This window comes from uncultured Bacteroides sp. (genome assembly GCF_949298305.1).
Lineage (GTDB): Bacteria > Bacteroidota > Bacteroidia > Bacteroidales > Bacteroidaceae > Bacteroides.
This window is the reverse complement of record NZ_CASFWU010000023.1, coordinates 1-42,968: the sequence shown is the minus strand read 5'-3', so window position 1 is coordinate 42,968 and position 42,968 is coordinate 1. Positions and strand designations below refer to the sequence as shown.

The window sequence follows — 42,968 nt, the reverse complement described above, 5'->3', positions numbered from 1 at the left end:
GTGACGAGCTGGAACAAGGCGGCCTCCGTAAAGTTCCGTACCGATGTGGCTTCCATGTGCAAGCTGGGCTTCGACCTGGGGCTGAAGGAGCTGAGTGCCGACGAACTGCTCTACTGCCAGACGGCCGTGGCCAACTGGAAACGTCTGCAACCCGTCATCCTCGACGGCATACAGTACCGTCTGGTGTCGCCCTACGAAAGCAACCACATGGCGGTGAACTACGTGAGCACGGACTGCCGCAAGGCCGTACTCTTTGCCTACGATGTCTATCCGCGCTATCAGGAGAAACTGCTGCCCGTCCGCTTGCAGGGACTTGACCCGACGAAGCGTTACAAGGTAGAGGAAATCAACCTGATGCCCGGTACACAGTCCACACTGCCTGCCAACGGCAAAGTGCTTTCGGGCGATTATCTGATGAAGGTGGGACTCGACGCTTTCGGCTTCCGGCCGATGCAGAGTCGGGTGGTGGAACTGACGGAGGTAGAATGAATATTTATGAATTAAGGAGTTAAGAAGTGAAGAAGTTAAGAAGTTAAGCCAATTCCCTATACTTGTCTGTTGTCTTTAAAGCAGAACACAATAATCGTAAGTCAAAGTATTGGCTTAACTCCTTAACTTCTTCATTCCTTTATTCCTTCACTTCTCTAACTTCTTAAAAACAATGACCGCAAAACAACAAATGAAATACGGAAGGCTGATACCCGTCATGCTTTGCTTTTTCGCCATGGGCTTTGTTGACCTGGTGGGTATCGCTTCCAATTATGTGAAGGCCGACTTGGGGCTGACGGACTCGCAGGCCAATATTTTTCCGTCGCTTGTCTTCTTCTGGTTCCTCATCTTCTCCGTGCCGACGGGGATGCTGATGAACCGCATCGGGCGGAAGCGCACCGTGCTGCTCAGTTTGCTGGTGACCGCCGTGTCGCTGCTGCTGCCGCTCTTTGGCGACGGTTATGGGCTGATGCTCTGTTCCTTCTCGCTGCTGGGCATCGGTAATGCACTGATGCAGACTTCGCTCAACCCGCTGCTGAGCAACATCATCACGGGCGACCGCCTGGCCAGTTCGCTCACCTTCGGACAGTTTGTCAAGGCCATCGCTTCGTTTCTGGCTCCTTACATCGCCATGTGGGGCGCTACGCAGGCCATGCCTACTTTCGGACTGGGCTGGCGTGTGCTGTTCCCCGTCTACATGGTAGTGGCCGTCATTGCCATCCTGTGGCTGTCGTCTACACCCATCGAGGAAGAGAAACCCGACCAGGCATCGGGCTTTGCCGACTGCCTGCGCCTGCTGGGCCGTCCGTTCATCCTGCTGTGCTTCCTGGGCATTGTCTGCCACGTGGGCATCGACGTGGGCACCAACACCACGGCTCCCAAACTGCTGATGGAACGTGTGGGGCTGACGCTCGAAGAGGCGGGATTTGCCACGAGCCTTTACTTCATCTTCCGTACGGCGGGCTGCCTGCTGGGTACGTTCATCCTGCAACACCTGTCTGCACGCTGCTTCCTGGGCATCAGTGTAGCTTGCATGCTGGTGGCAATGGCAGGACTGCTGGTGTCCGACGCCCACTACGTCATCTACGCCTGCATCGCCCTCATCGGCTTCGGCAACTCGAATGTGTTCCCCATTATCTTCGCGCAGGCGCTGACAACGGTGCCCGAGAAGAAGAACGAGGTTTCGGGTCTGATGATTATGGGCCTCTTCGGCGGCACGGTGTTCCCGCTGCTGATGGGTGTGGCCAGCGATGCAGTAGGCCAGAGTGGTGCCGTGGCCGTGATGACGGTCGGCGTGCTCTATCTGATAGGCTATACGCTGAAAATTAAACAAGTGAACAAGTAAACGAGTTAACGAGTTAATGAGTGGACAAGTGAACAAGTTAACGAGTTAACGAGTAGACAAGTAGACGAGTGGACAAGTAAACGAGACCACGAGGCAGTCCTTGTGGCCTGATGCCTTGTCAACTCGTCCACTAATAAAAACAAGGCCGCCCTTGTAGTCTGTAGCCTTGTCTACTTGTCAACTAACTAATTCTCTTGTCAACTCGTCAACTATTAAAAACCAACAACCATGAATAATCAACCAATTGTAGTCGGAATGGGCGAAGCACTGTGGGACGTGCTGCCCGAAGGGAAAAAACTGGGCGGGGCGCCCGCCAACTTTGCCTACCACGTGTCGCAGTTCGGCCTGAACAGCCGTGTGGTGAGTGCCGTGGGACAGGACAAACTGGGCACGGAGATACTGGACAGCTTCCGCCAGAAGCAGCTTTACGGCATGGTGGAAATCGTGCCCTACCCCACGGGAACCGTCCAGGTGGAACTGGACGCCGAGGGCGTGCCTTGCTATGACATCAAGGAAGGGGTGGCCTGGGACAACATTCCCTACACGCAGGCCCTCGAAGGGCTGGCCCGACAGACGCGCGCCGTCTGCTTCGGCTCGCTGGCCCAGCGCAGCATCGTGTCGCGTCAGACCATCCACCGTTTTCTCGACGCCATGCCCGCCGATGCCGACACGCTGAAAATATTCGACATCAACCTGCGCCAGAGCTTCTATACGAAAGAAATCCTGTGCGAATCGTTCCGTCGCTGCAACATCCTGAAGATTAACGACGAGGAACTGGTTACCGTGAGCCGCATGTTCGGCTATCCCGGCATCGACCTGCAGGACAAGTGCTGGATTCTGCTGGCCAAGTACGACCTGAAGATGCTCATCCTGACCTGCGGCGTCAACGGCAGCTACGTCTTCACGCCCGGTCACATCTCGTTTGTAGAGACACCGAAGGTGCAGGTTGCCGACACCGTGGGGGCCGGCGACTCGTTTACCGCCTCCTTCGTGGCCGCCACGCTCAAGGGGCTTTCCGTGGCCGATGCCCATCGGCTGGCCGTCGACACATCGGCCTACGTCTGCACGCAGCAGGGCGCCATGCCCGTACTGCCCGAGTCGCTGACCAGCCGCCTGGCCTGACCTCCGGCACTGCTTATCCTCCGTTTACAGGAAGCTTGCACGGCTCGCGAACGACACAAGCACGGTCCGCGAGCCGTGCTTGCATGGAGCAAACGTAATGCAAGCGTCGTATAAAGGGGGGAAAGCAGTAATCATTCTGCTACCTAATTTCAGTTTTTCAATCCATTGAAAACACTGAATTAACGGAGAAGGTACATTCGTTTCAATCTGTGAAAATCTCCGTTTCTTGTCTGTGTCATCTGTGGTTCTACAAAGGATGCGGCAACCTGCCATATCCGGACAAACAAATCCCTACCCTTTCCTGCTTCTTCCCCAGAATCGTTAATTATGAAGAATATGTGAGACGACTTGGCATAAAAAAACGGGCAGGCTTGTTTTTTTCTGCGCCCGTCTTTTTTTATCTTTGTCCATCCTAACCAATAACGAAGAACCATGAAACGCTCTTTTGGCCTTGTGCTCGGCGCTCTGTGCGCCCTCAGCCTGCTGTTCAATGCCTGTAGTGGCGAGAAGGCACGCTATGTCATCGGCGTGTCGCAATGCAGCGACGACGCCTGGCGCACACAGATGAACAAGGAAATACGCCGCGAGGCTCTGTTCTATCCCGGTGTGGAGGTGGACATCCGCTCGGCAGGCGACGACAACGCGCGGCAGATAGCGGACATCGAACGCTTTATCCGCGAGGGAGTGGACCTGATTGTCGTGGCTCCCAACGAGGCCGAAGCCATTGCGCCCGTGGTTGAGAAGGCTTATGCCAAGGGCATTCCCGTGGTGCTGGTGGACCGCCGCATCAATTCAGACCACTATACCGCCTACGTAGGAGCCGATAACTATGAGATGGGACGGCAGATAGGCCACTACATAGCCGCCCGCCTGCACGGCAAAGGAAAAATTGTGGAACTGACGGGCCTGCGGGGGTCTACACCTGCGGCCGACCGCCATCGGGGGATGATGGACGTGCTGTCGCTCGTACCCGGCATACAGGTGGTGGCCAGTGCCGATGCAGGCTGGTTCAGACAGTCGGCCGAGCAGGCTTTCGACTCCATCCTGGCCTGCCAACCGCAGATTGACCTGGTGTTTGCCCACAACGATCCCATGGCGGCAGGCGCCCACGAGGCAGCCGTGCGCCGCGGTCGTGAGCGGGAGATGCTGTTTGTGGGAGTGGATGCACTGCCCGGCAAGGGGCTGGGCGTCGAGTTGGTGGCCGACGGTACGCTGGACGGCACCTTCATTTATCCTACGGGCGGCGACCACGTGGTACAGGTAGCCATGAACATTCTGGAAGGGCGCAACTATCCGCACGAGACGTTGCTGTCCACTGCCCCCGTCAACCGGCAGAACGCCCATGTGATGCAGATGCAGACGGCACACATTGCCACGCTGGACGGAAAGATTGAGAAGCTGAACAGCCAGCTCGACGCCTTCCTGCTGCGCTACTCGGCCCAGCGCATGTTCCTCTACGCCTGCATCGTCATTCTGGTGCTGGTGGCGGCGCTGCTGGTCTTCGTGGTGCGTGCCTTCTGGACCAAGAACCGCCTGAACACGGAACTGTCCAGACAGAAGAAACAGTTGGAAGAACAGCGCGACCAGCTCATCACCCTGTCGCGGCGGCTGGAGGAGGCCACCCATGCCAAGCTGGCCTTCTTCACCAACGTTTCCCACGACTTCCGCACTCCGCTTACCCTCATTGCCGACCCCGTAGACCAGCTGCAGCAGAGCACCAATCTGGACGAACACCAGCGCTTCCTGCTGAACATAATCCACAAGAATGTCACCGTACTGCTGCGCCTGGTGAACCAGATACTGGACTTCCGCAAGTTCGAGAACGGCAAGCTCCAGCTCCGCCTGAGCCGTTTCGACCTTCGCGCCTCGCTCATGGAGTGGACCGATGCCTTCCGCACCCTGTCCTTCCGCAAGCACATCCACTTCCGCATCGAGGCGGACGTGGCCGGCGACTATACCGTGACGGCCGATGCCGAGAAGATGGAGCGCATTGTCTACAACCTTCTCTCCAATGCCTTCAAGTTTACGCCCGAGAACGGCAGTGTCAGCGTGAACCTGGCCCTTGCCGGCTGCGGAGACGACCGCCGTGTCTGCCTGCAGGTGACCGATACGGGTGTGGGAATGCCTGCCGAGCATGTGCAGCACATTTTTGAGAGCTTCTATCAGATAGACGTACACCACGCCGGTTCGGGCATCGGTCTGGCACTGGTGAAGGCTTTTGTGGAGATGCACCACGGCACCATCCGTGTAGATACAGCCGAAGGCAAAGGCACGCGCTTCACCATCGAGATGCCTGCACAGCAGAGCGGCGTCTTGGAACCGGAAACGGTTCGCACGGTCGTGCCGCCCAGTCTGAAGGAAGGAGCCGTGCTGGCTGCCGACCAGGAAACCGTGCAGACGGCAGTCAGCGACACGCCGCCCGAAGACAAGGAAACCATCCTGGTGATAGACGACAACCAGGACATCCGTGACTACGTGCGCTCCGTCTTGCAGGAAAGATACAACGTCATTGAAGCAGCCAACGGGCAGGAAGGCGTGCAGCAGGCCATGAAGTACGTGCCCGATGCCATCATCTGCGACGTGATGATGCCTGTGATGGACGGCATGGAGTGCTGCCGCCGTTTGAAGTCGGAGTTGCAGACATCCCACATTCCCGTGATGATGCTCACGGCCTATGCTGTGGACGAGCAGAAGATAAAGGGGTACGAGTGTGGGGCGGACTCGTACATCTCCAAGCCATTCAGCGCGCAGCTGCTCACTGTGCGCCTGCGCAATCTCATCGAGAACCGCCGGCGTTTGCAGCATTTCTTTGCCGACGGCAGCAATGCCCCGTTACAGAAGTCGCCTGTTACAGACGTGGACAAGGGCTTCATGGAGAAACTGCACCGCCTGATAGACGACCGCCTGTCCGACCCCAACCTCAGCGTGGAAGACCTGGGAGGAGAGATTGGCCTGAGCCGCGTGCAGCTGTACCGTAAGACGAAGGCCCTGTGCGGCTATTCGCCCAACGAACTGCTGCGCATCGCCCGCCTCAAGCGGGCCGCCTCGTTGTTGGCCTCCACCGACAAGACAGTGGCCGAAATCACCTACGAAGTGGGCTTCAGCTCTCCCTCCTACTTCACCAAATGCTACAAGGAGTACTTTGGAGAAAATCCTACGGACTTTCTGAAGCGGAAGGATGGAGGTAGTTAGAAACGAATCTCATTTTCTCGGTCCTTTCAGTTCCCTTTATTCGTTAAATCCCTTATCTTTGCGGGAGTAGTAAAACGTTGATTTATGAAGTATCCCATTGGAATACAGAGTTCCGACCGCATCGTCGAGGACGGTTATGTTTATGTGGACAAGACGGAATTACTCTATCGGCTGACCCACGAGAGCAGCATCTGCTTTCTGAGCCGCCCGCGCCGCTTCGGCAAGAGCCTGCTGGTGTCCACCCTGAAGAACTGCTTCGATGGCCGCAAGGATTTGTTCCGCGGGATGGCCATCGAGCGGCTGGAGACGGAGAGGAATGCTTATCCCGTGTTCCATGTGGACTTCAACAGAACCAATGATACCAATCCCGGCGAATTGGAGAAGAAAATCAACTTCCATGTATCCGAGTGGGAGAAGCGGTACGAACTGCCTTGCCGCGAAAACGAGTTGGGTTACGGCGACCGCTTTGTAGAGGTGCCGCGTTCTCGTCAGAGACGGGCACCATCAGCGACTGGAGGGTAGAATAAACGTTTGTCAATCCATATTATTGAATGAGAAATAACGGCTGTATGACTAACTGGGTGCGTGTAATGGCTGCTTGTGTATGGGGCCTCCTCCTTTCTGCGGGGGTGGCGGCGCAGGACAAGGCCGACTCCCTGCGGATGGCGCTGGTGCAGGCCCATCTGGCCTGGGGCGATGTGGAGAAGAATCTGTCGGCCTTCGGAGAGCGGGTGGACCGCTGTACGGACTGCGACGTGATTGTCTTCCCCGAACTGTTTGTTTCCGGCTGCGAGATGAAGAAGAAACCCGCTGCCGTTGCCGTAGCTTCGAAAGACGAGGTGGCCGCCTCTTATGCCGCTGTCAGGGCCGCCATGCTGGAGTGGGCCGCACGGACGGGCGCGCTGGTGATAGGCTCCACCGTCTATCAGGAAGAAGGAAAATACTACAACCGCCTGCTGGCCGCTTACCCCGACGGTACCTGCCTGCACTACGACAAGCACAACTGCTTCAAGAAGGGCAGTTTTTCGGCGGGCAAGGAACGGCTGGTGCTCCATTGGAAGGGATGGCGGCTGGCCACGTTCATCTGCTACGACCTGCGTTTCTCCGACTGGAGCCGCAACGACGGCACGTACGACATGGCGCTGTACATAGCCAACTGGCCCGAAACACGGCGCGATGACTGGAACCGGCTGCTGAAGGAGCGGGCGGTGGAGAACCGGGCCTGGGTGGCGGCGGTGAACTGTGCGGGCACCGACCCGACGGGACTGGTCTACCGGGGCGAAAGCTGCCTGCTGACGCCCACCGGCGACGTGGCTGCCCGAAGCCGCGACTATGCGGACGAGATTGTCAGGGCGACGGCGCGCGATGAATAATCCGTCGGTCGCTTCCCCTGCGGCATACCGAAAAACAGAAGACCACAGACATCCTTTGGGGACTGAGTCCCGCTGAAGGAAGTCTGTGGCCTTCTGTTTATGTATGCCCGGCAGAGGGCTTAGAGGGCGTTCTCCTTAATGAGCCATTCGGCAATCTGTACGGCGTTCAGGGCGGCTCCCTTCTTGATTTGGTCGCCTACAATCCAGAATGCCAGTCCGCAGTCGTTGGTCAGGTCCTTGCGGATGCGGCCCACGTAGACGGGGTCCTTCCCGGCCAGGAAGAGCGGCATGGGATATTCCTTTTCGGCAGGATTGTCCATCAGCACCAGTCCCTCGCCCTTGCTGAAGGCTTCGCGGGCCTCTTCCACGGAGATGGGGCGCTCGGTCTCCACCCAGATGCTCTCGGAGTGGGAGCGGAGGGCGGGCACGCGTACGCAGGTGGCGCTCACCTTGACGTCGGAGTGCATGATTTTGCGCGTCTCGTTGTACATTTTCATCTCTTCCTTCGTATAGCCGTTGTCGGTGAACACGTCAATCTGCGGGATGAGGTTGAAGGCCAGCTGGTAGGCGAACTTCTCCACGGTGACGGGCTCTCCGGCCAGCACCTGGCGATATTGCGTGTACAGCTCGTCCATAGCGGCGGCTCCGGCACCGCTGGCAGCCTGGTAGGTGGACACGTGTACCGTCTTGATGTGCGACAGTTGTTCAATGGCCTTCAGCGCAACGACCATCTGGATGGTAGTGCAATTGGGGTTGGCTATGATGCCGCGCGGACGGTCCTTGGCGTCAGCGGGATTGACTTCGGGCACCACGAGGGGCACGTCGGCATCCATGCGGAAGGCACTGGAGTTATCTATCATTACGGCGCCATACTTGGTGATGGTCTCGGCGAATTCTTTGGAGGTGCCTGCTCCGGCGGAAGTGAAAGCTATGTCCACACCTTTAAAGTCATCGTTGTGTTGCAAGAGTTTGACCTCGATCTGTTTACCGCGGAAGGTGTATTTCGTGCCTGCACTGCGTTTCGAACCGAACAACACTAACTCGTCCAACGGAAAATTTCTCTCATCGAGCACTCGCAGGAACTCCTGTCCCACGGCTCCGCTTGCTCCAACAATTGCTACTTTCATTTTCTTTCTTTGTTTTTTTATGTAATTTGTAGAATGTCAATTCAAGCCGCAAATTTACAACATTTTATGTTTTCTCTGCTACTCGAGGCTACGTTTTTTGTGTTTTTCGTTGCAGAAAGGCCTTGCCTTGTTCTGCCGGGTGTGCGCAAATATTGGCAGGGCCGTGGTGGCACCTGCCGAGTTTTTTCTTATTTTTGCACCTGAAACCCCTAAACGAGCAGCTTATGGATTGGCTTGACTTTACTCTGAACCTTCCCATTACGGATCCTACATGGATATTCCTCCTTGTACTCCTCATCATCTTGTTTGCCCCGATGCTGCTCAACAAGCTGCGCATTCCGCACATCATCGGCATGATTCTGGCGGGACTGGTCATCGGCGAGCACGGGTTCAACATCCTGGCTCGCGACAGCAGCTTCGAACTGTTCGGCAAGGTAGGCCTGTACTACATCATGTTCCTGGCCGGGCTCGAAATGAACATGGGCGACCTGAAACAGAACAAGGGCAAGGCCCTGGTGCTGGGCGTGCTGGCCTTTGTGGTGCCCATCGTGATAGGCTTTGTGGCCAACGTCTCGCTGCTGAAGTACGGCGTGCTGACGTCGGTGCTGCTGGCCAGCATGTATGCCTCGCACACACTGGTGGCTTACCCCATTGTCATCCGTTACGGCGTGTCGCGCCATCGCAGCGTGGTCATAGCCGTAGGCGGTACGGCGGTGACGGACACGCTGACGCTGCTCGTCCTGGCCGTAGTGGGCGGCTTGTTCAAAGGCGAGTCGGGCGGGCTGTTCTGGCTGTGGCTGGTGGTGAAGGTCATCTTCCTGGGCTCGCTCATCATCTGGTCCTTCCCGCGCATCGGGCGCTGGTTCTTCCGCCGCTACGACGACAACGTGATGCAGTTCATCTTCGTCCTCGCCCTGGTCTTTCTGGGTGCGGGTCTGATGGAGTTCGTGGGCATGGAGGGCATCCTGGGCGCCTTCCTGGCGGGTCTGGTGCTGAACCGCCTGATACCGCATGTATCTCCATTGATGAACCACCTGGAGTTTGTGGGCAACGCGCTGTTCATCCCCTACTTCCTGATAGGGGTGGGGATGCTGATTGACATCCACGTCATCTTCGGCCACGGCGACGCGTTGAAGGTGGCGGGCGTGATGATTGTAATGGCCCTGCTGGGCAAATGGATTGCCTGCTGGCTGACGCAGAAGATATACGGCATGTCCGCGCTGGAACGGCAGTCCATGTACGGACTGAGCACGGCACAGGCGGCGGCCACGCTGGCAGCGGTGCTGGTGGGTTACGGCATCATCCTGCCCAATGGTGAACGCTTGCTGAACGAGGACGTGCTGAATGGCACCGTACTGCTCATCCTGGTGACGTGCGTGGTCAGCTCGTTCATCACCGAGCGTGCTGCCCGCAAGATAGCCATGGATGAGGCGCACTTGGAGGAAGACCGTTCTCGCGAGCCTGAGAAGATATTGATTTCTGTGGCCAATCCCGACACAATAGAAGACCTGATGAACCTCTCGCTGGTGATACGCGACCCGAAGATGAAGGACAACCTGATAGCCCTCAATGTGGTGAACGACAGCAACAACTCGGGTAACTCCGAAGCGCGCGGGAAACGCTACCTGGAGAAGGCGGCCATGATTACGGCCTCGGCCGACGTCAACCTGAAGCAAATCAGCCGCTACGACCTGAACATTGCCGCAGGCATCATCCATACGGCCAAGGAGCACGGCGTGACGGACGTCATCATCGGTCTGCACCGCAAGGCCACCATCGTCGATTCCTTCTTCGGTATGCTCACCGAAAACCTGCTGAAGGGACTTCACCGCGAAGTCATGGTGTCCAAGTTCCTCATCCCCATCAACACCCTGCGCCGCATCATCGTGGCCGTTCCTCCCAAGGCGGAGTACGAAGCCGGTTTCCAGAAGTGGGTGGAGCACTTCTGCCGCATGGGCACCACGCTGGGATGCCGCGTGCATTTCTTTGCCAACGAGGAAACCACACCGCGCCTGCAAGCGTTAATAGGAAAGAAGTATGGGCAGACTATGACCGATTTCACCCTGCTGGACGACTGGGGCGATTTGCTCCTGCTGACAGGACAGGTCAACTACGACCACCTGCTGGTTATCATCAGTGCGCGTCCGGGCTCCATTTCCTATGACAGCTCGTTCGAGAAACTGCCTGCCCAGTTGGGCCGTTACTTTGCCAACAACAGCCTGATTGTGCTCTATCCCGACCAGTTGGGCGAGCCGCAGGATGCCATGTCCTTCTCCAACCCGCGTGGCAACAACGAGGCGCAGCACTACGAGAAGGTGGGCAAATGGTTCTACAAGTGGTTCAAGAAGAATGGTTGATATACCTTATTATATATATAACAGCTGACCGATGGAAGACTGGAAACAACGTACCCGCATCCTGCTGGGTGAAGAGAAGATGAATCGCCTGGCCCGTGCCCATGTGCTGGTGGTTGGGCTGGGCGGCGTGGGCGCCTATGCCGCCGAGATGATTTGCCGCGCCGGAGTGGGGCGTCTGACGCTGGTCGATGCCGATACCGTGCAGCCCACCAACATCAACCGCCAGCTGCCCGCGCTGCACTCCACCGTGGGGCAGCCGAAAGCCGAAGTGCTGGCCGCCCGCTTCCGCGACATCAACCCCGAGGTGCAGCTCAACGTGCTGCCCGTCTTCCTGAAGGACGAGAACATCCCCGCGCTGCTCGACGCCGACCGCTACGACTTCGTGGTCGATGCCATCGACACCCTCTCGCCCAAGTGTCACCTCATAGCCGAGGCACTGAGACGACGCATTAAGATTGTGTCCAGTATGGGGGCGGGAGCCAAGAGCGACATCACGCAGATACGGTTTGCCGACATTTGGGACACCTACCATTGCGGGCTGAGCAAGGCTGTGCGCAAGCGGCTCCAGAAGATGGGCATCCGCCACAAACTGCCCGTCGTGTTCAGTACCGAGCAGGCTGACCCGAACGCCGTCCTCCTGACTGATGACGAGCAGAACAAAAAGTCCACCTGCGGCACGGTGAGCTACATGCCCGCCGTTTTCGGCTGCTACCTGGCGGAGTATGTCATCAGACGATTGTAAAACGAATATAACTGTAGTGAAAGAAGAATATGATTCAGTTGGAAGGCATCACCAAGAGTTTCGGTTCCCTGCAAGTGCTCAGGGGCATCGACATGCAGATAGAGAAAGGCGAAGTGGTGAGCATCGTTGGACCCAGCGGTGCCGGAAAAACCACCTTGCTACAGATTATGGGTACGCTGGACGCACCCGATACGGGCATGGTCCGCATAGACGGCACGGAAGTGAACCGCCTGAAGGAACGCGAGCTCTCCGCCTTCCGCAACCGCCGCATCGGCTTCGTCTTCCAGTTTCACCAGCTGCTGCCCGAGTTCACCGCGCTGGAGAACGTCATGATTCCCGCCTTCATTGCCGGCAGCGGCCAGCAGGAGGCCAAGTCTGCCGCCCTCGACATGCTGAATCTGATGGGTCTTGCCGACCGCGCCTCGCACAAGCCCAGCGAACTGTCCGGCGGCGAGAAGCAGCGAGTGGCCGTAGCCCGCGCCCTCATCAACCGCCCGGCCGTAGTGCTGGCCGACGAGCCTTCGGGCAGCCTCGACACCCATAACAAGGACGAACTTCACCAACTCTTCTTCGACCTGCGCGACCGCCTGGGGCAGACGTTTGTCATCGTGACCCACGACGAGAGCCTGGCCCGCATCACCGACCGCACCATTCATCTGAAGGACGGCGCTGTGGTTGATGCCGGTTTATGCGGACAGAAAGAGGAATGCGGGGGCTGAAGGATGGTGTAAGGAACCTGACAGATGATAAGGGCAGAAAAGAAAAATAGAGATTGAGCCAAGGCTTAATCTCTATTTTTTTGAAGCGGAAAGAGTGGGATTCAAACCCACGGAACAGCATAAGCCGTTCGCCGGATTTCGAGTCCGGTCCATTCGATCACTCTGGCATCTTTCCTTTTGACGTGGCAAAAGTAATACCTTTTTCTGAATGATGGCATTGCGAGGACCTATTTTTTTTGTTTTTTCCGTCATATTTGTTTTTGTCCGATTCCTTTTCCTTGTTTTCCGAACATTTTTGAGTCATTGTTGTTTCTCGTTAGAAGAATTTGTATATATTTGTCTCGACAATTTAAACATATTAGAATTATGAAAAAGATTTTAAGTGTATTCGTATTGGCCGTATGCTGTCTGGCTATGGCTATGCCGGCTCAAGCTCAGCTTATCAAGTTCGGTGTAAAAGGTGGTTTGAATATGTCAAAGCTGGATGTGAAGAACGTCGGCACAAGTGACAATACAACCGGTTTCTTTATCGGTCCTATGGCGGAAATCACTATTCCTGTGTTGGGCTTGGGAGTGGATGGAGCATTGATGTACTCCCAGCGCGGTGAGGATGACTGGAAACAGCAGGGCATTGAGATACCTGTCAATCTGAAATATACCATCGGGTTGGGCAGTTTGCTGGGTGTTTACGTGGCAGCCGGTCCTGATTTCTTCTTCAATTTCAAGGATATTGATTGGGAGAATGTAAAAACCAATAAGACACAGGTCGGTTTGAACCTGGGTGTCGGTGTGAAGTTAATCAAGCATCTGCAGGTTGGTGTGAACTACCAGATTCCGCTGGGTGACAGTTTCTCATTGAAGAATGCAACTGATGCTATTGTAGATGAAATTGGTGGTAACGGAAAGACCAAGACTTGGCAAATTTCTGCCGCTTACATCTTCTAAAGCTAAAGCGCATACAAGGATTATGTGTTGACAATATGACGAAGGCACTGCCGATTCTTATCGGCAGTGCCTTTTTTCTTTCAGGCCGCTTCCAGACCCTGGCATGCACCGTTTGTATGGGTGTCCGGGTGTTCCTTTGTGGTGCAGGTAAGGAATATTCCTTTCAGAAACAGGTTGTTTCTTCCGGATTTATCCTTATTTTTGCCATGTCTGTCAAGGGGTAGTTTGCTTTCTCTCCATGCAACACTGAAGCATGCTGCTCTTTGTTTCAGGCAGGCTTCCGGGTGATGGGTGTCATGAGCCCGGCTATTTATGAAAAACAACGTTTATAGTGTTGCAAATTTAAGGGGAAAATGAAAAAGCTATTTTTGGTTACTTTATTGTTGGGAAGCTCGATGGGAATCCTGTCGGCACAAACTCCTGTTTACCTGGATGATGCCCAACCTATTGAAAAACGAGTGGAAGATGCTCTCAACCGGATGACACTGGAAGAGAAAGTGGCCCTTTGCCATGCGCAAAGCAAGTTTAGCAGTGCAGGCGTTCCCCGGTTGGGCATTCCGGAACTGTGGATGAGCGACGGACCTCACGGCGTTCGTGCCGAAATCAACTGGAATGACTGGGGCTATGCCAACTGGACGAACGACAGCATTACTGCCTTTCCGGCACTGACCTGCCTGGCGGCTACGTGGAATCCCGAAATGGCTGCAAAATACGGTAAGGCTATCGGTGAAGAAGCCCGGTATCGAAAGAAAGACGTTCTGCTGGGGCCCGGTGTCAATATTTACCGCACGCCGCTGAACGGACGCAACTTCGAGTACATGGGCGAGGACCCTTACCTGTCCAGTGTGATGTGTGTGCCCTACATCCAGGAACTGCAGAAGAATGGCGTGGCGGCCTGCGTGAAACATTATGCCCTGAACAATCAGGAACAGTGGCGCGACCACATTGATGTGAATCTTAGCGACCGTGCCCTCTACGAAATCTATCTCCCGGCTTTCAAGGCTGCGGTGCAGCAGGGCGGAGCGTGGAGCATTATGGGGGCCTACAACAAGATACGGGGCCAGCACGCCTGCCATAACGAACTTACTCTGAATAAGATATTGAAAGAAGACTGGAAGTTTGACGGTTGCGTGATAACAGACTGGGGCGGTGCGCACGACACCTACGAGGCCGCTGTCAACGGGATGGACATTGAAATGGGCTCTTATACCAACGGCCTGACTTCGGAGAGCCAGTTTACCTACGACGACTATTACCTGGCACGCCCTTATTTGCAGATGCTGAAGGAGGGTAAGGTGCCTATGAGCACGATTGATGACAAAGCCTCGCGTATCCTCCGGCTTATTTTCCGTACGGCCATGAACCGGCAGAAGCCTTACGGCTCTCTTTGTACGGTCGAACACTATGCCACGGCCCGCGAGATAGGCGATGAGGGCATCGTACTGCTGAAGAACCGGCCTCTGTCCCGGAAAGGTGAGCCCTTGCTGCCGATTGCCGCAGACCGTTACCGGCAGATTCTGGTTGTGGGCGACAATGCCGTCCGAGTGTTGACGCAGGGCGGAGGTTCTTCCGAACTGAAGGCAAAGGAAACGGTGACGCCGCTGGACGGCCTGCGCGCCCTGTATGGCAACAAGGTACGATATGCCCGCGGCTATGCCGCCGATGCTCCCATGTACGGCCAGGCAGGCAAGATTCCGCAGCAGGTGGCGGACTCGCTTCGTGACGAGGCGGTAGAGATGGCCAAACAGGCCGGACTGGTGATTCTGGTGGGCGGATTGAACAAGAATTATTTGCAGGACTGCGAGGGGGGCGACCGTGTGGACTACGGCTTGCCTTACGGACAGGACGAACTGATTGAGGCTTTGTTGGAGGTGAACCCGAATCTGGTATTGGTATTGCTCAGCGGCAATGCCGTGGAGATGCCGTGGGTAGAGAGGGTGCCTGCCATTGTACAGGGCTGGTATCTCGGTTCCATGGGCGGGCAGTCGTTGGCCGATGTCTTGGGCGGTACGGTCAACCCCAGCGGCAAGCTGCCTTTCTCCTTCCCGGTCAGGCTGACGGACTGCGGTGCACACGCTTTCGATGCACTGAGCTATCCGGGCGACGGCGTCCGTCAGGAGTATAAGGAAGACATACTGGTGGGGTATCGCTGGTACGACACACGGAAAATTCCGGCTCTGTTTCCTTTCGGACACGGACTGAGCTATACCACCTTTGCCTATGGCAAGCCTGTGGCCTCGGCCAGGACGATGGCTGCCGACGGCTCGCTGACGATAACCGTTCCCGTAAAGAACGAAGGCAACATGGCCGGCAAGGAAGTCGTGCAGCTCTATATCGGCGACGAGGAATGCAGCGTGCTGCGCCCGCTGAAGGAACTGAAGCACTTTGCAAAGGTTGCACTCGCTCCGGGGGAAGAACAGACCGTAACCTTTACCGTTACTCCTGACGATTTGAAGTTCTACGATGAAGCCGCCAAGGCCTGGGTGGCCGAGCCGGGCAAGTTCAAGGTCTATATAGGCGCCTCGTCTACGGACATCAGGGGAACAGTCCGGTTTGAATTGAAATGAGCCCGGCTGCCCGGTTCGCAAGCCGCCGGCTTTCAGTCCGCGCCTGCGGGAGTCGGGCCGTATAGGCGAACAGCGCTGCCGGTTTTCATTGGCGGCGCTGTTTTTTTGTCGTATCTTTGCGCGTATCATGGATAAGTTTGCAGATGTCATATTGCCGTTGCCCCTTCACGGGACTTTCACCTACGCCCTGCCTGCCGCCCTGGCCGGAGACGTTCAGGAAGGGTGCCGTGTAGTAGTGCCCTTCGGCAAGAAGAAGTTTTATACGGGCATTGTGAAGTGCATACACCACACTGCCCCCACGGAGTACACGGTAAAGGAGGTGCTGTGTGTGCTGGATGCGCAGCCTGTCCTCCTTCCCACACAGTTCAGACTCTGGGAGTGGCTGGCCGACTATTACCTCTGTACGCAGGGCGACGTCTACAAGGCCGCCCTGCCGTCGGGCCTGAAGCTGGAGAGCGAGACGATGGTGGAATACAATCCCGATTTCGAGGCCGATGCCCCGCTGACGGGGCGCGAGCAGAAAGTGCTGGACCTGCTTGTGGCGGAACCCGAACAGAGCGTAACGAAGCTGGAGAAGGACAGTGGCTTGCCCAACATCCTGCCCGTCATCAAGTCGCTGCTGGAGAAGGAAGCCCTCTTTGTCAAGGAAGAACTGAAGCGCACCTACCGTCCCAAGACCGAGACCCGTGTACGCCTGACGCCCGATGCCCGCAACGAACACCGCCTGCACATCTTCTTCGACGAACTGCAGCGCCGCGCTCCCAAGCAGCTGGACCTGCTGATGAAGTACATCGAACTGTCGGGCTGTCTGGGTGCCCGTGAGGTGAAGGAAGTAAGCAAGCAGGAACTGCTGAGGCGGGCTTCGGCCACCCCGGCCGTATTCAACGCGCTGGTGCAGCGCGGCGTGTTCGAGGTGTACCGGCAGGAGGTGGGCCGCCTGGTGCAGAGTGCCGCCGGGTGCGAACCGCTCAACCCGCTGAATGTCCACCAGGAACGGGCTTTCCGGGAAATCCGGCAGGCCTTCTGCACGAAGAACGTCTGTCTGCTCCACGGCGTCACTGCCAGCGGCAAGACCGAAATCTACATCCATCTCATTGACGAAGCCTTGCGGCAGGGAAAGCAGGTCCTCTATCTGCTGCCCGAAATTGCCCTGACCACCCAGATAACCGAACGCCTGAAAAGGGTCTTCGGACGGCGGCTGGGCATCTACCACTCCAAGTTCCCCGATGCGGAGCGGGTGGAAATCTGGCAGAAACAACTGACGGACAACGGCTATGACATCATTCTGGGCGTACGGTCGTCCATCTTCCTGCCTTTCCACAACCTGGGGCTGGTCATTGTGGACGAAGAGCACGAGAATACCTACAAGCAGCAGGACCCCGCTCCACGCTACCACGCCCGCAACGCCGCCATCGTACTGGCTTCGATGTACGGGGCCAAGACCCTGCTGGGCACGGCCACGCCCTCGGTGGAGACGTGGTACAACGCCACCACGGGCAAATACGGCCTGGTGGAACTGAAGGAACGCTACAAAGAGATACAGCTGCCCGAAATCATTCCGGTAGACATCAAGGAACTGCACCGCACGAAGCGCATGAACGGGCCTTTTTCGCCCTTGCTGCTGCAACACGTGCGCGAGGCGCTGGGGCGGAAGGAGCAGGTCATCCTCTTCCAGAACCGCCGCGGCTTTGCGCCCATGATAGAGTGCCACACCTGCGGATGGGTGCCCAAGTGCAAGAACTGCGACGTCAGCCTTACCTATCACAAGGGGCTGAACCAGCTCACCTGCCACTACTGCGGCTACACCCAGCCCGTGCCGCGCCGCTGTCCGGCCTGCGAGGGAACCGACCTGCGCAACCGCGGTTTCGGCACCGAGAAGATAGAGGACGACGTGAAGGCCATCTTCCCCGAAGCCCGCGTGGCCCGCATGGACCTGGACACCACCCGCACCCGGGCCGCCTACGAGCGCATCATTGCCGACTTTGAACGGGGCGGGACGGACATCCTGATAGGCACGCAGATGGTGTCCAAGGGGCTGGACTTTGACCACGTCAGCGTGGTGGGCATCCTCAACGCCGACACCATGCTCAACTATCCCGACTTCCGAGCCTACGAGCGTGCCTTCCAGCTGATGGCCCAGGTGGCGGGGCGTGCGGGACGGAAGAACAAGCGCGGCTGCGTGGTGCTGCAGACCAAGAGCATGGACCACCCCATCATTGCGCAGGTCATGGCCAACGACTACGAGGGCATGGTGGACGGCCAGCTGGCCGAGCGGCAGATGTTCCGCTATCCGCCCTTCTACCGCCTGGTGTACGTCTACCTGAAGAACCGGAACGAGACCCTGCTCGACCTGATGGCGCAGACCATGGCCGCCAAGCTGCGAGCCGTCTTCGGCAACCGGGTGCTGGGCCCCGACAAACCTCCCGTGGCCCGCATCCAGACGCTGTTCATCCGCAAGATAGTGCTGAAGATTGAGATGAATGCCTCCATGGCCCGAGCCCGCCAGCTGCTCGTCAGGGTGCAGCAGGAAATGGTGGCCGAAGACCGCTTCAAGTCGCTCATCGTCTATTACGATGTCGACCCGATGTAAGGAAAAATTTTCTCCGTATAAGATGCTTGTACGCTCTGCGGAAGATGCAGGCACGGTCCGCGGACCGTGCTTGCATTCTGCAGACACCGTGCCTGCATGGTCCGAAGACCATGCAGGCGGCTTCCGTACAGGGGGCCGGATTTCTCTTTCCGCTGTCCCAAATCTGTTTTCCCGACTATAAGTCTCGCTCCTTTATACAACCGCAGCGCGCTGATTGCCAGCCGCTTGCTTTGACGCGTCCCGCTCCGCGGTGGAGGAAGGCCTGTTTCGGGCGAATTTTGAATATCAGCCCAAGTTTGCTATCTTTGCACTCCTACGGCTCAGTCCGGTGTAAATAATAATTGCAATGCGAAAACCAATATGAAAGAACAACCGAAACAGAAAATCCTGTTTGTCTGTCTGGGCAACATCTGCCGTTCGTCCTCGGCCGAGGGGGTGATGAGGCATCTGGTGGAGGAAGCCGGAGTGGCGGACAGGTTCGTGATAGACTCGGCGGGCATCTTGAGCTATCACCAGGGCGAACTGCCCGACCCGCGGATGCGTGCCCACGCCATCAGGCGCGGTTATGACCTGACGCACCGTTCGCGTCCCGTCAGAACCGGCGATTTTTACGACTTCGACCTGATTGTCGGCATGGACGACCGCAACATAGAAGACCTGAAGGAACGGGCCCCCTCGGTGGAGGCGGAGCGAAAAATCTGCCGCATGACGGACTTCTGCACGCGCTACACGCAGGCCGACCACGTGCCCGACCCCTACTACGGCGGTGCCGAAGGCTTTGAGTATGTGCTCGACCTGCTGGAGGATGCCTGCGTGGGCCTGCTGCGGAAGCTGATGGCTGAGGAATAAAGGAAGGGGGGGAGTGCGTTCCGCCCGGCCGGACGGCAGGGGCTTGGGGCAGGAGTGTCCGGGCCGGCTGGCGGATATGAAGGACACGGACGATACGGGCAGTTGCAGAAACCGGCAGCTGAAACCTGTGTCGTCCGTGTCCTTTATGGGCCGTTCCCGTTTGCCGGTACGGTCTTTAATGAATCATGTGCGTGTCTTCGTAGTACCGCTTCCGGTCGTTGAGGCTGCAGGTGGCGTCTACGCCTGCGTCTTGCAGGCGGCTGCAGATTTCCTTCAGCTTGGTGCGCGGCACGCGGCCGATGTAGAACAGGCGGTAGCGGTACTGGTTGTCCACCAGCTCCATGACGTGTGTGAAGTTCTGCTCGCGGGCAAAGTCGAAGTTCACCTTCAGCAGCTCGAAGTAGGGATAGCGCAGGGTGCGGCCCGCACTGTGCACCACCAGCTCGTCCTTGTCCAGCGAGAGGAAGCAGAAGCGCGTCTGGAGCATGCTGACGAAGACCAGGCTCAGCCCGAAGCTGACGATTGCCGCTGCGATGGACCATCCGGTAGAGACGCTGACAAGGTGGTAGCCCAGGGTCAGGAAGGCCAGGAAGAGGACGAAGAAGTAGAGCATGTAGAGCGAGGGACGCTTGTAGACGGAGGCGGGTATCTCTGTCCCGTTCTTTTTCTGCTGCGGGTGGTGGTTTTCAAAGGGAATGTCGTGGGCCAGCAGGTAGCGCAGCAGGGAGGTGGGGTGCTTGAGGGCAGGCGGCATCAGCAGCCGGTCCTTGCCGTCGGCGAGGTGGAGCACCAGGATGCCGGGGCCGTAGACCATCCTGTCCCGCTTGCCGTCCGTCTGGCGGTAGCGCTTCATGAAGCTGAAGCTTTCGATGTCCTTCCGTGCGATGTGGTACCGGTTCAGCACTTTTTCCGCTTTCATCCGTTCTTTTTCTGTGATTTTCATGGCTGGTATGTGTATTTATTGTTTCTTGAGTTCGGGATAGCTGATGCGTGTGTGATACATGGTCTTCAGCTTTTCTTTGAACACGCATTTCACCGTGGCGATGTCCTTGAAGGTGATGGGGCACTCCTTGAAGTAGCCTTCCTCCACCTGCGAGTCGATGATTTTGTCCACCAGGTTGCTGATGCTCTCTTCCGTATATTCGGGCAGGCTGCGCGAGGCGGCTTCCACCGAGTCGGCCATCATCAGGATGGCCTGTTCCTTGGTGAACGGGTTGGGGCCGGGGTAGGTGAAAAGTTCTTCGTTAACTTCCTCGCCGGGGTGCTCGTTCTTCCACGAGATGTAGAAGTATTTGGTCTTGCCTTTGCCGTGGTGGGTGGTGATGAAGTCCTTGATGACCTTGGGCAGGTTGTGCTTTTCGGCCAGTTTCAGGCCGTCCGTCACGTGGCTGATGACCACCTGCGCGCTCTGCTCGTAGCTCAGGTTCTTGTGCGGGTTGACGCCTCCCGTCTGGTTCTCGGTGAAGAACACGGGGTTCTCCATCTTGCCGATGTCATGGTAGAGGGCGCCGGTACGCACCAGCTGGCTCTTGCCCTCGATGCGGTTGGCCGCCTCGGCCGCCAGGTTGGCCACCTGCATGGAGTGCTGGAAGGTGCCGGGCACGGTCTCGGACATGCGCCGCAGCAGGCTGTTGTTGATGTTGGACAGCTCCACCAGCGTGACGTTGGAGGTGAATCCGAAAGTCTTCTCGACGAGGAAGAGCAGAGGATAGGTGAAGAGCAGCAGGATGCCGTTGATGATGAAATAGGTGTACATGCTGCCGTTCAGTTTGGAAAGGTCGTTCTCCGTAATCAGCTCGAAGGCAAAATAGACCACCGCATAGGTGATGATGACCAGAATGGCCGACTTGAAGAGTTGCGACCGTTGCGACAGCTCGCGCAGGCTGAAGATGGCCACCAGGCCGGCGGTAAGCTGCAGCAGGATGAACTCGTGCGGATAGCGCAGGCAGATGGAGCAGATGAGGATGGTGACGGTGTGGGTGAGGAACGCCGTGCGTGAGTCCAGAAAGACGCGGATAATCATGGGCAGCATGGCGTAGGGCAGGATGTAGACGGTAAACACGTTGTTGGCCACCATGAGGGCTGTCACCACGCAGTAGGACATGATGAGGGCGAAGAGCAGGGAGAGGCTCCCCTTGCGGCTGTAGTAGTCCTTGCGGAAGAGGTCCAGATAGAGCATGAAGCAGAGCATGAAGATGCTGACGTAGAGCACTTGTCCGCCCAGCATCAGGCGCTTCTGTCCCACCGATTCGCTGCGTTGGATGGATTCCTTGCGCAGGCTTTCCAGGATGTTGTAGGTGGTTTGGTTCACGATTTCGCCGCGGTCAATGATTTTCTGTCCGCTGAGTACGATGCCGTTGGCCCAGGAGTAGTTGTCGAGAATTTCTTTACGTGCGGTTTCGGTGCGCTGCTGGTCGTAGGCAAGGTTGGGGGACAGGTATTCGTTGAGCGAGCACAGGCGCAGGACGCTCCGGCGGTAGTGGGCTGTGTCGGCATTCATCAGGTAGGCGTAGGCCGTTTTGACGGAGAACAGGTCTTGCAGGTTCCGCTGGCTGGCAGTCTTGTCTTCAACCAGCATGACGGCGGCTGTGCTGTCCTGGTGCAGTTTGTCCATGTCTTCGGTAGAGAGGATGCCGGCCTCGTAGATTTCGGAAAGCTTTTTCTCAATGTATCGGAGATAGTCGGCTGTGGGCAGTATGTTTTTCAGGCGGCTCTGGTAGTCGGATTTCAGCCTGTTGAGGGCGTTGCTTTCCACGGCCTTGTCCAGCAGGTAGTAGGGCTGGAAGTTGGCGAATATGCTGTCCTGCTCCCGCTTCACTACGTCTTCGTCCTTATAGATGGGAAAATCGAAGGTGGCCATGAGCTGGCCGTATTTCCAGGGCTTGTCGATGTCAAACTGATAGTTGAACTTGCCGTCACGTGGAAGAAAGTAGACGATGGCCGCGACAGTACCGATAAAAATCAGCGCTTTGTATAACAAATCTCTATACTTGGCTCCCTGTTTCCTTTTGAAATAACTCATATTGGTTGAATTTTTTGCGAAAAGTACAAAAAAAAACGATAGTGTGGAAAAAAAGGGTTAATTTTGCCATCTAATTTAGTTATAAATAAGGCAGATTATGGCAGAAAGAAGAGTCAGAGTCCGTTTTGCTCCCAGCCCTACGGGAGCATTGCACATCGGCGGCGTACGTACCGCTTTGTACAATTACCTCTTTGCGCGCCAGCATGGAGGCGACCTCATTTTCCGTATTGAAGATACCGACAGCAACCGTTTTGTACCGGGTGCGGAAGAATATATATTGGAGTCATTCAAATGGCTGGGCATTCCTTTCGACGAAGGCGTCAGCTTCGGTGGCGAACACGGTCCTTACCGCCAGTCCGAACGGAGGGACATCTACAAGAAGTACGTCAAGGTGCTGCTGGATGCCGGCAAGGCGTACATCGCTTTTGATACCCCCGAGGAACTGGAAGCCAAACGCGCCGAGGTGGCCAACTTCCAGTACGACGCTTCCACCCGTCTGCAGATGCGCAATTCGCTGACCCTCTCCAAGGAGGAAGTGGACGCGCTCATTGCCGACGGCAAGCAGTATGTGGTGCGCTTCAAGATTGAACCGAATGAGGACGTGCATGTGAACGACCTTATCCGTGGCGAAGTGGTCATCAATTCGTCCATTCTGGACGATAAGGTGCTCTACAAGTCGGCCGATGAATTGCCTACCTATCACCTGGCCAACATTGTAGACGACCACCTGATGGAAGTCTCCCACGTCATCCGTGGCGAGGAGTGGCTGCCATCGGCTCCGCTGCATGTGCTGCTCTACCGCGCTTTCGGCTGGGAAGACACCATGCCCCAGTTCGCCCACTTGCCTCTGCTGCTGAAACCCGAAGGCAACGGCAAGCTGAGCAAGCGTGACGGCGACCGCCTGGGATTCCCCGTGTTCCCCCTGGAGTGGCACGACCCCAAGACGGGCGAAGTGTCTTCGGGCTACCGCGAGGCGGGTTATCTGCCCGAAGCCGTCATCAACTTCCTCGCCCTGCTGGGATGGAACCCCGGCAACGACCAGGAGCTGATGACCATGGACGAACTGGTGAAGCTGTTCGACCTGAGCCATTGCAGCAAGTCGGGCGCCAAGTTCGATTATAAGAAAGGTATTTGGTTCAACCACGAGTATATCCTGCAGAAGCCCGATGCTGAAATCGCAGAATTGTTCAAGCCCGTACTGGAGGCTAACGGCGTGGACGCGGCACAGTATGGCGACGAGTTCCTGACACGTGTGGTTTCGCTGGTAAAAGGACGCGTCAACTTTGTGAAGGAACTGTGGGACCAGACCCGTTTCTTCTTCAAGGCTCCCGAAACCTACGCCGAGAAGGATGTGAAGAAGCGCTGGTCGGAAGATACCCCCCGCATCATGGACGAACTGGTGGCAGTGCTCGAGGGCATAGCCGACTTCAGTTCGAAGCCTTCCGAAGATATCGTCATCGGTTGGATTACCGGGAAGGGCTACCACATGGGCAACGTGATGAATGCCTTCCGTCTGGCCGTGGTGGGCGAGTGCAAGGGCCCGCACATGTTCGACATTACCGAACTGCTGGGCAAGGAGGAGACCATCCGCCGTATCCGTCGTGCTGTGGAGGTGCTGAAATAAAAAGAGGGTAACCAAATAACCATCAGATATGCTGCTATACAACTTGGGAATAGGGCTTTACGACATCGCAGTCCATTTGGCTGCGCCTTTCAGCCGTAAGCCCCGCAAGATGATGAAGGGCCATTGGGTGGTATACGAGCTTTTGCGTCAGCAGTTGCAGAAAGATGTGCCCTACATCTGGTTTCACGCTGCCTCGCTGGGCGAGTTTGAACAGGGGCGTCCGCTGATAGAACGGATTCGTGCCGAGTATCCGCATTATGGCATTTTGCTCACTTTCTTCTCGCCTTCGGGCTATGAGGTGCGTAAGAACTACCGCGGAGCCGATGTCGTGTGCTACCTGCCTTTCGACAAACCGCGCAATGTCAGGAAGTTCCTCGACATTGTCAATCCCTGCATGGCTTTCTTCATCAAGTATGAGTTCTGGAAGAACTATCTTGACGAGCTTCATCGCCGTCGCATCCCTGTTTACAGCATCTCTTCCATCTTTCGTCGCGGACAGATATTCTTCAAGTGGTACGGCGGTCCCTATCGGAAAGTGCTTCGGAATTTCGATTATCTCTTTGTGCAGAATGACCGTTCCAAACGCTATTTGGCCAAGATTGGAATCAATCGTGTTACGGTGGTGGGTGATACGCGTTTCGACCGTGTGCTCCAGATTCGTCGTGAGGCCAAGGAACTTCCGCTGGTCGAGGCTTTCAAGGGTGGTGCGCTGACTTTCGTGGCCGGTAGTTCGTGGCCGCCCGATGAGGATTTGTTTATTGACTACTTCAACCGCCATCCTGAGATGAAACTTATCATTGCTCCGCACGTCATTGACGAAAGTCATTTGGTGGAAATTGTCCGTAAACTGAAGCGGCCTTATGTGCGCTATACTCGTGCCGACGAGCAGAATGTCCGTAAGGCCGACTGTCTTATTATTGATTGTTTCGGCCTGCTTTCTTCCATTTATCGTTATGGAGAGGTGGCCTACATTGGCGGTGGTTTTGGCGTGGGCATACACAATACTCTTGAGGCGGCTGTCTATGGCATTCCCGTTATCTTCGGTCCCAAGTACCAGAAGTTTCAGGAGGCTGTGCAGCTCATCGAGGCTCAGGGCGCATTTTCCATCAAAGATGGCGGCGAACTGAATGGGCTGCTAGACCGTTTGTTCTCTGATGAGGCTTTCTTGGAGAAAACGGGGCGGAACGCGGGCGACTATGTGCGTGGACAGGCCGGAGCCACAGACAAGATTCTGGGGATGATTAATTTCTAGGCCCCCCTGAGAATAAAGAATCAGCTTTCTTTCAGAACTGTTTGCACGGACGTTATTCTTTGTCCTTTCGTGCAACTTGCTCTGGAAGAAAGCTGATTCTTTGTTTTCGACAATGTCTTTTCCTGAAAAGAATGTATGCCGCAGTGGTGGCTATTCCTTGTACCAGCCGGCGTACATCAGGTAATTGTGGGCAATCTTCTGGTTCAGTTCTTTGGCTTGCTCGGGGTCGACCTTCTTGATGAATTTGGCAGGCACACCGCCCCAGATGCTGCCCGGTTCGATGACAGTGTGGCTCAGCACCAGTGAACCGGCGGCTACGATAGCACCTTCGCCGACAACGGCGTGGTCCAGTAACGTGGAACCCATGCCTATCAGAGCATAGTCGCGGACGGAGGCACCGTGGATGGTGACGTTGTGTCCGATGGATACGTGGTCGCCTATTTCAATGGTGGACTTTTCGTAAAGTGTGTGCAGCACGCTGCCGTCCTGAATGTTTACGTTGTTGCCGATGCGGATGGAGTTGACATCGCCGCGCAGTACGGTGTTGAACCATACACTGCAGTTGTGTCCCATCTTGACATCGCCTACAATGGTGGCGTTTTCTGCCAAATAACAGTTCTCTCCTATTTCGGGCGTAAAGCCTCTTACAGATTTAATTAGTGCCATTTTTATTATTGGTTAGTGGTTAGCGTTAGGTTTTATCGTTTGGGTGGCAAGCGGCCCGCGGTTGGCGGCCTTGCGGAAGGTTGCTGACTACTGGCTGTATGCCAATCGCTGCTGGTGTCAAATTTCTCTGCAGGCTTCTTGCAGCCAGCGGCGTTCGTCTTCGTCGAGGGCAGGAGACAGCTTTTCGTACACCGTACGATGGTAACGGTTGAGCCAGTCCAGTTCGTCAGGTGTCAGCATTTCACGGACGATGCCTTTGGTACAGATGGGGCAGAGGGTGACGGTCTCGAATTTCAGGTAATTGCCGAACAGCCCTTCGCCGGCCGGTATGGTGAGTACCAGATTTTCTGTACGGATGCCGTGACTGCCCGCTTTGTAGACGCCCGGTTCGTTGCTGGTGAGCATACCTGCGCGCAATACAACGGGATTCTCGTTCATACGGATACTCTGTGGCCCTTCGTGTACATTGAGAAAGTGTCCGATTCCGTGTCCTGTACCGTGCAGGTAGTTCATCCGGTGTTGCCAGATGGGCATACGGGCCAGTACGTCCAGCTGGACACCGCGTGTGCCTTCGGGGAAGACGGCCATGGCCAGGTCGATGTGTCCCTTTAATATTAAGGTGTAGTCTGTTTTTTCTTCATCGGTCAGCGGTCCCAGGGCGATAGTGCGGGTAATGTCCGTGGTTCCGTCCAGGTATTGTGCGCCTGAATCGAGCAGGAGGAAACCTTCAGGCTTCAGTATGGCATCGGTTTCGGGTGTGGCTTCGTAATGTACAATGGCACCGTGTTCTTTGTAACCGGCTATGGTGTCGAAGCTTTCACCCATGTAGAGAGGTTGTTGGGCGCGCAGTTCGTGTAGCCTTTTGTCCACGCTGATTTCCGTTTCGTGACCTGCGGGTACAGCTTCTTCCAGCCATTTCAGAAATTTCACCAGCGCCACTCCGTCTTTCAGCATGGCGGAACGTAGGCCTTTTATTTCCTGTTCGTTGCGCACGGCTTTCAGTAGGGCTACGGGTGAATTGTCCTCAATGATGCGGCAACCGGAACGAATGGAGGTGTAGAGCGCGTGGTTTGTCTGGTTAGGGCTTAATTGAATGTTGCAGGCGTCCAGCTGGCTCAGAAAGTGATAGATTTCGGTGTAAGGGTGAAGGGTGACTGTTGCCTCTTGCAGATGCTCTGCCAGTTTTTGGTTCACTTTGGACGGTTCGATGAAAAGGTGTGCGTCCCGAAGCCCAATCAACAGATAGCTTACTACTACGGGGTTGCAGTGAACATCGTTGCCACGAATGTTCAGCGTCCATGCAATCTCGTCAAGTGCGGGCACCAGTAGTGCCTCAATTCCTTTGGCATTCATCTGCCTGCGTATCTCTGCCAGCTTTTCCGTACAACTTTTGCCTGCAAAACAAGTGTCGTAGACGAATGCCGGGGCTTCAGGCATGGGCGGACGGTCTTCCCAGATGTCTTTCAGCGGGTCGTTGATGCTTCTCAACCTGATACCTTTGGAAGCCAGCCGCTGCTGCAGGTTGCGGGCTTCGGCTGCTGAAAAGACAGTGCCGTCAATACCGACCGTATCACCCGGTTGGAGGGTTGTGGCCAGGAACGTTGGGATGTCTGGTGTTTCGGGTAACATTTCTTTGTAAAGTGTAATGCCGCTTCCTTCCAGTTGGCGGGCTGCTTGTAGAAAGTAACGGGAGTCTGTCCATAATCCCGCTTCTTGAAGTGTGATTACTGCTGTTCCTGCCGAACCGGTGAATCCTGAAATCCACTCCCTTGTTTGCCAGTGCGGTGCTACATATTCGCTCATGTGGGAATCGGTGCTGGGAATGATGAAAGCGGCTAAACCTTCTGCCTTTAAAAGCCTTCGAAGGGCTTCCAGACGTTGCTTGATGTCCTGAACCATATTGAAAAATGATAAATTGTGAAAGGAGAAGCCCGGCCTTCGGGAATCCTCCGGATGAATTCTTCTCCAAAGATACTCACTTTCTGGCTATGTTGTATCCTCGGCTGGGGAAAAGCATGCTTTTTTAGGAAGAAAGGACTCCTTTTCGGCCTGGAGAGGGCCGCTTTGCTGAAGAAAGTGTATTCCGCTGCATTTGTCAGAGCCGTAATTACTTTCAAGTAAGCAGACTTTGGGTTCTATGTTGGCTTCGATTTCTGAATCTTGCTAAATCTGCTGCGATGGATTTAGATTGTGCAGTGAATTGATTTTTTGGCCGAAAGTTTTGTAAATAAAGAAAGTATGTGTAATTTTGCAGCTCGAATTTAATCGCGAGATTTTTAAACATGATTGTAGTACCTGTAAAAGAAGGCGAAAACATTGAGAAAGCGCTGAAGAAATTCAAACGTAAATTTGAAAAGACTGGCATCGTAAAAGAGTTGAGAAACAGACAACAGTTTGACAAACCGTCTGTAACAAAGAGACTTAAGAAAGAACGTGCCATTTACGTTCAAAAACTTCAGCAAGTAGAAGATTAATAATTCGTAAATTCCTTTGAATTATTGAATTCTTTTTCATACATTCGTTGCATGATTTGATGTGTAACGATTATGTTGTCGACAGAATCTTTTCTTGACTATCTGCTTTATGAGCGAGGCTATTCTGCGGGGACGGTTGGATATTACCGGACTGACGTTCAGGAATTGCAGAAATTCGTTGAGGAGAATGTCGGAGACTTGGCTCCTTCGGAGGTGGATGCAGGACTCGTCCGTGAGTGGATTGTTTCTATGATGGATGAGGGTTACGCTGCTTCCACGATAAATCGAAAACTGAGTTCTGTCCGTTCGTATTACAAATACCTTCTGCGGAAAGGCGAGGTGGCGGTGGATCCGTTGCGTAAGGTGACGGGACCTAAGTGTAAGAAGCCTTTGCCTGTCTTTTTGAAGGAAAGTGAGATGAATCGGTTGCTGGATGACGTTGATTTCGGTGAGGGCTTTAAAGGTTGCCGCGATCACCTGATTATTGAGATGTTCTATGCCACTGGTATGCGACTCTCGGAATTGGTGGGGTTGGATGATAAGAACGTGGATTTTTCTGCCTCGCTTATTAAGGTGACTGGAAAGCGTAATAAACAACGGCTGATTCCGTTTGACGAGGAGTTGAGGGTTTCGATGCAAGAATATGTCGGCGTGCGGGACGAAGCAGTGCCCGAGCATGGGGAAGCGTTTTTTGTCCGTGAAAATGGTGAGCGTGTTTCTCGTGCCGTCGTTACAAATGTTGTGAAACGTAATCTTTCGAAGGTGGTAACGGTAAAGAAAAGGACGCCTCACGTGCTGAGACATACCTTTGCAACAACGATGCTGAATCATGATGCTGAACTTGGAGCCATCAAGGAACTCCTCGGGCACGAGAGCTTGGCAACGACTGAAATTTATACGCATACCACTTTTGAGGAGCTAAAAAAAGTGTATAATCAGGCTCATCCTCGGGCCTAAAGAAAAGGAGGTAAGTATGGAAGTAAGAATTCAATCGATTCACTTTGACGCGTCAGAGCAATTGCAGGCTTTTATTCAGAAAAAGGTTGCTAAATTGGAAAGATTTTACGATGATATAAAGAAAGTAGAGGTGTCATTAAAGGTAGTTAAACCAGAAACAGCCGAAAACAAGGAAGCTGGCGTGAAGGTATTGGTCCCGAACGGCGAGTTTTATGCGAACAAGGTTTGTGATACGTTTGAAGAAGCGGTGGACTTGTGTCTTGAAGCTTTGGAAAAACAGCTGGTTAAATACAAGGAAAAACAACGAAGCAAATAAAATTCCGCTAAAATTTTGCGGGTAAAAAATAAATCCCTAAATTTGCAGCCGTTTCGCTCACGTATATGATTGTGACGGCTGCAATTTTGAAATTGCCTCTTTAGCTCAGTTGGCCAGAGCACGTGATTTGTAATCTCGGGGTCGTTGGTTCGAATCCGACAAGAGGCTCAAAATGTAATCGGGTAATTCCTGAATAAAAGGGCAAATTCCAGAGTGGCCAAATGGGGCAGACTGTAAATCTGCTGGCTTACGCCTTCGGTGGTTCGAATCCATCTTTGCCCACACTCTCATTTATTTTGCTGTTATAGCTCAGCGGTAGAGCACTTCCTTGGTAAGGAAGAGGTCCCGGGTTCAAGTCCCGGTAACAGCTCAAGAAGGGTAAAGTTGATCATTAATCAAATAAATAACAAGTAAAGCTATGGCTAAAGAGAAATTCGAACGTACCAAACCTCACGTAAACATTGGTACAATTGGTCACGTAGACCACGGTAAAACCACGTTGACAGCTGCTATCACTACAGTGTTGGCAAAGAAGGGCCTGTCAGAAGTTAAGTCTTTCGATCAGATTGATAATGCTCCCGAGGAGAAGGAAAGAGGTATTACTATCAATACTTCTCACGTAGAGTATGAAACTCGCCGACTATGTAAAGAACATGGTAACTGGTGCTGCTCAGATGGATGGTGCTATCATCGTAGTTGCTGCAACTGATGGTCCGATGCCTCAGACTCGCGAGCACATTCTTCTGGCTCGTCAGGTAAACGTGCCGAGACTGGTTGTATTTATGAATAAATGTGATATGGTAGACGACCCCGAAATGTTGGAGCTCGTTGAAATGGAAATGCGTGAACTGCTGTCAGCTTACGATTTCGACGGTGACAACACTCCGTTTATTCAGGGTTCTGCTCTTGGCGCATTGAACGGTGTTGAGAAGTGGGAAGAGAAGGTTATGGAGCTGATGGATGCTTGCGATACTTGGATTCCTCTGCCTCCGCGTGACGTTGATAAACCGTTCCTGATGCCGGTTGAAGACGTGTTCTCTATCACGGGTCGTGGTACTGTTGCTACTGGCCGTATCGAAGCTGGCGTTATCAAGGTTGGTGACGAAGTTGAAATCCTTGGTCTGGGCGAAGACAAGAAGTCCGTTGTAACTGGCGTTGAAATGTTCCGCAAGCTGTTGGATGAAGGCGAAGCCGGTGATAACGTAGGTCTGTTGCTCCGTGGTATCGACAAGAACGAAATCAAGCGTGGTATGGTGCTTTGCAAGCCGGGCCAGATTAAGCCCCACTCTAAGTTCAAAGCTTCTATCTATGTGTTGAAGAAAGAAGAAGGTGGTCGTCATACTCCGTTCCACAACAAGTATCGTCCTCAGTTCTATCTGCGTACTATGGACTGTACAGGTGAAATCACTCTTCCTGAAGGCGTAGAAATGGTAATGCCGGGTGATAACGTAGAAATCACTGTAACGCTGATTTATCCGGTTGCCTTGAACGTAGGTCTGCGCTTCGCTATCCGTGAAGGTGGTCGTACGGTAGGTTCTGGTCAGATTACTGAAATCCTCGACTAATCAATCAATTTTATAAAGCAATCAGTTCCCGGTGTAAATCGGGAACTGATTCTGTTCAAACGGGAGTAGCTCAGTTGGTAGAGCACCGGTCTCCAAAACCGGGTGTCGGGAGTTCGAGCCTCTCCTCCCGTGCTAATATTTAAGAAATGAAGAAGATTGTAGCTTATTTCAAGGAAACTTACGACGAACTTGTTCATAAAGTGTCGTGGCCTACGTATTCTGAACTTACTAACAGTGCAGTAGTTGTTTTATATGCTTCCCTACTTATTGCAGTGGTAGTGTTTGTGATGGACTTCTGTTTCCAGCATGTAATGGAATTTGTTTATCCACATTAATTTTAAAGGAGAATGTCTGAGATTGAAAAGAAATGGTACGTATTACGTGCTATTAGTGGAAAAGAGGCTAAGGTTAAAGAGTATCTCGAGGCTGATATCAAGAATAGTGATCTTGGCGAATATGTATCTCAGGTGTTGATTCCAACCGAAAAGGTTTATCAGGTTCGCAATGGAAAAAAAATTGTGAAGGAAAGAAGTTATCTTCCTGGTTACGTTTTGGTGGAAGCTGCTCTGGTAGGTGAGGTAACTCACCACTTGAGAAATACTCCGAATGTGATAGGCTTCTTGGGTGGTACAGATAAACCTGTACCTCTGAGACAATCGGAAGTGAATCGCATTCTTGGTACGGTAGACGAGTTGCAGGATGTTGGAGAGGATCTGAACATCCCCTACGTAGTCGGTGAGACTGTGAAGGTTAATTACGGTCCGTTTACTGGTTTCAGTGGTATCATTGAAGAAGTGAATACTGAAAAGAAGAAACTGAAGGTCATGGTTAAGATTTTCGGACGGAAAACTCCGCTCGAATTAGGCTTTATGCAAGTTGAAAAGGAATGATGCAGGTGTTACGCTGCTGATTTTCTTTTATTAAATGTTATATAAAAATCAATTAGAAAATGGCTAAAGAAGTTGCTGGACTAATCAAATTACAGATTAAAGGAGGCGCGGCAAACCCATCACCTCCCGTAGGCCCTGCATTGGGTTCAAAGGGAATCAATATCATGGAGTTTTGCAAGCAATTCAACGCCAGAACCCAGGACAAGGCAGGTAAGATTCTTCCTGTGATTATCACTTACTATGCAGACAAGTCTTTTGATTTTGTTATCAAGACTCCTCCTGTTGCAATTCAGTTGCTTGAGTTGACAAAGGTGAAGAGTGGTTCTGCCGAGCCTAATCGTAAGAAAGTTGCTGAGATTACTTGGGAACAGGTTCGTACGATTGCTCAGGATAAGATGCCGGACTTGAACTGTTTCACTGTAGAAGCTGCCATGAAGATGGTTGCAGGTACAGCCAGAAGTATGGGTATCACTGTAAAAGGGGAGTTCCCGGTTAATAACTAATAAACTTCAATTAGAATGGGTAAACTGACAAAAAATCAAAAGTTGGCTGCAGGCAAAATTGAAGCAGGGAAATCGTACTCTCTCAAGGAAGCTGCACAGCTGGTAAAGGATATTACTTTTACCAAGTTCGATGCTTCACTGGATATCGATGTGCGTCTGGGCGTTGACCCGCGTAAGGCCAACCAGATGGTGAGAGGTGTTGTATCGCTTCCTCACGGTACAGGTAAGGTTACGCGTGTGCTTGTGCTCTGTACACCGGATGCAGAAGCTGCTGCAAAGGAAGCTGGAGCTGACTATGTTGGTCTTGATGAATATATTGAAAAGATCAAAGGTGGATGGACTGATATTGATGTGATTATCACAATGCCGTCCATTATGGGTAAGATTGGTGCCCTCGGTCGTATACTCGGTCCCCGTGGACTGATGCCGAATCCCAAGAGTGGTACTGTGACTATGGATGTTGCTAAAGCTGTGAAGGAAGTTAAACAAGGTAAGATTGACTTTAAAGTTGATAAAAACGGTATTGTTCATACTTCCATCGGTAAAGTTTCATTTGGCGTTGATCAAATTCGTGACAATGCAAGAGAATTCATCTCTACTTTGAATAAATTGAAACCGACTACAGCCAAGGGTACATATATTAAGAGTATTTATCTTTCTAGCACCATGAGTGCGGGTATTAAAATTGACCCGAAATCAGTAGAAGAAATCTAATAAGACGAGTATGAGAAAGGAAGATAAAAGTACGATTATTGAGCAGCTTGCTGCTACTGTAAAAGAATACGGTCACTTCTATTTAGTTGATACTACAGCAATGAATGCTGCTGCAACCAGCGCTTTGCGTAGAGATTGCTTCAAAGCTGGTATCAAGCTGATGGTTGTTAAGAATTCTTTGCTCCATAAAGCACTTGAGAGCCTTGAAGAAGATTATTCTCCCATTTATGGGTGTCTGAAAGGTACGACTGCCGTTATGTTCTGCAATGTTGCAAACGCACCGGCTAAGTTAATCAAGGACAAGGCGAAAGAAGGTATTCCTGGACTGAAGGCAGCTTATGCTGAGGAAAGTTTCTATGTAGGTGCAGACCAGCTGGATGCGCTTGTAGCTATCAAGAGTAAGAATGAAGTTATTGCAGATATTGTTGCTTTGCTGCAATCTCCTGCCAAGAATGTTATTTCTGCTCTGCAATCAGGTGGTAATACACTTCACGGAGTCCTCAAGACTCTTGGTGAACGTACTGAAGCCTAAGGCTTCAAAACTGGGAGAGGCATTTTTTGATAGTTTGTCCTTTCCTAAACATTATCAATTTATTTAGTATTTAAACAATTAAAAAACATACAAAAATGGCAGATTTGAAAGCTTTTGCAGAACAATTAGTTAACTTGACAGTAAAAGAAGTTAATGAACTTGCAACTATTTTGAAGGAAGAATACGGTATTGAACCTGCTGCTGCAGCTGTAGCTGTTGCTGCTGGTCCTGCAGCTGGTGCTGCTGCCGCCGCAGAAGAGAAGACTTCTTTCGATGTAGTATTGAAGAGCGCTGGTGCAGCTAAACTTCAGGTTGTTAAAGCCGTTAAGGAAGCTTGCGGTCTTGGCTTGAAGGAAGCTAAAGATTTGGTTGACGGTGCTCCGAGCGTAGTAAAAGAAGGTTTGGCTAAAGACGAAGCTGAGTCACTGAAGAAGACACTGGAAGAAGCTGGAGCAGAAGTTGAACTTAAATAACATTAGCCTGTTTATCAGGTATTTCGGTTAGGAACCCTTCGTTAAAAGGGTTCTTAACCTTTTTGTGTATATATTTAAAATTAAGTTCTACAAATCCATTATCAGATGTCTTCAACTACTGTAAATCAAAGAATTAATTTCGCTTCGACTAAGAATCCGTTGGAATATCCGGATTTCTTGGAAGTACAATTGAAGTCATTCAAAGACTTTCTACAACTGGATACCCCGCCTGAAAAACGTAAGAACGAGGGATTGTATAAAGTGTTTGCAGAAAACTTCCCCATTGCCGATACAAGAAACAATTTTGTGCTTGAGTTTTTGGACTACTATATTGATCCGCCGCGTTATACTATCGATGAATGTATAGAGCGAGGGCTTACTTATAGTGTACCTTTAAAAGCAAAATTGAAACTGTATTGTACCGACCCAGATCATGAAGATTTTGATACGGTGATACAGGATGTGTTCTTGGGACCTATTCCCTATATGACGGATAAGGCTACATTCGTTATCAATGGTGCTGAACGTGTAGTTGTTTCACAGTTGCACCGTTCTCCGGGTGTGTTTTTCGGACAAAGTGTGCACGCGAATGGTACAAAGTTGTATTCCGCTCGCATTATCCCCTTTAAGGGATCGTGGATTGAATTTGCTACGGATATTAACAACGTAATGTATGCTTACATTGATCGTAAGAAGAAGTTGCCTGTAACTACTTTGTTGCGTGCTATCGGTTTTGAGAACGATAAGGACATTCTTGAAATCTTTAACTTAGCTGAAGATGTAAAAGTGAATAAGGCCAACTTGAAGAAATATGTCGGTCGTAAGTTGGCGGCTCGTGTCTTGAAGACATGGATTGAGGATTTTGTAGATGAAGATACTGGTGAAGTGGTTTCTATCGAGCGTAATGAAGTGGTTATTGATCGTGAAACCGTGATTGAACCGGAACATATTGATGTTATTTTGGAGTCAGGCGTTTCAAACATTCTTGTACATAAGGATGAACCGAACCAGTCTGATTATTCTATCATATATAATACCTTACAGAAAGACCCGAGTAACTCTGAAAAGGAAGCTGTACTTTACATCTACCGTCAGTTGCGTAATGCAGACCCGGCTGATGATGCAAGTGCGCGCGAGGTTATCAACAACCTGTTCTTCTCGGAGAAAAGATATGATTTGGGCGATGTAGGCCGTTACCGCATCAACAAGAAGTTGAACCTGACGACCGATATGGACGTGCGCGTTCTTACTAAAGAAGATATCATTGAAATTATCAAGTATCTGATTGAACTGATTAATTCGAAGGCTGACGTGGACGATATCGACCACTTGAGCAACCGTCGTGTGCGTACAGTTGGTGAGCAGTTGTCCAATCAGTTCGCCATAGGTCTGGCGCGTATGTCACGTACCATTCGTGAGCGTATGAACGTGCGTGACAACGAAGTGTTTACTCCGATTGATTTGATTAATGCGAAGACTATTTCTTCCGTTATCAATTCTTTCTTCGGGACGAATGCTCTTTCTCAGTTCATGGATCAGACCAACCCGCTGGCTGAAATTACGCACAAACGCCGTATGTCAGCCTTGGGTCCTGGTGGCTTGTCCCGTGAACGTGCCGGTTTCGAGGTGCGAGACGTACACTATACGCACTATGGCCGTCTGTGTCCTATCGAAACACCTGAAGGCCCGAACATCGGTTTGATTTCTTCACTTTGTGTGTTTGCCAAAATCAATGACCTTGGCTTCATTGAGACTCCTTATCGCAAGGTCGCTAATGGTAAAGTAGATCTTTCAGATGAAGGATTGGTTTATCTTTCTGCCGAAGAAGAGGAGGGAAAGATTATTGCACAGGGCAATGCTCCGCTGAACGATGACGGAACCTTTATCCGTGATAAAGTGAAGTCTCGTCAAGATGCGGATTATCCTGTTGTTCCTCCTTCTGAAGTAGAGTTAATGGATGTGTCGCCGCAGCAGATTGCCTCTATTGCCGCTTCTTTGATTCCGTTCCTCGAACATGACGATGCTAACCGTGCGTTGATGGGATCGAACATGATGCGCCAGGCTGTTCCTTTATTGAGAAGTGAGGCTCCTATCGTTGGTACTGGTATTGAACGACAGTTGGCTCGCGACTCGCGTACCCAGATTACGGCTGAAGGTGAAGGTGTTGTGGATTTTGTAGATGCAACCACCATTCGTATTCTTTACGACCGTACAGAAGATGAAGAGTTTGTTAGTTTCGAGCCCGCCTTGAAGGAATACCGTATTCCGAAATGGCGTCGCACTAATCAGAATATGACAATTGACCTGCGCCCGATTTGTGAGAAAGGTCAGCGTGTGACGAAGGGGCAAATTTTGACTGAAGGTTATTCCACCGAAGACGGTGAATTGGCTTTGGGTAAAAATCTGCTTGTTGCATATATGCCATGGAAGGGCTACAATTACGAGGATGCCATTGTGTTGAATGAACGTGTGGTTCGTGAAGACCTGCTGACTTCGGTGCACGTGGAGGAATATTCTCTTGAGGTTCGCGAAACGAAGCGCGGTATGGAGGAACTTACTTCCGATATACCTAATGTAAGCGAAGAAGCTACCAAGGATTTGGATGAGAATGGTATTGTACGTGTTGGTGCACGTATCGAACCTGGTGACATCCTGATTGGTAAGATTACCCCGAAAGGCGAATCCGATCCTTCACCAGAAGAGAAATTGCTCCGTGCCATCTTTGGTGACAAGGCTGGCGATGTGAAGGATGCTTCACTGAAAGCTTCTCCGTCGTTGAAGGGTGTGGTTATTGGTAAACGTCTGTTCTCTCGTGTCATCAAGACTCGTAGTTCCAAGTTGGCAGACAAGGCATTACTGCCGAAGATTGACGATGAATTTGAAGGCAAGGTGGCCGCTTTGAAGAAGATTCTGATAAACAAGTTGCTGAAACTGACAGAGAATTATACTTCTGAAGGTGTGAAAGATTATATCGGTGCGGATGTCATTTCCAAGGGTGCTCGTTTCTCCGCTTCCGATTTCGGCGATTTGGATTTTACGGCTATTCAGTTGAGCAATTGGACGAAGGACGAACATACCAACTCATTGATTCGTGCATTGATTATGAATTATATAAAGAAGTATAAGGAACTCGATGCCGAATTGAAACGTAAGAAATTTGCCATTACCATTGGTGATGAATTGCCTGCAGGCATCATCCAGATGGCCAAAGTATATATTGCCAAGAAACGTAAGATTGGTGTTGGTGACAAGATGGCCGGTCGTCACGGTAACAAAGGTATTGTTTCCCGCGTGGTACGTCAGGAGGACATGCCGTTCTTGGCTGACGGTACTCCTGTTGACATTGTTCTGAACCCGTTGGGTGTGCCTTCGCGTATGAACATCGGACAGATTTTCGAGGCTGTATTAGGTCGTGCCGGCAAGAAGCTGGGCGTGAAATTTGCCACACCTATCTTTGACGGTGCTACCTTGGACGACCTGAACGAATGGACTGATAAGGCCGGTTTGCCCCGCTATGGTAAGACAACGCTGTATGACGGAGGCACTGGTGAGGCATTTGAACAGCAGGCTACGGTAGGTGTGACTTATATGTTGAAGTTAGGCCACATGGTTGAAGACAAGATGCACGCCCGTTCCATCGGTCCGTACTCACTCATTACGCAGCAGCCGTTGGGTGGTAAGGCACAGTTCGGTGGTCAGCGTTTCGGAGAAATGGAGGTTTGGGCACTCGAAGCTTTCGGTGCCGCCCATATCCTGCAGGAAATCTTGACCATCAAGTCGGATGATGTAGTAGGACGTTCCAAAGCCTACGAAGCCATCGTGAAGGGTGAGCCGATGCCCACTCCCGGCATACCGGAATCTCTGAACGTGTTGCTCCACGAGTTGAGAGGACTCGGATTGAGCATCAACTTAGAATAATGAATAATTGATAATTGGGAAAGAGGAGTTTGTGCTCTTCTTCCCGATTATTGGTTGTCTGCTTTCATTTTTCAATAATCCATTGTCAATTATCAATTAATATAAAGTATGGCTTTTAGAAAAGATAACAAGATAAAAAGTAATTTCTCGAAAATCTCAATCGGTTTGGCTTCTCCCGAAGAAATCCTTGAGAATTCGAGTGGTGAAGTTTTAAAGCCTGAAACCATCAACTACCGTACGTATAAGCCTGAACGTGACGGCCTCTTCTGTGAGCGTATTTTTGGTCCTATCAAGGATTATGAATGCCACTGCGGTAAGTACAAACGCATCCGCTATAAAGGTATTGTTTGTGACCGTTGCGGTGTGGAAGTGACCGAGAAGAAGGTGCGTCGCGAGCGTATGGGCCACATTCAGCTGGTGGTGCCTGTAGCCCATATCTGGTATTTCCGTTCACTCCCCAATAAGATTGGTTATCTGTTGGGATTGCCTACCAAGAAACTGGATGCTGTCATTTATTATGAACGTTATATTGTCATACAGCCGGGTATCTTAGGCGATGAAGTTGCTCAATACGACTTGTTGGAAGAAGGTGAATATCTGGATTTGTTGGATAAACTGCCTAAGGAAAATCAGTTCCTGGAAGATTCAGATCCGAACAAGTTTATTGCCAAGATGGGTGCCGAGGCTATTTATGACCTCCTTTCTCATATTGATTTGGATGCATTGTCTTATGAGCTGCGTCATCGTGCTGGTAGCGATGCTTCTCAGCAACGCAAGAGCGAGGCTTTGAAACGTCTTCAGGTGGTTGAGTCCTTCCGTGCTTCGCGTGGACGTAATAAACCTGAATGGATGATTGTACGCATTGTACCTGTCATCCCGCCTGAATTGCGTCCGTTGGTTCCGTTGGATGGCGGGCGTTTTGCCACTTCCGACTTGAATGATCTTTACCGTCGTGTCATTATCCGTAACAACCGTTTGAAACGGTTGATTGAAATCAAGGCACCCGAAGTCATTCTTCGTAACGAAAAACGTATGTTGCAGGAAGCTGTCGACTCTTTGTTCGATAATTCCCGTAAGTCCAGCGCTGTTAAGACCGATGCAAACCGTCCGTTGAAGTCTCTTTCGGACAGCTTGAAAGGTAAGCAGGGACGTTTCCGTCAGAACCTGTTGGGTAAGCGTGTTGACTATTCTGCCCGTTCGGTTATCGTTGTAGGCCCTGAATTGAAAATGGGTGAGTGCGGTATTCCTAAACTGATGGCTGCCGAGCTTTACAAGCCGTTTATCATCCGTAAACTTATAGAGCGCGGCATCGTGAAGACGGTCAAGAGTGCCAAGAAGATTGTAGACCGCAAGGAACCCGTTATTTGGGACATTCTGGAGCATGTGATGAAAGGACATCCCGTCCTGCTGAACCGTGCCCCGACACTGCACCGTCTGGGTATCCAGGCTTTCCAGCCGAAGATGATTGAAGGTAAGGCTATTCAGTTGCATCCGTTGGCTTGTACGGCGTTCAATGCCGACTTCGACGGTGACCAGATGGCCGTTCACTTGCCTCTGAGCAACGAAGCCATTCTGGAAGCACAGATGCTGATGCTCCAGTCTCATAATATATTGAATCCTGCCAACGGCGCGCCTATCACCGTGCCTGCACAGGACATGGTGCTGGGTTTGTACTACATCACCAAGTTGCGCAAGGGTGCCAAGGGCGAAGGCCTGGTATTCTATGGTCCTGAAGAGGCTCTGATTGCTTACAATGAAGGCAAGTGTGACATTCATGCTCCCGTCAGTGTCGTTGTGAAGGACGTGGACGAGAATGGAAACATTGTCGACAAGATGATGCACGATACTTCCGTAGGCCGTGTCATTGTGAATGAGATTGTTCCACCCGAGGCCGGATACATCAATACCATTATCTCCAAGAAGTCACTCCGCGACATCATCAGCCATGTTATTAAAGTTTGCGGTGTGGCCAAGGCTGCCGATTTCTTGGACGGAATCAAGAACTTGGGTTACTACATGGCCTTCAAGGGCGGTCTTTCCTTCAACTTGGGCGATATTATCATTCCCGAGGAGAAAGAGGCGCTCGTACAGAAAGGTTACGAAGAAGTAGAGCAGGTCATCAACAACTATAACATGGGTTTCATCACCAACAACGAGCGTTACAACCAGGTTATCGATATCTGGACACATGTCAACTCTGAGTTGTCCAACATCCTGATGAAGACCATTTCCAACGACGACCAGGGATTCAACTCCGTCTACATGATGCTTGACTCCGGTGCCCGTGGTTCTAAGGAACAGATTCGTCAGCTCTCCGGTATGCGTGGTTTGATGGCCAAGCCTCAGAAAGCCGGTGCAGAAGGCGGTCAGATTATTGAGAACCCGATTCTTTCTAACTTTAAGGAAGGCTTGTCCGTGTTGGAGTACTTCATCTCTACCCACGGTGCCCGTAAGGGTTTGGCCGATACCGCCTTGAAGACAGCCGATGCCGGATACCTGACCCGTCGTCTGGTAGACGTTTCGCACGACGTGATTATCAACGAAGAAGACTGCGGTACACTCCGCGGACTGGTTTGTACAGCGTTGAAGAACAACGATGAAGTTATCGCTACGCTGTATGAGCGCATCCTGGGACGTGTATCCGTACACGATATTGTTCATCCGACAACCGGCGAGCTGATTGTTGCCGGCGGTGAGGAAATTACCGAAGCCATTGCGCAGAAGATTGAAGACTCGCCCATCGAGAGCGTCGAAATCCGTTCCGTGCTGACTTGCGAGTCCAAGAAAGGTGTCTGCGCCAAGTGCTATGGCCGCAACCTGGCCACCAGCCGCATGGTTCAGAAAGGCGAGGCTGTCGGCGTCATCGCTGCACAGTCCATCGGTGAACCGGGTACTCAGCTGACGTTGCGTACTTTCCACGCCGGTGGTACGGCTGCCAACATCGCAGCCAATGCCAGCATCGTGGCCAAGAACGCTGCCCGTCTTGAATTTGAAGAACTCCGTACGGTAGACGTCATTGACGAAGCCGGCGAACCTGCCAAGGTTGTTGTCGGTCGTCTGGCCGAAGTCCGCTTTGTGGATGTCAACACCGGCATCGTGCTGTCTACGCACAACGTGCCCTACGGCTCTACGCTCTATGCCGCAGACGGCGAGCTGGTGGAAGCCGGCAAGCTGATTGCCCGTTGGGACCCGTTCAACGCCGTCATCATCACCGAAGCTACCGGTAAGATTGAGTTCGAGGGTGTCATCGAGAACGTTACCTATAAGATTGAATCGGATGAATCCACCGGTCTGCGCGAAATCATCATCATCGAGTCCAAGGACAAGACCAAGGTGCCTACCGCACACATCATGACCGAGGACGGCGAGCTCATCCGTACCTACAACCTGCCTGTGGGTGGCCACGTGGTAGTTGAGGACGGACAGAAGGTGAAGGCCGGTGAAGTTATCGTGAAGATTCCGCGTGCTGTCGGCAAGGCCGGTGATATCACGGGTGGTCTTCCCCGTGTCACCGAGTTGTTCGAGGCCCGTAACCCGTCCAACCCCGCCGTCGTTTCCGAAATCGACGGTGAGATTACCATGGGTAAGGTGAAACGTGGTAACCGCGAGATTGTCGTTACCTCCAAGACCGGCGAGGTCAAGAAATACCTCGTGCCCCTGTCACGCCAGATTCTGGTACAGGAAAACGACTACGTGCGTGCCGGTACCCCGTTGTCCGACGGCGCCATCACGCCGGCCGACATCCTGGCCATCAAGGGTCCCACGGCTGTACAGGAATATATTGTTAATGAAGTACAGGACGTTTACCGTCTGCAAGGTGTGAAGATTAACGACAAGCACTTTGAGATCATTGTCCGCCAGATGATGCGCAAGGTCGAAATCGACGAACCGGGCGACACCCGCTTCCTCGAACAGCAGGTAGTGGACAAGCTGGAGTTCATGGAAGAGAACGACCGCATCTGGGGCAAGAAGGTCGTGGTAGATGCCGGCGACTCACAGACTCTGCAGCCGGGTCAGATTGTCACCGCCCGCAAGTTGCGTGACGAAAACTCCATGCTAAAGCGTCGTGACATGAAGTTGGTTGAGGTACGCGATGCCGTTCCCGCCACTTCTACTCAGATTCTTCAGGGTATTACCCGTGCCGCTTTGCAGACGTCGAGCTTCATGTCTGCCGCTTCCTTCCAGGAAACAACGAAGGTCCTTAACGAAGCTGCTATCAACGGCAAGGTGGACAAGCTGGAAGGTATGAAGGAGAACGTCATCTGCGGTCATCTGATTCCTGCCGGTACCGGACAGCGTGACTTTGAGAAAATCATCGTAGGCTCCAAGGAAGAGTACGACCGTATGCTTGCCAACAAGAAAACCGTACTCGACTATGCTGTAGATGAGAAGGTGGATGAATAAGTATAAGTAGTACATCAATTGTAAATATTTTGCAGGGAGGGTGTTCGTTTAAGGACATCCTCCCTGTTTGTTTTTTGTGATGTAATCGACAGCTTCCCGTGAGCGGCAATAGTGCCCTCTCTTTTAAGGGCTATCGTTGATTGGTAAGCATTCGAATAAATGCACCTTTTAAACCTTGAGGTTTGGTTGTAGCTTTGCGGTAGTGAATACAATCAAACCTCAATTATTATGAACAGACAAG

The 42,968-nt window shown here is 52.6% G+C and carries 32 protein-coding genes, 5 tRNA genes and 1 pseudogene; 32 read left to right on the top strand and 6 right to left on the bottom strand.

Annotated elements, in window-relative coordinates; translation table 11 throughout:
- From Q1Y74_RS04860 to Q1Y74_RS04835, 6 genes are all read left to right on the top strand, one after another.
- Positions 1–489: GH36 C-terminal domain-containing protein (locus Q1Y74_RS04860; protein ID WP_300812604.1), on the top strand; the 489-nt coding region annotated here is incomplete at its 5' end.
- A 172-nt stretch (positions 490–661) separates the two neighbouring features.
- On the top strand, positions 662–1,834 hold the full coding sequence (locus Q1Y74_RS04855; protein WP_300812603.1) for an MFS transporter: 1,173 nt from the start codon (positions 662–664) through the stop codon (positions 1,832–1,834).
- 228 nt (positions 1,835–2,062) lie between these two features.
- On the top strand, positions 2,063–2,956 hold the full coding sequence (locus tag Q1Y74_RS04850) for a carbohydrate kinase (protein ID WP_300812602.1): 894 nt from the start codon (positions 2,063–2,065) through the stop codon (positions 2,954–2,956).
- 432 nt (positions 2,957–3,388) lie between these two features.
- The gene (locus tag Q1Y74_RS04845; RefSeq protein WP_300812601.1) at positions 3,389–6,148 is read left to right on the top strand and encodes a substrate-binding domain-containing protein; all 2,760 of its coding nucleotides are present in this window, start codon (positions 3,389–3,391) and stop codon (positions 6,146–6,148) included.
- An 84-nt stretch (positions 6,149–6,232) separates the two neighbouring features.
- Positions 6,233–6,670 carry an AAA family ATPase gene (locus tag Q1Y74_RS04840; protein WP_366914080.1) on the top strand — a complete coding sequence of 146 codons (438 nt, stop codon included), beginning with the start codon at positions 6,233–6,235 and terminating at the stop codon, positions 6,668–6,670.
- A gap of 47 nt (positions 6,671–6,717) precedes the next feature.
- The gene (locus Q1Y74_RS04835; RefSeq protein WP_300812600.1) at positions 6,718–7,521 is read left to right on the top strand and encodes a nitrilase-related carbon-nitrogen hydrolase; all 804 of its coding nucleotides are present in this window, start codon (positions 6,718–6,720) and stop codon (positions 7,519–7,521) included.
- A gap of 119 nt (positions 7,522–7,640) precedes the next feature.
- On the opposite strand, the gene Q1Y74_RS04830 is transcribed toward Q1Y74_RS04835, so the two are convergent.
- Positions 7,641–8,648: an aspartate-semialdehyde dehydrogenase gene (locus Q1Y74_RS04830; protein WP_300812599.1), complete on the bottom strand. Its 1,008-nt coding sequence runs from the start codon at positions 8,646–8,648 to the stop codon at positions 7,641–7,643.
- A gap of 224 nt (positions 8,649–8,872) precedes the next feature.
- Here Q1Y74_RS04830 and Q1Y74_RS04825 point away from each other — a divergent pair, with 224 nt between their 5' ends.
- Genes Q1Y74_RS04825 through Q1Y74_RS04815 form a run of 3 tightly spaced genes read left to right on the top strand, consistent with a single transcriptional unit; the run spans position 8,873 to position 12,466 of the window.
- Positions 8,873–11,005 (top strand): cation:proton antiporter, encoded by a 2,133-nt coding sequence (locus tag Q1Y74_RS04825; RefSeq protein WP_300812598.1) that lies wholly within the window; start codon positions 8,873–8,875, stop codon positions 11,003–11,005.
- Between the two features lie 31 nt (positions 11,006–11,036).
- On the top strand, positions 11,037–11,747 hold the full coding sequence (locus Q1Y74_RS04820) for a tRNA threonylcarbamoyladenosine dehydratase (RefSeq protein WP_300812597.1): 711 nt from the start codon (positions 11,037–11,039) through the stop codon (positions 11,745–11,747).
- 29 nt (positions 11,748–11,776) lie between these two features.
- Positions 11,777–12,466, top strand: coding sequence for an ABC transporter ATP-binding protein (locus Q1Y74_RS04815; protein WP_300812596.1), 690 nt, complete (start codon positions 11,777–11,779; stop codon positions 12,464–12,466).
- Positions 12,467–12,552: 86 nt separating this feature from the next.
- On the opposite strand, the gene Q1Y74_RS04810 is transcribed toward Q1Y74_RS04815, so the two are convergent.
- Positions 12,553–12,641: transfer RNA gene (locus Q1Y74_RS04810), tRNA-Ser, on the bottom strand.
- Between the two features lie 191 nt (positions 12,642–12,832).
- Here Q1Y74_RS04810 and Q1Y74_RS04805 point away from each other — a divergent pair.
- From Q1Y74_RS04805 to Q1Y74_RS04785, 5 genes are all read left to right on the top strand, one after another.
- Positions 12,833–13,411, top strand: a complete 579-nt coding sequence (locus Q1Y74_RS04805; RefSeq protein ID WP_300812595.1) for a porin family protein — start codon at positions 12,833–12,835, stop codon at positions 13,409–13,411.
- Between the two features lie 35 nt (positions 13,412–13,446).
- Positions 13,447–13,635 (top strand): hypothetical protein, encoded by a 189-nt coding sequence (locus Q1Y74_RS04800; protein WP_300812594.1) that lies wholly within the window; start codon positions 13,447–13,449, stop codon positions 13,633–13,635.
- Positions 13,636–13,764: 129 nt separating this feature from the next.
- A complete protein-coding gene (locus tag Q1Y74_RS04795; RefSeq protein ID WP_300812593.1) occupies positions 13,765–15,978 on the top strand; it encodes a glycoside hydrolase family 3 C-terminal domain-containing protein in 2,214 nt (737 codons plus the stop codon).
- Positions 15,979–16,105: 127 nt separating this feature from the next.
- Positions 16,106–18,568, top strand: coding sequence for a primosomal protein N' (gene priA / locus Q1Y74_RS04790; RefSeq protein ID WP_300812592.1), 2,463 nt, complete (start codon positions 16,106–16,108; stop codon positions 18,566–18,568).
- Positions 18,569–18,928: 360 nt separating this feature from the next.
- Entirely contained in the window at positions 18,929–19,417 is a 489-nt protein-coding gene (locus tag Q1Y74_RS04785) for a low molecular weight protein-tyrosine-phosphatase (protein ID WP_300812591.1), read from the top strand.
- Between the two features lie 175 nt (positions 19,418–19,592).
- Here the strand turns inward: Q1Y74_RS04785 and Q1Y74_RS04780 are convergent, their stop codons facing one another.
- Together Q1Y74_RS04780 and Q1Y74_RS04775 are read right to left on the bottom strand one after the other, a co-directional pair.
- Positions 19,593–20,360, bottom strand: coding sequence for a hypothetical protein (locus tag Q1Y74_RS04780; protein WP_300812590.1), 768 nt, complete (start codon positions 20,358–20,360; stop codon positions 19,593–19,595).
- 15 nt (positions 20,361–20,375) lie between these two features.
- Positions 20,376–22,439: an HDIG domain-containing metalloprotein gene (locus tag Q1Y74_RS04775; protein WP_300812589.1), complete on the bottom strand. Its 2,064-nt coding sequence runs from the start codon at positions 22,437–22,439 to the stop codon at positions 20,376–20,378.
- A 97-nt stretch (positions 22,440–22,536) separates the two neighbouring features.
- Here Q1Y74_RS04775 and gltX point away from each other — a divergent pair, with 97 nt between their 5' ends.
- A complete protein-coding gene (gltX, locus tag Q1Y74_RS04770; RefSeq protein ID WP_300812588.1) occupies positions 22,537–24,063 on the top strand; it encodes a glutamate--tRNA ligase in 1,527 nt (508 codons plus the stop codon).
- Positions 24,064–24,094: 31 nt separating this feature from the next.
- On the top strand, positions 24,095–25,315 hold the full coding sequence (locus Q1Y74_RS04765) for a glycosyltransferase N-terminal domain-containing protein (RefSeq protein ID WP_300812606.1): 1,221 nt from the start codon (positions 24,095–24,097) through the stop codon (positions 25,313–25,315).
- A gap of 150 nt (positions 25,316–25,465) precedes the next feature.
- Here the strand turns inward: Q1Y74_RS04765 and Q1Y74_RS04760 are convergent, their stop codons facing one another.
- Together Q1Y74_RS04760 and Q1Y74_RS04755 are read right to left on the bottom strand one after the other, a co-directional pair.
- Positions 25,466–25,981 (bottom strand): gamma carbonic anhydrase family protein, encoded by a 516-nt coding sequence (locus Q1Y74_RS04760; protein ID WP_300812587.1) that lies wholly within the window; start codon positions 25,979–25,981, stop codon positions 25,466–25,468.
- A gap of 117 nt (positions 25,982–26,098) precedes the next feature.
- The gene (locus Q1Y74_RS04755) at positions 26,099–27,880 is read right to left on the bottom strand and encodes an aminopeptidase P family protein (protein WP_300812586.1); all 1,782 of its coding nucleotides are present in this window, start codon (positions 27,878–27,880) and stop codon (positions 26,099–26,101) included.
- A 383-nt stretch (positions 27,881–28,263) separates the two neighbouring features.
- Between Q1Y74_RS04755 and rpsU the strand changes: the two genes are divergently transcribed.
- The 16 genes and pseudogenes from rpsU (at position 28,264) to rpoC (ending at position 42,727) form a co-directional block, all read left to right on the top strand.
- Positions 28,264–28,455, top strand: a complete 192-nt coding sequence (gene rpsU / locus Q1Y74_RS04750; protein WP_300812585.1) for a 30S ribosomal protein S21 — start codon at positions 28,264–28,266, stop codon at positions 28,453–28,455.
- Between the two features lie 75 nt (positions 28,456–28,530).
- The gene (locus Q1Y74_RS04745; RefSeq protein ID WP_300812605.1) at positions 28,531–29,412 is read left to right on the top strand and encodes a tyrosine recombinase XerC; all 882 of its coding nucleotides are present in this window, start codon (positions 28,531–28,533) and stop codon (positions 29,410–29,412) included.
- A gap of 16 nt (positions 29,413–29,428) precedes the next feature.
- Positions 29,429–29,728: a ribosome-associated translation inhibitor RaiA gene (gene raiA, locus Q1Y74_RS04740; protein WP_300812583.1), complete on the top strand. Its 300-nt coding sequence runs from the start codon at positions 29,429–29,431 to the stop codon at positions 29,726–29,728.
- A 94-nt stretch (positions 29,729–29,822) separates the two neighbouring features.
- Positions 29,823–29,896: transfer RNA gene (locus Q1Y74_RS04735), tRNA-Thr, on the top strand.
- A 31-nt stretch (positions 29,897–29,927) separates the two neighbouring features.
- A tRNA-Tyr gene (locus Q1Y74_RS04730) sits at positions 29,928–30,010 on the top strand.
- 16 nt (positions 30,011–30,026) lie between these two features.
- A tRNA-Thr gene (locus Q1Y74_RS04725) sits at positions 30,027–30,098 on the top strand.
- A gap of 48 nt (positions 30,099–30,146) precedes the next feature.
- Positions 30,147–31,293: pseudogene (tuf, locus tag Q1Y74_RS04720) on the top strand (elongation factor Tu).
- Positions 31,294–31,352: 59 nt separating this feature from the next.
- Positions 31,353–31,425: transfer RNA gene (locus tag Q1Y74_RS04715), tRNA-Trp, on the top strand.
- Positions 31,426–31,439: 14 nt separating this feature from the next.
- A complete protein-coding gene (gene secE / locus Q1Y74_RS04710; protein WP_300812582.1) occupies positions 31,440–31,628 on the top strand; it encodes a preprotein translocase subunit SecE in 189 nt (62 codons plus the stop codon).
- 12 nt (positions 31,629–31,640) lie between these two features.
- A complete protein-coding gene (nusG, locus tag Q1Y74_RS04705) occupies positions 31,641–32,183 on the top strand; it encodes a transcription termination/antitermination protein NusG (protein ID WP_300812581.1) in 543 nt (180 codons plus the stop codon).
- A gap of 59 nt (positions 32,184–32,242) precedes the next feature.
- The gene (gene rplK, locus Q1Y74_RS04700; protein WP_300812580.1) at positions 32,243–32,686 is read left to right on the top strand and encodes a 50S ribosomal protein L11; all 444 of its coding nucleotides are present in this window, start codon (positions 32,243–32,245) and stop codon (positions 32,684–32,686) included.
- A 15-nt stretch (positions 32,687–32,701) separates the two neighbouring features.
- Entirely contained in the window at positions 32,702–33,400 is a 699-nt protein-coding gene (gene rplA, locus Q1Y74_RS04695; protein ID WP_300812579.1) for a 50S ribosomal protein L1, read from the top strand.
- A gap of 10 nt (positions 33,401–33,410) precedes the next feature.
- The gene (rplJ, locus tag Q1Y74_RS04690; protein WP_300812578.1) at positions 33,411–33,932 is read left to right on the top strand and encodes a 50S ribosomal protein L10; all 522 of its coding nucleotides are present in this window, start codon (positions 33,411–33,413) and stop codon (positions 33,930–33,932) included.
- A gap of 95 nt (positions 33,933–34,027) precedes the next feature.
- Entirely contained in the window at positions 34,028–34,405 is a 378-nt protein-coding gene (gene rplL, locus Q1Y74_RS04685; RefSeq protein ID WP_300812577.1) for a 50S ribosomal protein L7/L12, read from the top strand.
- A 105-nt stretch (positions 34,406–34,510) separates the two neighbouring features.
- On the top strand, positions 34,511–38,323 hold the full coding sequence (gene rpoB / locus Q1Y74_RS04680; RefSeq protein ID WP_300812576.1) for a DNA-directed RNA polymerase subunit beta: 3,813 nt from the start codon (positions 34,511–34,513) through the stop codon (positions 38,321–38,323).
- Positions 38,324–38,431: 108 nt separating this feature from the next.
- Positions 38,432–42,727 carry a DNA-directed RNA polymerase subunit beta' gene (gene rpoC / locus Q1Y74_RS04675; RefSeq protein ID WP_300812575.1) on the top strand — a complete coding sequence of 1,432 codons (4,296 nt, stop codon included), beginning with the start codon at positions 38,432–38,434 and terminating at the stop codon, positions 42,725–42,727.
- Positions 42,728–42,968: the final 241 nt, after the last annotated feature.

Coding starts and splice junctions, on each gene's coding strand:
- raiA (WP_300812583.1), top strand. CDS start 29,429: ATGGAAGTAAGAATTCAATCGATTCACTTTGACGCGTCAGAGCAATTG.
- Q1Y74_RS04850 (WP_300812602.1), top strand. CDS start 2,063: ATGAATAATCAACCAATTGTAGTCGGAATGGGCGAAGCACTGTGGGAC.
- Q1Y74_RS04775 (WP_300812589.1), bottom strand. CDS start 22,439: ATGAGTTATTTCAAAAGGAAACAGGGAGCCAAGTATAGAGATTTGTTA.
- Q1Y74_RS04855 (WP_300812603.1), top strand. CDS start 662: ATGACCGCAAAACAACAAATGAAATACGGAAGGCTGATACCCGTCATG.
- priA (WP_300812592.1), top strand. CDS start 16,106: ATGGATAAGTTTGCAGATGTCATATTGCCGTTGCCCCTTCACGGGACT.
- Q1Y74_RS04780 (WP_300812590.1), bottom strand. CDS start 20,360: ATGAAAATCACAGAAAAAGAACGGATGAAAGCGGAAAAAGTGCTGAAC.
- Q1Y74_RS04815 (WP_300812596.1), top strand. CDS start 11,777: ATGATTCAGTTGGAAGGCATCACCAAGAGTTTCGGTTCCCTGCAAGTG.
- Q1Y74_RS04825 (WP_300812598.1), top strand. CDS start 8,873: ATGGATTGGCTTGACTTTACTCTGAACCTTCCCATTACGGATCCTACA.
- Q1Y74_RS04795 (WP_300812593.1), top strand. CDS start 13,765: ATGAAAAAGCTATTTTTGGTTACTTTATTGTTGGGAAGCTCGATGGGA.
- nusG (WP_300812581.1), top strand. CDS start 31,641: ATGTCTGAGATTGAAAAGAAATGGTACGTATTACGTGCTATTAGTGGA.
- rpsU (WP_300812585.1), top strand. CDS start 28,264: ATGATTGTAGTACCTGTAAAAGAAGGCGAAAACATTGAGAAAGCGCTG.
- rplA (WP_300812579.1), top strand. CDS start 32,702: ATGGGTAAACTGACAAAAAATCAAAAGTTGGCTGCAGGCAAAATTGAA.
- secE (WP_300812582.1), top strand. CDS start 31,440: ATGAAGAAGATTGTAGCTTATTTCAAGGAAACTTACGACGAACTTGTT.
- Q1Y74_RS04820 (WP_300812597.1), top strand. CDS start 11,037: ATGGAAGACTGGAAACAACGTACCCGCATCCTGCTGGGTGAAGAGAAG.
- Q1Y74_RS04805 (WP_300812595.1), top strand. CDS start 12,833: ATGAAAAAGATTTTAAGTGTATTCGTATTGGCCGTATGCTGTCTGGCT.
- Q1Y74_RS04755 (WP_300812586.1), bottom strand. CDS start 27,880: ATGGTTCAGGACATCAAGCAACGTCTGGAAGCCCTTCGAAGGCTTTTA.
- Q1Y74_RS04800 (WP_300812594.1), top strand. CDS start 13,447: ATGACGAAGGCACTGCCGATTCTTATCGGCAGTGCCTTTTTTCTTTCA.
- Q1Y74_RS04835 (WP_300812600.1), top strand. CDS start 6,718: ATGACTAACTGGGTGCGTGTAATGGCTGCTTGTGTATGGGGCCTCCTC.
- rpoB (WP_300812576.1), top strand. CDS start 34,511: ATGTCTTCAACTACTGTAAATCAAAGAATTAATTTCGCTTCGACTAAG.
- rplL (WP_300812577.1), top strand. CDS start 34,028: ATGGCAGATTTGAAAGCTTTTGCAGAACAATTAGTTAACTTGACAGTA.
- rplK (WP_300812580.1), top strand. CDS start 32,243: ATGGCTAAAGAAGTTGCTGGACTAATCAAATTACAGATTAAAGGAGGC.
- Q1Y74_RS04840 (WP_366914080.1), top strand. CDS start 6,233: ATGAAGTATCCCATTGGAATACAGAGTTCCGACCGCATCGTCGAGGAC.
- gltX (WP_300812588.1), top strand. CDS start 22,537: ATGGCAGAAAGAAGAGTCAGAGTCCGTTTTGCTCCCAGCCCTACGGGA.
- Q1Y74_RS04845 (WP_300812601.1), top strand. CDS start 3,389: ATGAAACGCTCTTTTGGCCTTGTGCTCGGCGCTCTGTGCGCCCTCAGC.
- Q1Y74_RS04785 (WP_300812591.1), top strand. CDS start 18,929: ATGAAAGAACAACCGAAACAGAAAATCCTGTTTGTCTGTCTGGGCAAC.
- rpoC (WP_300812575.1), top strand. CDS start 38,432: ATGGCTTTTAGAAAAGATAACAAGATAAAAAGTAATTTCTCGAAAATC.
- Q1Y74_RS04830 (WP_300812599.1), bottom strand. CDS start 8,648: ATGAAAGTAGCAATTGTTGGAGCAAGCGGAGCCGTGGGACAGGAGTTC.
- Q1Y74_RS04760 (WP_300812587.1), bottom strand. CDS start 25,981: ATGGCACTAATTAAATCTGTAAGAGGCTTTACGCCCGAAATAGGAGAG.
- rplJ (WP_300812578.1), top strand. CDS start 33,411: ATGAGAAAGGAAGATAAAAGTACGATTATTGAGCAGCTTGCTGCTACT.